Raw genomic sequence first — 57,671 nt, 5'->3', positions numbered from 1 at the left:
TCTTTTTCAGACAAAACGATAAGCTCAATGAATCCGCATTAAAACTGCAATTACAGCAAGCTGGTTATGACCCCGTTAGTGCGGTAATGCGACCTGGTGAGTACAGCATTCGTGGCGGCTTGATTGACTTATATCCCATGGGCTCAAGCCTTCCCTATCGACTAGATTTGTTTGGCGATGAAATCGAACAGATCAGAGCATTTGATCCAGATACACAACGTAGCCTTTACCCCGTTAAGGAAATCCGCATTCTTCCTGGACATGAGTTTCCTTTTGATGATGAAGCGCGCACGGCCTTTAGGGGTCGGTGGAGAGAAGTGTTTGAGGGAGACCCAACTCGTTGCTCAATTTATAAAGATGCAAACCTCGGCATTCCCAGCGCAGGCATTGAATCTTATTTACCCCTCTTCTTTGACGATCAATCGTCTTTGTTTGACTACTTCCCAAGATCCGGTGACCCCGTATGGCTGGTAAATGTTGGCGATGTAGAGCAATCAATACGAAACTTTTGGAGAGATACTCAGTCACGCTATGAGTTTCTGAAGCACGATCTTGATCGTCCAATTCTTCCACCTAATCAATTATTTTTAGATGTTGATGAATATTTTTCTAATGCAAAGCCCTATGCGCGCTTAGCGTTAGAAAATGAACCCGATAACAATCAAGATGCCAGCACTTTTAAGGCGGTACCCGATGTTGCGGTTCATCGACGTGATGCAGATCCGATATCGCGTTTGCGCAATATCGTCTCCCAAGAGAAATTACGCGTTCTAATTTGTAGTGATAGCGCGGGTCGAAAAGAATCCATTCGACAACTTTTAGATGAAAGCAATGGTGTCGCGGGACCAGACGGTAAAACGCTTTACCCTCTGCAGCCTGAGGGATTCGATAGCATTGCTGAATTTGTTAAGAGCGATTCGCTCTTTGGTCTAGTAACAGCCCCGCTTTTTAATGGCTTTCTCTGGACCTCAGAAAACTTACTTGTTTTAACTGAAGCTGAATTATTTACCTCTACAGCGAGACAGAGGCGCAAGGGTAAAGGCGGAGAAAACGCCGATCCCGACATGTTGTTTAAGGATTTATCTGAACTCAAAATTGGGGATCCCGTTGTTCATTCAGAGCATGGCATAGGCAGATACCAAGGATTAGTCTTACTAAACCTAGCGGCGCCAAAAGAGGCTCCAATCTTTGAGGAGTTCTTACATCTGCAATATGCGGGCGATGCCACACTATATGTACCGGTTCAACAACTGCAAATGGTCACTCGTTACGCTGGATCAGATCCAGACTCTGCGCCATTACATCAGTTGGGATCAGGGCAATGGGATAAGGCAAAACGCAAAGCTGCCCAACAAATTAGAGATACTGCCGCAGAGCTGCTCGGGCTTTATGCGGCACGTGCAATTCGTAAGGGCCATGCTTTTGAATTTTCAGCACATGACTATGCAGCTTTTGCGGAAAGCTTTGGCTTTGAAGAAACTCCTGATCAAGCCAATGCTATTGCCGCAGTTATAGGCGACATGACAAGTGGCACACCAATGGATCGCTTGGTATGTGGAGATGTAGGCTTTGGAAAAACAGAGGTTGCATTGCGCGCTAGCTTCGTAGCCGTCATGGGCGGTAAACAAGTAGCTATCCTTGCTCCAACCACCCTACTTGCTGAACAACACGTTGCCACATGGAAAGATCGTTTTGCTGACTGGCCCGTGAAAATCGTTGAGTTATCTCGCTTTAAAACCACCAAGGAGATCAATGCTGCGCTAGAGGCAATTGCCAAAGGTGAGGCAGACATCATTATCGGCACTCATAAATTACTTTCTAAAGAAACGCAATTTGCAAATTTAGGCCTTGTCATTGTTGATGAAGAGCATCGATTTGGTGTGCGACAAAAGGATGCATTAAAAGCTCTACGCGCAGAGGTGGACATTCTCACGCTTACCGCAACACCCATTCCTAGAACTTTGGGTATGGCTATGGAAGGCTTGCGTGAGTTCTCCATCATTGCAACAGCTCCACAGAAGCGACTAGCCATCAAAACTTTTGTTCGGCGTGAAGGTGATGGCGTTATCCGCGAGGCAGTGCTTCGTGAAATTAAGCGTGGTGGTCAAGTCTATTTCTTGCATAACGAAGTTGAGACGATTGAAAACCGAAAACATGCTTTGCAAGAGCTCATTCCAGAAGCCCGAATCAGTGTGGCGCATGGGCAGATGCATGAACGAGAGCTAGAGACTGTCATGCGGGAGTTTGTTACGCAGCGCACAAACATATTGCTGTGTACCACCATCATTGAAACCGGTATTGATGTTCCAACAGCTAACACGATCATCATGCACCGTGCTGACAAGTTTGGTCTAGCGCAGCTACATCAATTACGTGGTCGCGTTGGTCGATCCCACCACCAAGCTTATGCGTATTTACTCGTTCCAGATCCTGAAGCACTAAGCAAACAGGCTCAGTTACGCTTAAATGCCATTCAAGCAATGGAGGAGCTTGGTTCTGGCTTTTATCTAGCGATGCATGACCTTGAGATTCGAGGTGCAGGTGAAGTATTAGGCGATAAACAATCTGGGGATATCCATGAAATTGGATTTCAGCTCTATACCGAAATGCTTAATCGTGCTGTGAAATCCTTGCGTAGCGGGAAAGAACCCGATCTACTCTCACCTCTGCAGGCTATAACTGATGTGAACTTAGGTGTACCAGCCCTGCTGCCTGATGATTATTGTCCTGATGTGCACGAGCGACTTTCTTTATACAAGCGTTTTGCCAATTGCAATGATTTCTCTGAGTTAATGGGTTTACGTGAAGAACTCGTTGACCGCTTTGGAGATCTCCCCGACCAAGCAAAGTCGTTTTACGAGACTCATCGTTTACGTTTAGAGATGCAAGGTTTTGGCATCAAGAAAATTGATGCGAGCCCGCTCTCAATTCAGATTCAATTTATCCCCAATCCGCCAATTGACTCCTTGAAAATCATTCAGCTCATTCAGTCATCAAAGCATATTCAGCTGAATGGCCAAGATAAGCTCAAAATTAACCCTCAGAAAGACCGCGACTTTGAGAAATTAGAGCAACGTCTTGAAGCCATCCGGCAGGTTCTTCGCCGTCTGAATGATTCAGCAGTCTTAAGTGCTGCAAAAGTAAGCTAAAGGCACCCTACTCATCTATTATTTACCTATGGCAGAACATCAAACCCTTGTAGCACTCTCCAGAGAGCCCATCTCAGAGAAGCTTGTTTTTGAATTAAAGGATCACGCCAGTCAATTTAGCGCTACCTTACATACTCTTGGTGGACAAATTGCCAATAGCGCCTACCACTCTGAACGTTGGGCATGTAGCCAACATCTCGATGTAATACAGCGAGAGAAGCTGCGCGCACTCTGCTCTCAATACAAGGCCGATCTTTGCTTTTTGAATGCAGATTTAGTCCCCAAGGATATTCAAATCCTAGCTATGGATATGGATTCCACATTAATCAATATTGAGTGCATTGATGAGATTGCGGATTTCACAGGAAAAAAATCAGCAGTTGCGCAAATTACCGAAGCTACGATGCGTGGTGAGATCAAAGACTTTAAGGAGAGTCTTAGAAGGCGTGTCGCTCTGCTTGAGGGCATCCATGCAGATGCTCTTGAAGCCGTGTATCGAGAGCGCTTACAACCCAACCCAGGAGCAGTTGAGTTACTGGCGGGCGCCCAACAACGCGGTTTATATACACTCCTGGTATCAGGAGGCTTTACCTTTTTCACAGAGAAGCTACGTGAGAGGCTTGGCTTTAAGCAAACTCAGGCCAACACCCTCGAAATTATTGACGGAAAACTTACCGGCAGAGTACTGGGCGATATTGTTGATGGTCTAGCTAAGTCAGCTCACCTCGATGATGTCTGCCAACGATTGGGTTGCACCAGAGCCAACGCCATCACAATGGGCGATGGAGCAAATGACCTGATCATGATGAATGGCTCGGGTATTAGCGTGGCCTATCAAGCAAAGCCCGTAGTTAAAGAAAAAGCCGACGCGGCTTTTGATCACGTCGGCTTAGATGCTGCTTTGCTATTAATTAGCTAACTGGCTAATTAATAGCTATTGGATTACATGCGTTCAAAAATGGTTGCAATACCTTGACCGCCACCAATACACATTGTTACCAAAGCATATTTACCTTGAACACGTTGTAGCTCATGGATTGCTTTTGTCGCAATTGCCGCACCCGAACAACCAATAGGGTGACCTAAAGCAATTGCACCACCATTGACGTTGGTCTTAGCAGGATCCAATCCCAGTCCTTTAGTAACCGCAAGTGCTTGCGCCGCAAACGCTTCGTTAGATTCAATTACGTCCATTTGATCAAGCTTCAAACCAGCGCGCTCAAGAGCAAGCTTGGTGGCAGGGATCGGACCTTCACCCATAATGTGGTTTGGCACACCAGCAACCGCATAAGAAACTAAGCGAGCGATTGGCTTATGTCCAGCCTTCTTTGCGGTCTCAGCATCAGCCAATACAAAGAACGCAGCACCATCATTAATGCCAGATGCATTACCAGCAGTAACTGAGCCGCCTTCTTTTTTGAACACGGCTTTCATTTTGCCCAATGTTTCCATTGTGGTGTCAGGCTTGCAATGCTCGTCAGTATCAAATACAACGTCACCCTTACGAGTCTTGATAGTGATTGGCACGATTTGGGACTTAAAGCGACCTTCTTTAATAGCATTTGCTGCGCGACGATGGGATTCAACAGCGAGAGCATCTTGCTCTTCGCGAGTTAATTTCCATTTCTCAACGAGATTTTCTGCAGTAACACCCATATGGCCAACGCCAAATGGATCGGTTAATACTGCAACCATTAAATCCAGCATCTTGGTATCGCCCATACGCGCACCACTGCGCATTGCTGGTGAACCGTACATACCGCGAGACATGACTTCTACGCCACCGCCAACACCATAATCACAATCACCGAGCATAATTTGCTGAGCTGTTGTCACGATCGCTTGCAAACCAGAGCTACACAAACGATTCAAGGCCATTGCAACGGATTCCATTGGCAAACCTGCCTGAATCGCAGCAACACGAGCTACATAGGCATAACGACTGTCTGTTGGAATGGTGTTGCCAACAGTCACGTAATTAATTTTTGCGGGATCTACTCCAGAGCGGGCAACCGCCTCTTTCATGACGATTCCGCCAAGCTCAGAAGGTTCAAAGCTACTCAGTGAACCGTTAAAGCTACCAATTGCGGAGCGAACTGCACTTAAGACAACGACATCACGACTCATAACAATCCCCTTACGGTGAATAAGCCCATCCATTGGGCCAAATTTGTACTAAAACAGCCAAAACAACAGTTTTATTGCATTCGTCAAGTTTCGGCTATTAGGTCATGCCCTTGGGAGCTAATCACCGTAGCACGGATGATTTCACCGGCCCTATAGCGTTTTGAGGGCTTACTAGGTGGTAAAACCCTCACTAAACCATCTATTTCGGGGGCATCACCGATGGTTCGGCCAATACCACCAGATTCATCAACCCGATCAATTAATACCTGGATACGCTTGCCTACTTTTTTGGCAAGTCTCTGGATGGAAATCTCCTCGGCCTTGGCCATAAATCGAGCCCTACGCTCCTCCCGAATGGCATCAGGCACAGGATTATCCAATTGGTTGGCTAAAGCACCATCGACGGGCGAATAAGCAAAACATCCAGCTCGATCAATTTGCGCCTCATCCAAGAAATCAAGTAAATACTGAAATTCTTCTTCTGTCTCGCCAGGAAAGCCTGCAATAAAAGTGCTGCGAATAACTAAGTCAGGGCAAGCCTTGCGCCACGCCAAGATGCGCTCTAGATTTTTCTCGCCGCTTGCTGGTCGTTTCATACGTTTGAGCACATCTGGATGTGCGTGCTGCAATGGAATATCCAAATAAGGCAATAAGCCATATCCATGTTCAGAGAATTCAGCCATTAGGGGCAATACATCATCAACATGAGGATACGGATAAACGTAATGCAATCTTACCCATGCTTGATGTTCGCGCGCAATTTGATTTAAAGCATTCACCAAATCAAACATTTTGGTTTTAACGGGTTTGCCATCCCAAAATCCAGTGCGATATTGAATATCCACGCCATAGGCGCTTGTATCTTGAGATACAACGAGTAGCTCTTTTACACCGGATTCGAATAAACGTTTTGCTTCTAGCAATACCTCACCAATCGGGCGAGATACCAAATCTCCCCGCAAGTTCGGAATAATGCAAAAGGTACAACGATGATTGCAACCCTCTGAAATTTTGAGATAAGCGTAATGTTTGGGGGTAAGCTTAACGCCTGCTGGCGGAACAAGATCCGTAAAAGGATCATGTGGCTTAGGCAAATGCAAGTGAATAGCCTGCATAACTTCATCAGTAGCATGTGGGCCAGTAACCGCTAGAACCTTAGGATGAATACTCTGAATCAGGTCGCTTCCATCCGCGTTCTTTCTGGCACCAAGACAGCCGGTGACGATCACCTTGCCGTTTTCGGCTAAAGCCTCGCCGATCGTCGAGAGGCTCTCCTCAACGGCTGAATCAATGAAGCCACAGGTATTAACAACTACAAGGTCCGCGCCGGAATAGTCTTTCGCGGTTTCATAACCTTCTGCACTTAATTGCGTCAGAATAAGTTCGGAATCAACTAATGCCTTGGGGCAACCCAAGGATACAAAACCAATTTTTCCAGCCACAACTATTCTTTTTCAGTTTTATTAGGCTGTTGTGCAAATGGGAAGCTGCCAAACATGTTCTGCGAGCCCTGCATTTGCTCCTGCATCTTGACAAACAAGTCCTTGCTTTGCTCCATGTAATTACCCATGAGATTTTGCATTAGAGGATTTTGCAAATTGAGCATTTGCGCCCAAGCTTCTGGAGTACTGCCCGCACCAAGGCCCTTTGTCTGATCGCCTAATTTGTTATGGATGTCAACAAAGGACTGCATGGTCTTCTCTAAATAATTCCCCATCAGACCCTGCATGGAATTTCCATAAAAACGGATGATTTGAGAAAGCATTTGGGTAGAAAATACTGGTGCGCCACCAGCCTCTTCTTCCAAAATAATTTGCAACAGAATGTTGCGCGTAAGATCTTCATCAGTTTTGGCATCAACAACCTTAAAACTTTCATTGGTCATTACCAAACCCTTGATGTCAGCTAAGGTGACATAAGTACTTGTTTGGGTGTCATAGAGACGACGGTTGGGGTACTTCTTAATCAACCGATCTTCACCGGCTTTTTTGGAACGGGTAGCCATTATTTTCCTTACTGATTACTGCAACGCAACATCGACATAGTTTAGCCTTACTTTTAACAAAAGGTAAACAAGCCGAGTTGCGCTCCTCCAACATCACTTTATTGGCTCGATTAGCCCGTATGGATACCGCCGTTCAGAGAGAAGTCAGCACCAGTCGCATAGCCACCATCGTCCGAGGCGATCCAGCAGCAAATGGAGGCAATCTCCTCTGGAGTACCCAAACGCTTCACCGGAATGCCAGAAACGATCTTTTCCAAAACATCCTCACGAATGGCTTTAACCATATCAGTGCCAATGTAGCCAGGAGATACTGTATTAACCGTAACCCCTTTAGTTGCCACCTCCTGAGCCAAGGCCATGGTAAATCCATGTAAACCTGCTTTTGCAGTGGAATAGTTACATTGACCAAATTGGCCTTTTTGACCATTCACAGATGAAATATTGATGATACGGCCCCAGTTGTTATCAACCATGCCATCGATCACTTGCTTAGTAACGTTAAACAAGGAATTAAGGTTGGTATCAATCACAGCCTTCCATGCATCTGGGGTCATCTTGCGAAATACGCTGTCACGAGTAATACCAGCGTTATTAACCAATACGTCTACGCGACCCACTTCAGCTTTTACCTTATCGAAAGCAGCTACCGTGCTATCCCAGTCAGACACGTTACCCTCAGAGGCGATGAAGTCAAACCCAAGTGCCTTTTGCTCACCAAGCCAGCGATCTTTACGTGGTGAATTAGGTCCGCAACCTGCGATTACCTTGAAACCATCTTTAGCCAAACGTTGGCAGATAGCGGTACCGATACCACCCATACCTCCAGTTACATATGCGACTTTTTGAGACATCACTTTCCCCTTTAAAAAACCTTCGTTAAATGTGTTTGTTGAATTCTCTATTTAGAAATTTTTTCTTTGACGTAAACGCCTGGTGCAGCTTCCTTCTTTTTGTGCTTTTCATTGCCATAGGTATTGCTAGCAGGCTTACGCTCACCAGCATGCTTTTCAAGCCATTCCGTGTAATCGGGCCACCAACTACCAGGAATTTGTTTTGCCCCTTCTAACCATTCATGCGCTGTTGGAGCAATTGATTTGTTTTCAAACCAATAGCGCTTATTTTTCGCTGGAGGATTAATTACCCCTGCAATATGTCCTGAAGCCCCTAAAACAAAGCGATTCTTACCTTTAAGGATATGAGTGGACTCATAGGCAGACTGCCAAGGCACGATGTGGTCTTCCTGTGATGCATATAAATATGCTGGGCATTTGATCTTGCCTAAGTCAATTTTTTCACCGCAAATAGTGACTTTGCCTGGCTTGATCAAATCATTTTGTAGATAGGTATGGCGCAAATACCAGCAATACATATTGCCCGGTAGGTTTGTTGAGTCGCCATTCCAATAGAGCAAATCAAATGGAGGCGGAGAATTTCCCTTCAAATAATTCTCAACAACATAGTTCCAAACCAAATCATTAGGACGCAGGAAGGAAAATGTGTTGCCTAAATCCAGGCCTGACATCATGCCATAATTGCCTGTTTTGCCACCGATGGTGTTTTCACGTAACTCAACCATGGCCTCATCTATGAATACGTCCAAGATGCCGGTATTGGTGAAGTCTAACAATGTAGTAAACAAAGTTAAGCTTGCTGCGGGATGCTGATCTTTAGCCGCCAAAACAGCCAGAGCGGAAGTTGTTAAGGTGCCACCAACGCAAAAGCCCAAGATATTAATTTGCTTTGATTCGCTGATGTCCTGAACAACATCGATTGCTTTGATCACGCCCTTGCCTACGTAATCATCCCAACTCACCTCTGCCATCGAAGCATCTGGGTTCTTCCAGGATACCAAGAAAACCGTGTGGCCCTGAGCAACCATATGACGAACTACTGAGTTATCAGGCTGAAGGTCGAGAATGTAGTACTTATTGATACAAGGCGGCACCATTAAATAGGGACGCTCAAATACCGCCTCAGTTAGTGGGCTGTATTGAATCAACTCAAATAATTCATTTCGAAAGACAACATAACCCTCAGTGGTGGCGATATTCTTGCCAACCTCAAAAGCACTTTCATCCGTAATAGAGACCTTGCCCTTTTTCATATCACCAAGCAAATTAACGATACCCTTTTGAATGGATTGTCCTTGAGTGCTAATGATGTTTTCGAGCACCTCTGGATTAGTGGCAATGAAATTAGATGGTGATAGTGCATCAATCATTTGCTCTGTAGTGAACAAAATCTTTTGGCGTGTTTTCTCATCAGTCTCGACTGCTTTAGCCAAAGACATTAAATGTTTTGAATTCAGAAGATAAGTAGCAGCAATCACTTTGCTCCAAGAGGAATGCCAAGCTTTGCCAGCAAAGCGGCGATCCTTTACTTCAATCGCCTCAGGATTGGTGGCAATGTGCGCTAATTCAGCAAAATATTCTTTTTGAATTTCTGCTAAACGATCTTGGGGGATTAATGCCATATGGTGCGGTGCCAAAGATGGCGTCGCACCTGTATTCATACCTGCAAACATAGTCTTCTCTTCTGATAGTTAAGAGCATTCTCCACCCGTAACTGCAATAGAGTTATACGCAATAACCCTAAAAATAGGCTTAAGCTAGTAATAACCCTCAGTACAAGATTGAATGGTTGTAGAACAAATTAACTGCTCAGTAGACTACTTAGATTGCGAAATCCAAATAAGACTTGCAAATCTTCCAGTTACCCCATCGCGACGATAAGAAAAAAATTGCTCTTCTTGATTTACGGTGCAATAGTCGCCCCCATAAATTTGATTAAGGCCAACTGACTCGAGGCGACTGCGAGCTAATAAATATAAGTTAGCAAAGTATTTGCCAGGTTTGCTCGGTATAGCTACAAACGATTGATCAGGAAACGGAATTTTGGCATCTTGATATGCCTCAAGCACATCAGTGCCAACTTCAAAAGCCGTGGGGCCTATGGCAGGCCCTAGCCAGGCTAGTATCTTCCTTGCAGAGCTAGCTCCTGATAACACTTGCATCTCTTTCACGGTGTTTTCTAATACGCCATTGCACAAGCCACGCCACCCTGCATGCGCAGCCCCAATAACATCACCGGATTCACTGGTAAATAAAACCGGTAAGCAGTCTGCAGTCATGATTGCTATAACTTCATTAGGCTTATTGGTCACAATCGCATCTGCTTCATCAAGTCGAGCATTAGGAGTGCTTACTTTCAGGCCATGAACTTGCTTCAACCAAATGGGTTCATTTGGCAAGAACTTACCTAACAAGGCTCTATTTGCAAGAACACACTTTGGATCATCGCCTACATGATCGCCTAAATTAAAAGATTGATATGGCCCCAGACTAATGCCGCCCTCTCGAGTGGTAACCGCTGACTTTACCTGTGGCGGTGCTGGCCATTCGGGAATTACGAGCTTGAGTGCAGTTGCCGAGTTATTCATTTGGCACTTGCGGCAGATCTTCATTGGACATACCAAGTTTCGGCAATAAATCCAATAAATCAGCTGGGGGCGCTTTAAACCAACTCACAAGCTCATGAGTCTGGGGGTGTTGCAAACTAAGTGCAAAAGCATGCAGCGCTTGACGGGCAATTGGCAAAGACTGGGCTACCCCAGGTGTTTTCTTACGATAAACAGGATCTCCCAATAAAGGAAATCCCAATGACTCTAAGTGCACACGAATTTGATGTGTGCGCCCAGTTTCAAGACGACACTCCACCAAGGAAACTGAATGGTCCTTAAACTTTCCCTTCACAAGCCTACGATATGCGGTTGCTGCAGGCTTGCCTTGCGGGCTACCCGCAGACATCTTGAGGCGATCACGCTGATCACGCCCAACCGATGCGAGCACCTTACCTTGAGCTGGGGCGTCACCCCAAACCCACGCTAAATATCGACGCCCCACTGTTCGATCTTGTAATTGACGAACTAGAGCGGTCTGAGCCTGAGATGTGCGAGCTACCACCATCAATCCAGAAGTATCTTTATCAAGGCGATGGACAATCCCTGCGCGCGGCAAAGACTTTAATTCTGGGTATTTAAAAAGTAGACCATTTAACAATGTCCCCGACCAATTACCAGCTGCAGGGTGCACCACCAAACCAGGCGGCTTATTAATCACAATGATAGAGTCGTCCTCATAAACCACATCAAGAGGAATGTCTTGCGGGCTAAAGGCATGTTGCTCTGGCATCTCCTGCGGAAATACCTTAATACTTTCTCCGCCCCGCAATAAATAGCGAGCCTTAGTTACCTTTCCGTCTACCATAACGGCGCCCGCCTCAACCCATGTTTTTAGGCGATTACGGGAATAATCTGGCAAAGATACCGCCAACGCCTTATCTAGACGCTCACCAGCCATCTCCATAGGCATTTCCAGGGAGATGAAATCCTCATCATCGATATAATCAACAGGATTCGAATCAGGAGTTTGCGGCAATGCCACGCTTAAAGAGCCTTTCAGTTATGTCCGGAGCAATATCAGACGCCAGTTTAAGGCTTGCTGGATCTTTTGCCCTACTAATAACCTTTATTTGTGCTCTTTTCCTTCTTGGAGGCTGCGCTGGTAGTGACGGCCAAAAGGACGATACAGATATTTGGTCCGAGTCCAAGCTGTACTCGGAGGCAACTGATAAGCTTAATGATGGCGATTTTGCTAAGTGCGGTAAATACTTTGACAAGCTTGAAGCTCGCTTCCCATTTGGCCCATATTCTCAGCAAGCGCAAATTAATGCAGCTTACTGCTATTGGAAGGCTCAAGAACAAACACAAGCTCTGGTTGCAATTGATCGCTTTATTAAATTACATCAAGGCAGTCCAACCTTAGATTACGCCTATTACCTCAAAGGCTTAATTACCTTTAATGATGACTTAGGTTGGCTTGGAAAGTTTACTGGTCAAGATTTAAGCGAACGCGATCCCAAAGCAGCCAAAGAAGCGTTTGAATCATTCAAAACCGTAGTTGAGCGCTTCCCTAACAGTAAATACGCCCCCGACTCCTTAGATCGCATGCGTTATATCGTGAACTCGCTGGCTGAAGCAGATGTCATCGTGGCTCGCTTCTACTACCAGCGCGGTGCTTATCTAGCAGCAGCCAATAGAGCTCAGCTAGTGATTAAAGATTATGACCGAGCCCCCGCGGTCGAAGAGGCTCTTTACATCCTGACGAAGTCTTATGAAAAGCTAGGCCTAACCCAGCTAAGTAATGACACATTGCGGGTCTTTAAACTGAACTTCCCAGATAGTCAGATGATGGAAACTGGTCAACGAGTTCAGAAAGAACGTCGTTGGTGGCAGATCTGGAATAAATAAATCCAAGCAATTCATCTTTGCTGAGTCAATAAAAAATCCTCTTTTAAAGAGGATTTTTTATTGCTGCATGCCAATCAGCAAATTGGATGCTTTCATTTATTTAATTAGCTATTTAATTGAGACCGGAACTCTAGGCGCCACAGCGCAAAGTAATTCGTAGCCGATAGTGTCACTCATCCGTGCAACTTCGTCTACCGGAACCTTGCTTCCCCATAACTCAATTACGCTGCCAATTTTGGCGTGAGGCGCATTTCGCAAATCAATAGTTAACATATCCATGGAAACACGCCCAACGAGTGGGCAAATCACACCGTCGCTAGACTCAGCCGAATTTCCTACCCATACAGGTGTGCCGTCTTTTGCATGTCGTGGATAACCGTCGGCATAGCCGCAGGCAATAATCCCGATACGCATATCTTTGGGAGCACAGAAACGTCCGCCATAACCAATGCGATCTCCCTTGCGCAGATCTTGAATATCAATAATTTCACTGCGCAGCTGCATTACTGGCTTCAGATGAGCATGCTCAATATCCGCGTACAAACCCGTTGGGGAGGCGCCATAAAGCATAATCCCTGGGCGAACCCAGTCACCTAATGCATTGCGGTGCCACAAGATCGCAGCGGAATTTGCCAAAGAAGTTGAACCCTCAAGGCCTTGTGTAGTTTGATTAAATAATTCGAGTTGACTGCCAACTGTTGGCTCTTGATTGACCTGATCGGCGTTAGCAAAATGGGTCATGTGATGCATACGGTAGCCCAGGGCATGCAGTCGGTGAAATACTGTTCTGTACTCATTGGGTTTAAATCCCAATCGATTCATACCCGTATTCATTTTCAAAAAAACATTGATGGGCTTGTGGACTTTATCGGCGTATCGCTCTAACCAGGCTACTTGCGCATCGCAATGAACCACAAGATCACAATGCAACTCTTGCGCAAGATCTAGTTCGTTCTCATGGAAAAGTCCTTCCAGAAGCAAAATACGTCCCTGCCATTCGTGATCTCTGAGCCAAACGGCATCCTGAATATCCAAAAGCGCAAAACCATCAGTGGAACCGAGACCCCTTAGGGCGGCCTCAAAAGAGTGACCATAAGAACGCGCCTTAATAACAGCCCAAATCTTGGACTCTGGAGCAAGTTCACGAACTCGGTTTAAATTATGTGCAAAGGCCTGGGTATCAATAGATGCCAAAATTGGTCTATTAATCAAGCCATTAGCTGAAGCACCCAATCTACCCCTCCTTTCATGTTTTAATTGTATTAATGACTAGATTGTACGAATGAACCGTAGTTTTTACATCATTATGGCGGCGCAATTTTTTTCGTCGCTTGCTGATAACGCCCTGCTCATCGCAGCAATTGCCCTTCTGGCCCAGCTTAGCGCTCCGGCCTGGATGACTCCTTTACTCAAATTATTCTTCGTCTTGTCGTATGTCCTACTTGCCGCATTTGTAGGAGCCTTTGCCGATTCCCGTCCAAAAGGTAATGTCATGTTCATTACCAATACCATTAAATTTCTTGGTTGCGTCACCATGCTTTTTGGCGGGCACCCATTATTGTCATATGCAGTTGTTGGTTTGGGAGCTGCCGCCTACTCCCCAGCAAAGTACGGAATTCTGACTGAACTCCTACCGCCCGAAAAACTCGTAGCAGCAAATGGCTGGATTGAAGGGCTCACTGTTGGGTCAATCATTTTGGGAACGGTATTGGGCGGCGTTTTGATTAGCAGCACAGTCTCACAAAGCTTACTTGCGCTCGATATGCCTAGCTTTGATACAGGCATCGATACTCCCGCAGAATCGGCCATTCTCATCATCATGATGATTTATGTGGTTGCGGCACTCATTAATCTCAAAATTCCGGATACTGGCGCGCGCTATGTATCTCAAAAGACAAACCCCATTGCGCTCATCAAAGATTTTTCAATCTGCTTCAAAACACTTTGGGATGATCGCTTGGGACAAATCTCCCTGGCTGTGACGACCCTATTTTGGGGTGCTGGTGCAACACTGCAATTTATTGTTATTAAGTGGGCTCAAGTTGCTCTTCACATGAATCTATCGCAAGGTGCCATTTTGCAAGCCATCTCAGCCGTAGGTGTGGCCGGCGGCGCAGTATGGGCTGCATGGCGTGTTCCGTTGCGCAATTCTCTCAATGTTTTGCCCTATGGCATTGCCATGGGTTTAGTAGTCTGCGTAATGGCGATTTATAACTCTGATCTATTGCCTAACACCACACTTATGACGATTGGCAAATTACAGGTCACGCTGAATTTATTACCTGCGTATGCATTGTTGATCTTAGTTGGCTGGCTTGCGGGTTACTTCGTAGTACCAATGAACGCCTTACTGCAACATCGCGGCCACGTTCTCATGTCTGCAGGTCATTCAATCGCAGTACAAAATTTCAATGAAAATATTTCTGTTCTAGCCATGCTTGCCATGTACTCTTTGCTGATCTGGTTAGATGTGCCTGTTCAGGCTGTCATTATTGGCTTCGGACTTGCGGTCAGCGGAATCATGTGGCTCGTAATTAAACGCCATGCTCGCAACCAGGCTGAATACGACTCAATGCATTTGATTGGTGAACATAAGCACTAAGAATTAGTTCTTTGTATAGCTGACGAGGCGCTAAGTATTTTGCAGAACTGATTTAGCCAATAACAAATCTTGCCATAGCAAAGCCTTCTCCTTTGGATTTCCAACCACTTGCGCAAGGTCTTGGGAGGCTAGCACTGGAATCTCATCATCATTTCCAGTATTTAAGGCTAATATAGTTTCACGCAACTGGGGTAAGGGGTCGCGTTCACCTGTTGCTTTCTGTACCGCTGGGCTACCGAATGCAAGCGCAACCACTGGCGCCCCATCCTCTGGCATTGTGAACTTGGATAAGTCGTCACTAAGGAGTTTCCAAGACCACTCTTGAGAAGATAGCCCCAAAACTCGAATGATATTCTGAAAGAGGAATTGTGCTTCACCCTGAGGCTTAGCACCAAAGAACCACCAATGTGCGCGAACTGATGATTCGGCAGTCTGTGAGATCACATTATCTTCTGTAGGCTTTATCGCAGGACTTGGAGATACAGAAGGTCCTGGCTCTCTCGTGACCCATTCGGTAATACCCATTTCTTTCAAATAGCTTGCGTGCAAATTGCTCATAGCTGTAGCTTAATGGATTTGGCCATGACAATTGCATCCTCCCGAATGCCCGTCTCAGGGTTGGCTGGATAGTAGCCTTTGCGTATGCCTATCTGCTCGTATCCTAATTTTTTATAAAGGGCAAAAGCAGGCTCATTTGTGGGGCGAACTTCTAAGATGATTCGGGGCATTTTTTGTTGAGCAGCAACCCCCTCGATTGCCTCCATCATGCGTGCACCTAATCCTAGTTTTCTTAATTTTGGTGAGACTGTGATGTTTAATAGATGGAGCTCATCCACCGCAGGGTACAGAATGCAATATGCCCATAAGGCCTGAGAATCTAAAAATGTTCCTGGAGTTGCATCTCCGTCTGAAAGATTTGGTCTGATGCAATATGCCCAATGTGCTGCCGCTAGAGAGTCAGAAAAGTTTCCTCGGGTCCATGGATGAATATGAGAAACAGACTCTATTGCTAATACAGCATCAAGATCTGCCTGTTGCATGGGCATAAATGAAAGTTCGGCAACTTCCTTTGGGCTTGTCATTGCTAGGCGTTCTTTTTAAAGGCCTGTTCGCGCTCTTCGGTAGTTAAAGCCACCTTATTGCGCACATAAAGCGGCTGTAGCTCCTGAACAGATATTTGCCTGCCGTTTAGTAATGCGGGTATTGCACAGCTCAAAATACCAAGTGCAGAAACACCAATATTTGCTTCTACATGATCGACAGGCAGTTGATGGTGGCTATACAGGCGATTGCCGTAAGCATGAATAGCATTTCCAGCCAAATACTGCGTACCATCCAAGTCTATTTCATCAGGGCCGCTCAAATGGATATCGCCAAGCCTCTGGGGCATGTTATCCGTTGACGCGTATTGATACCTAGCCCAATAAATTTCGTCCATGCGTGCATCAACTGCCACCACAAATTGACTTGGCCGTACTTTTTGGAAGTCTGCACTAGATAGCAGCTGCATAGCAATTGCATCCAAGCTAGCAACGGGAATCACTGGTAAATTTGCAGCAAGCGCTAATCCTTGTGCTGCAGCAACCCCTAATCGAACGCCTGTAAATGCTCCTGGACCAATTCCAATGGCTATGGCGTCCAAATCCGTCATAACAAGCTTTGAATCTCGTAGCAATTCATCAATCCATGGCAAAAGCAGCTGGCTAGCACCAGCAGCAACCGACTGGTGTCTAAATGCAGGCTCTACCTCACCTAAAGATAAAGCCACCGAACACCAAGCTGATGAGGTGTCGATGGCCAATATGCGTTTCAAGTTGAACTCTTATTGCGTTGGCTAAAAAACCAAATTATGAACTTAATTCAGCAATCACTTCAGGAGGAGCTTGAACCAGCTCGATTAAGACCCCTTCACCGCCAATCGGGAACTCGTCATTACCTTTGGGATGAACGAAGGTGATGTCATGACCTCCGGCACCCTTGCGAATGCCGCCAGGCGCAAAACGCAAACCATTTGCCGATAACCACTCAACCGCCTTTGGTAAATCATCAACCCACAAACCAATGTGATTTAGCGGTGTTTGATGGACCGCAGGCTTTTTATTGATATCAAGGGGCTGCATCAGATCAACTTCGATCTCATATGCTCCAGAGCCAATTGCACAAATATCTTCATCTACGTTTTCACGCTCAGATACAAAAGTGCTCTTATATTCAAAGCCGAATAAATCAACCCATAGCTTCTTGAGGCGATCTTTATCCTCGCCACCAATTGCGATCTGCTGAATTCCGAGAATCTTAAAGGGCTTAAGTGTCATTTAAACGGAGCTCCTCTTATCCAAAGCGAATAATTAATTGATCAACTGCCAAGCTTTCACCCTCTTTGGCGCAGATCTCCGCAACAACGCCATCTTGCATAGCTGAAATCGTGTTTTCCATCTTCATTGCTTCAATGGATGCTAGCTTCTGGCCCGCCGTTACCGCTTCACCAACCTTAACTGCAACTTTGGTTAGCAAACCGGGCATCGGCGACATAACAAGCTTAGACGTATCAGGTGGAAGCTTCACTGGCATACGGCGTTGTAGTTCAGCACCCAATGGACTGAGAACCATACACTCATAGTGCGCACCGTCTAGGATGAGATAGAACTTAACGCCCTTACGCTCAACTTGAGCAGTGATTTTTTGCGTGCCATTAATAGTTGCATTGAGGCAAATTTGTCCTGGGCGCCAATCGCTGACGATGTCATACCGGCTAACACCATCATTTTCTTCAATGTAGACCGAATAAACGCCATCTTTAAGCTCAACCCGAATTGGAACCTCGTACGGATCATTCATAGAGCCAGTTTTTTTGCCAGTCACCACAACAAATTTCTTAGCAATAACCATTTCATGTCCAGCTAACTGACCATCAATCATCTTGATATGCTCAAGATAGCGATAGCGCATAAAGGCTGCCAAAGCGGCTAAACGTTTAGGGTCAGCAGGTTGTACTGAATCCTTCTTAAAGCCTTCTGGGTATTCCTCGGCAATAAAGCCCGTTGTGAAATCACCATTCACAAATCGTGGGTGCTGCAACAACGCTGCTTGGAATGGAATATTCGAATGAATGCCGCGAATCACAAAGTCATTCAAAGCGGAACGCATCTTCTCAATGGCCTCTGTACGATCCTTGCCATGCACAATCAATTTAGCGATCATGGAGTCGTAATACATCGGAATCTCACCACCCTCGTAGACGCCGGTATCCACACGAACACCATTTACCGACTCCGGTGGGCGATACTTCACAAGACGACCTGTAGAAGGCAAGAAGTTACGGAATGGATCATCCGCATTAATACGGCACTCTATTGACCAGCCATCCAGCTTTACATCCTCTTGTTTGAATGACAACTTTTCACCAGCCGCAACCCGAATCATCTGCTCCACAAGGTCAAGGCCAGTGATGCTTTCGGTAACAGGATGCTCTACCTGTAAGCGAGTATTCATTTCCAGGAAGTAGAAAGATTTATCTTTGCCGACCACAAACTCCACCGTTCCAGCTGACTGGTAGTTAACCGCTTTAGCTAGAGCAACTGCTTGCTCGCCCATAGCTTTACGGGTGGCTGGATCAATAAATGGAGATGGAGCCTCTTCGATTACCTTTTGGTGACGACGCTGAATAGAGCAATCACGCTCATTGAGGTAGACCACATTACCATGGGAATCACCCAAGATCTGAATCTCAATATGTCTTGGGCCTTCAACAAATTTCTCAATAAAGATGCGATCATCTCCGAAGCTATTCATTGCTTCGGTTTTACATGCTGCAAATCCTTCGGCAGCCTCTTTGTCATTAAACGCTACACGCAAGCCTTTACCGCCGCCACCTGCTGAAGCTTTAATCATGACTGGATAGCCAATTCCTTGGGCAATCTTGACAGCCTCTTCGTTGGTATCAATTGCATCGTTATAACCGGGAATCGTATTGACCTTAGCTTCTTGAGCTAGTTTCTTAGAAGCGATCTTGTCGCCCATAGCTGCAATAGACTGGTGTTTAGGGCCGATGAAGACAATACCTTCCTCTTCACAGCGCTTAGCGAACTGCTCATTCTCGGAAAGGAATCCATAGCCTGGGTGAACTGCTTCTGCGCCAGTATCTTTGCAGGCCTGAATGATCCGATCCATTACAAGATAAGATTCTCTCGATGGAGCTGGTCCGATGCAAACGGCCTCATCAGCCAACTGTACATGTCGAGCCTCTTTATCCGCCTCTGAATATACGGCGACGGTTTTAATGCCCATCTTCTTGGCAGTTTTCATCACACGGCAAGCGATCTCGCCGCGGTTAGCAATCAAAATTTTCTTAAACATTTTCGTAGTCATTTTTATCAGCGCCTTTACAGAGGAATGTTGCCGTGTTTACGCGCAGGATTCTTCAAATCTTTGTCTTTAAGCATTGCTAAAGAGCGAGCGATACGTTTGCGGGTTTCATGTGGAAGGATGACATCATCAATATATCCACGACGGCCTGCCACAAAGGGGTTTGCAAACTTAGACTTGTATTCCGCTTCACGAGCAGCAATCTTTTCTGGATCAGATTTTTCTTCGCGGAAAATGATTTCTACTGCGCCCTTAGGGCCCATCACTGCAATCTCAGCAGAAGGCCATGCAAAGTTCACGTCACCACGTAAATGCTTAGAGGCCATCACGTCATATGCGCCACCATAGGCTTTGCGGGTAATGAGCGTGACTTTTGGCACTGTGCAATCTGCATATGCATAGAGCAATTTCGCACCATGCTTAATAATGCCGCCATATTCTTGAGCTGTTCCGGGCATAAATCCAGGAACGTCTACCAATGTCACCACGGGGATATTGAAGGCATCACAGAAGCGCACAAAACGCGCTGCTTTAATAGAGGCTTTAATATCCAAACAACCTGCCAATACCAGCGGTTGATTTGCCACGATACCAATTGAGCGACCTTCCATACGTGCAAAACCAATGACAATATTCTTTGCGTAATCTGGTTGCAACTCAAAGAATTCACCGTCGTCAACAATCTTCTCAATCAACTCTTTCATATCATAGGGTTGATTTGGATTAGATGGCACCAAAGTATCCAAGGAAAAATCGGGCTCTTCTGTACGGTTCGCACCCTTAATGAGTGGTGGCTTTTCGCGATTTGATAAAGGTAGATAGTTGAAGAAACGACGCAACATCATGATGGCATCAACATCGTTATCAAACGCCAAATCACAAACGCCAGATACCGTTGAATGCGTTACAGCGCCACCCAACTCTTCAGCAGTAACATCTTCGTGCGTAACTGTTTTGACCACTTCTGGGCCAGTTACGAACATATATGAACTATCTTTCACCATGAAGATGAAGTCAGTAAGCGCCGGTGAATATACAGCTCCACCAGCAGAAGGCCCCATGATCAAGGAAATTTGAGGAATCACGCCAGAGGCTGTAACGTTACGCTGGAAAATTTCAGCATAGCCACCCAAAGAAGCAACACCCTCCTGGATTCTGGCCCCGCCAGAGTCATTCAGACCAATCACTGGTGCGCCTACTTTCATCGCCTGATCCATGATCTTGCAAATCTTCTCAGCATGCGCTTCCGATAGGGAGCCTCCTAGCACAGTGAAATCCTGCGAGAACACAAATACAAGACGGCCGTTAATCATTCCGTAACCAGTGACTACACCATCTCCTGGAACAGTTTGATCACCCATTCCAAAATCGTGACAACGGTGCTCAACAAACATGTCCCATTCTTCGAATGTGCCTGCATCAAGCAATAGCTCAATACGCTCACGGGCTGTTAATTTCCCCTTTGAGTGCTGAGCCTGAATACGCTTTTGCCCACCGCCTAAGCGTGCTAGCTCGCGCTTCGCCTCTAGTTGTTGAATGATTTCCTTCATTGCCTACTCCTTAGAAAAATTCATGACCCATTGACTCCAATAAGCGTCTTGCTGCAACTGAAGGCGCCATGGTTCCTTGATTAACTTCTGTAACCAAATTTGGTAGAAGCGCTTGCACCGCCTCATTACTACGAAATGCATTCTTTAAACCAGCATCAATACGATCCCACATCCATGCCCCAGCTTGTTGCTTACGACGTGAGTCAAACTTACCGTTTGCCTTCTGCAGCTTCTCAAAATGAGAAATCTTTTCCCATAACTCTGGGACGCCTCGACCTTCAAGAGCACTCAAAGTCATTACCGTGGGATGCCAATAATTGACATCATGTGAGGCGTGATCTGGATTGCCTTGAAAGCCCAACAATCTCAATGAACTAGTAATAAAGAGTTGCGCACGCATTGCCGCATCAGGATCGATATCTACCTTATTAATGACAATCAAGTCAGCTATTTCCATCACGCCCTTCTTGATAGCCTGCAAATCATCGCCCGCATTCGGCAACTGAAGCAGCAAGAACATGTCAGTCATGCCTGCAACTGCAATTTCGCTTTGACCAACGCCAACAGTTTCAACGATGACAACATCAAATCCAGCCGCCTCAGCAACCAACATTGCTTCGCGGGTCTTTTCGGCCACACCACCCAAGGTAAGAGATGATGGACTTGGGCGAATAAACGCATTTTCTAAAATAGAAAGTCGCTCCATTCGGGTTTTGTCACCCAAAATAGACCCGCCAGATAGGCTTGATGAAGGATCAATTGCGAGAACCGCAACCCGATGACCTTTCTCAATCAAATACAAGCCAAGGGATTCAATTAGGGTGGATTTGCCAACACCTGGAACGCCAGAGATACCTAAACGAAATGATTTCCCTGTTTTTGGCAGCAGGGCATTCAGAACTTCATCGGCGCGCTTGCGATGATCAAGGCGAGTCGACTCAAGTAATGTAATGACTTTCGCCAACGCCCTGCGCTGCTTTAGCGACGGAGCACTGGTGAGGTCATTCACCAAAGCCTGATCAACTACCTCGAGCATCTTATCTATCTTGTCTTGATCGTATTAAGCAGGTTTTACAGATTTACGAATTTGCTCAAGCACATCTTTTGCTGAGGCTGGAATTGGTGTGCCTGGGCCATAAATGCCCTTAACGCCCGCCTCATACAAGAACTCATAATCCTGCCTCGGAATAACGCCACCAACGAAGACGATGATGTCATCAGCGCCTTGTTTCTTCAGTTCAGCAATGATTGCTGGTACGAGAGTCTTATGGCCAGCTGCCAAGGTTGAAACACCTAATGCGTGAACGTCATTCTCAATTGCCTGACGTGCGCACTCTTCAGGGGTCTGGAACAAAGGTCCGATATCCACATCAAAACCAAGATCAGCATAAGCAGTTGCAACCACTTTTGCACCGCGATCATGGCCATCTTGGCCAAGCTTAGCAATCATGACACGTGGACGACGTCCAAACTCTTTCGCAAAATCAGCGATTTCTGTTTGTAATTTTGCCCAGCCCTCGGCTGAGTCATAGGCAGCTGCATACACTCCGGTCACCTTTTGAGTATCGGCGCGATGGCGCCCGTAAACTTTCTCCAATGCATCAGATACTTCACCAACTGTTGCACGCAAACGTATTGCATTGACAGATAACTCAAGTAAATTACCTGAGCCCTCTTCAGCAGCCTTAGTTAAAGCCTCTAATGCAGCCTCTACTTTTTTGCTATCACGCTTCGCCTTAATATCTTTGAGACGAGCAACCTGTCCATCGCGAACCTTATCGTTGTCAATCATCAATACATCAACAAGATCTTCTTTAGCCAGCTTGTATTTATTTACGCCCACAATTACATCTGAGCCTGAATCAATCTTCGCTTGTTTTTCAGCGGCAGCGGCTTCAATCTTGAGCTTAGCCCAACCGCTTTCAACCGCTTTGGTCATGCCACCCATGGCATCTACTTCCTGAATGATCTCCCAGGCTTTGTCAGCCATCTCTTGAGTCAAGTTCTCCATCATGTAAGAACCTGCCCATGGGTCAATCACACTAGTAATATGCGTTTCTTCTTGCAATATTAGCTGGGTGTTTCGAGCAATACGACTTGAGAATTCGGAAGGTAAGGCTATTGCTTCATCCAGAGAATTGGTGTGCAAAGACTGTGTACCACCAAATACCGCAGCCATTGCCTCAACAGTCGTTCTTACAACGTTGTTATAGGGATCCTGCTCAGTTAAAGACCAGCCAGATGTCTGACAGTGCGTACGCAGCATCAATGACTTTGGATTCTTTGGCTCAAAAGACTTCATGATGCGCCACCACAATAGGCGTGCCGCCCGCAACTTAGCAACTTCAAGATAGAAGTTCATGCCAATCGCAAAGAAGAATGAAAGGCGGCCTGCAAATCCGTCTACATCTAAACCTTTGGCTAAAGCAGTTTTGACATACTCTTTACCATCAGCCAATGTAAAGGCCAATTCCAATACTTGATTTGCGCCCGCCTCTTGCATGTGATAACCCGAAATAGAAATCGAGTTGAACTTAGGCATATTTTTTGCGGTGTACTCAATGATGTCACCGATGATGCGCATTGAAGGCTCTGGCGGGTAAATATAGGTATTACGTACCATGAACTCCTTCAGAATATCGTTCTGAATTGTTCCGGATAACTGCTCTTGTTTTACCCCTTGCTCTTCACCGGCAACAATGTATCCAGCCAATACCGGCAAGACCGCGCCGTTCATGGTCATAGACACAGAAACCTTATCTAACGGGATACCGTCAAACAAAATTTTCATATCCTCAACAGAGTCAATAGCAACACCAGCCTTACCAACGTCACCGGTTACACGAGGGTGATCTGAATCGTAACCTCGGTGTGTTGCCAAATCGAATGCAACTGAAACACCTTGACCGCCAGCTTCTAATGCCTTGCGATAAAAAGCATTAGATTCTTCAGCAGTTGAGAAACCAGCGTATTGACGAATGGTCCAAGGACGCACTGAATACATCGTTGCTTGCGGTCCACGAATAAATGGCTCAAATCCTGGCAATGTATCTGTGTAATGAAGATTTTTAGCATCTGCAGATGTATAAAGCGCTTTTAGATGAATTCCATCGGGAGTTTTCCAGCCAAGCTGATTAACGTCACCATTAGGAGCAGACTTTTGCGCTGCTTTATTCCAAGAATCTAAATTGACATCCGGAAATGATGGCCATTCGTTGCTTGATGGATTTTTCTTTTCTGAACTCACAAAACACTCCCTAGTTTTTGTTGCATTGCATATAAGATTTTGTAATTCTGCTTGACTATTTAACATTTGTCTAGATATCATGTATTCATAATTATGAATACAAAACTGAATAATAGACCCCTATACGAAGACGTCGCTGATCGCCTTCGGGAACAGATTTTTGCCAAACAGTTGGCCCCAGGTAGCTGGTTAGACGAACAAAGCCTAGCGGATCAATTTGGGATTAGCCGAACCCCTATGCGGGAAGCTATTAAGGTTCTCGCCTCCGAAGGTCTGGTAACGATAAAAATGCGTCGTGGTGCCTATGTGACGGAAATCGCCAGAAATGACCTTGAGCAGATCTTTACCATCCTCACCCTGCTTGAAGGCGAAGCAGCCAAACAAACAGCTATAAAGGCCACAGAAGAAGAACTAAATCAACTCGACTACTGGCATCACCGCCTAGAAAAAGCAGCGGCAGACCGAGATATAGAGCAATTTTTTGAAATCAATGGCAAGTTTCATGAGCTCATCCAAGAAATCGCAGGCAATCGTTGGATGAATGGCGTTATCGCAGATTTAAGAAAAGTTCTCAAACTCCATCGTCGCGATTCACTCACCAGCACTGGAAGGTTACAAAATTCCCTACTTGAGCATCGAGAGATACTCAAAGCTTTACTTAAACGGGATCAGGCAGGCGCTGAAGTGGCAATGCGAAAACACATGGAGCGCGGATTAGAGGCGCTCAGATAACAACTGGGAAGCCAATAAAAAAGGCTTAGAAAATGATCTAAGCCTTTTTTAAAACAGTTATCAGAAAACTACTTCTTGATAACAAAGTTCCCCGGCAATGATGCTACGTAAGCAGCAATGTCATGCAGATCTGCGTCTGAGAAAGACTGAACCTGGGAGCCCATCACCGCGTTGTTACGACCATATTGCGCATTGCCATTGCCTACTTTATACGCCTTCAATGCGTAATAGATGTAGTCAGGATATTGACCAGCCAATTTAGGGTATGCAGGCAAGATAGGGGCATTCAAGCCGGCACCGTGGCAAGAAGCACAATTTGCTTTCTCTACCAAAGCTTGGCCTTTTTCAACGCTTGCAGCATTTGCCACATTTACCAAACCAATACCAGATAGCAATGCTGCTGTAATTAGTGCAAATTTCATAAACGCGCCTCTATTACTTCAATGGGTTATTCGGTGAGCTGGCAGTTTGCGCAGCATAGTATTCGCCAATATCAGCCATGTCCTGATCAGACAGGCTGGCTGCAATGGAACGCATTGTTGGATGCTTTCTCTCGCCCTTCTTGTATTCAGACAAAGCGGTAGCAATATAGGCAGCATTTTGACCGCCTAACATTGGAACTCTATATACCAATGGGTAGTCAGCACGATAGTCAGGAATTGAGTGGCAACCCACACAAAGCCATACCTTGGCATTACCCGCACTAGCGTTGCCTTTAATTTCATCAGCCTGAGCAACAAATCCAGCAAACGCTAGACCAGCACAGACGAACAATTTAGAAAGAATTGAGAGTTTTTTCATAGAAATCAGTATTAATGAGTTTGATTTAAATCAACTGGGGAGAGTATAGCGGAGAGTAAGCTTTTTAACCCGCATTTGGGGCGTTCTTTTGCCCTTTCAGCATCAAAAATCAGTAGAAATACTGAAAATTGAACGCCATTTACCTATACTGGAACACCCCATAGAACAGATTTTGATTGGCCGAAATGACCTCAGCACACAAGAGTAGCAACCCTGAACCCTCAAAGCGCTTTGATGGCAGCCAGCAATACGTGGCAACCGCTGACCTTAAGTTGGCTGTAAATGCTGCAATAGCACTACAACGCCCCCTCCTCATTAAAGGAGAGCCTGGTACAGGCAAAACAATGTTGGCTGAAGAAGTAGCATCAGCTCTTAATATGCCTCTATTGCAATGGCATATTAAATCTACTACCAAGGCGCAACAAGGGCTCTACGAATACGATGCCGTTAGTCGTTTGCGTGACTCTCAGCTGGGTGATGAAAAAGTTAAAGACATTCGCAACTACATTGTGAAAGGCGTCTTATGGCAAGCCTTTGAAGCGGATCAACCTACCGTTTTACTAATCGATGAAATTGATAAAGCGGATATTGAATTTCCAAATGATCTCTTGCGGGAAATAGATCGCATGGAGTTCTATGTATATGAAACCCGCGAACTCATTAAAGCAAAGCACCGCCCTCTTGTCATCATTACGTCCAATAATGAAAAAGAATTGCCAGATGCATTCTTGCGTCGCTGCTTCTTTCATTACATCAGCTTTCCTGATGCCAATACGATGCAAAGCATCGTTGATGTACACCACCCCAACATCAAACAAGATCTCCTAGAGGCCGCCCTCAAAGCCTTCTATCAAATCCGCGCTTTACCAGGACTAAAGAAGAAACCGTCCACCTCCGAGTTGATTGACTGGTTAAAACTTTTGCTCGCGGAAGATATCCCTCCAGAGGCCCTCTACTCTCAAGATGAAAAAATTGTGGTGCCCCCTCTGCATGGCGCCTTACTGAAGAATGAACAAGACATTCATCTTTTTGAGCGCTTAGTGATGATGAATCGCAATCATCGTTAACAGGCTCATCAAAAAAAATAGAGCCAACTAATGCTGATTCCGTTCTTTCTCAATTTGAAGGAGGCTAAGGTGCCTGTTTCTGTGAGAGAGTTTTTAACTTTATTAGAAGCACTAAAGTCAGGCGTCATTGCCCCATCAATTGATGAGTTTTATCAACTCTCACGCATGACGCTAGTCAAAGATGAACAATACTTTGATCGTTTTGATCAAGTATTTGGCAATTACTTTAAAGGTGTTGAGCAGATCATCGCTCTATCACCAGATATTCCAGATGATTGGCTTGAAAAAAAATTGCAACGCGTTTTATCCGAAGAAGAAAAAGCAGCGTTACAGAAACTAGGCGGCCCTGAGGCACTCAAAAAACGACTTGAGGAACTACTCAAAGAACAAAAGGAATGGCACGGGGGTGGCAATAAATGGATTGGTGCTGGCGGCTCATCGCCTTTTGGGCATAGCGGTTACCACCCAGAAGGAATCCGTATTGGTGGCGAGAGCGCAGGCAACCGCACCGCTATTAAAGTTTGGGAAGCTCGTGAATTTAAAGATTACGACAGCAACCTAGCCCTTGGCACCAGAAATATCAAAGTAGCATTGAGGCGATTGCGTCGCTTTGCTCGTCAGGGTTCGGCGCTTGAGCTTGATCTAGATAAAACCATTCATTCGACTGCAGCCAATGCAGGCATGCTGGATATTCAGATGAGGCCAGAACGCCACAACCAGGTCAAAGTATTGCTACTCATGGATGTGGGCGGCTCCATGGATGATCATATTCAGCGTATTGGTGAATTATTTTCCGCAGCAAAGGCGGAGTTCAAACATCTGGAACATTATTACTTTCATAACTGCGTTTATGAAAATCTGTGGCAAAATAACCGACGTCGCAGAGACCAAGTGACAGCCACACAGGACATCATCAATAAATATGGGCCTGACTACAAACTGATTTTTGTGGGCGATGCTACTATGTCTCCTTATGAGATTTTAAGCCCCAATGGCTCAGTCGAGTACAACAATAAAGAAGCAGGCGCTGTTTGGATCAATCGGCTCTTAGAACATTTTCAACACTTTGTTTGGCTCAATCCCGAACCTGAATCCATCTGGGAATACCGTCAATCTATCGACATCATGAAAAATCTGATGAAAGATCGCATGTACCCAGTTACCTTAAATGGCCTAGAAGCAGCGATGCGTCAACTATCCAAATAAATTACCAGTAAGATTTCGTTTAATTCAATTAACACCAACTGAGAAAACCATGAGTGCTATCAACGATCGATTAAAAACCCTTGGAATTGATTTGCCGCCGCCTGGGCCGCCAGCAGCAGCCTATGTCATGGCCGCTACTTCGGGCAATACAGTATTTCTATCGGGGCATATCGCCAAACGTGATGGCAAACCTTGGATTGGAAAGCTCGGTAAAGATATGGATACAGAAACAGGTAAAGCTGCCGCGAGATCCATTGCCATAGACCTCATCTCCACTTTACATAATCATCTTGGTTCGCTCGATAAAGTTAAACGCATCGTAAAAGTAATGGGTTTAGTAAACTCCACCAGTGAATACACTGAGCAACACTTGGTGGTAAACGGGTGCTCTGAATTACTCTTTGAAGTTTTTGGTGAGGCTGGCAAACATGCTCGTAGTGCATTTGGAGTTGCCCAAATTCCTCTGGGAGCCTGCGTTGAGATTGAATTGATTGCCGAGATCTAAGTCCGCGTAACACCAAGCTTCTGGATGTCTGCGTCAGTGTCGACATCCAGAATATATGCGTCATTATCAGAATGAAATGTTTTGATGCGATTGGGATTCTTATCCATAAACAATCTACAAACCATTCCTGGAATTTCCAACATCTCCTCTATTGCCTTCTTAGAAAATAGCGTGGGATTGCCACGCTGAGCGCCCACCATCGGCATCACCACATCTTGATGCAGCTCACGATCAGCAAATTGATTTAGCAAGGTAATTAGCTGATCTTCGCCAATCTGGGGCTGATCACTTAAACACATTGCCACAACGTCAAATGAGTTACCCAACGACTCAAGAGCAAGTCTTACAGATGACGCTTGGCCAGAAGATGCATTTTGGTTATGAATGATGGTGATGGATAAATCCATCAACTTAGCCAATCTACTGAGCTCTTGCTCTATTGGCGCTGCATGAAATCCGGTAATGACAATGAACTCAACTGGATGAAGCGCTTTAACAGCAGTACAAAACCCCTCCAAAAGAGTTTTACCATTCTTTTGCAATAGCGCCTTCGGAACAGAGCCCATGCGACTACCTTCGCCGGCAGCCAACAAAACAATCGCCAGACGTAGATTGGGAGATTTACGCAAAGAAGTCATTAGGGTGATAATAAATAAGAATTCAAAAACAAAGATACCGCATGAATAGCACCGATCTGAGCGTTCTCAAATCCGCAGTCAACTGGCTTCAAGCAGGCCATTCTGTCGCAATAGCCACCGTTGTTCAAACCTGGGGGTCGGCACCCCGTCCAGTTGGATCTTGGCTCGCCATCCGCAATGACGGACAAGTCGCAGGCTCGGTATCCGGTGGTTGCGTTGAAGATGATCTGATTAGTCGCGTGCAAACCGAAATCTTGACTCGCAATACCCCTGAAATGGTGGTGTATGGAGTTAGCCAAGAAGAGGCGGCCCGCTTTGGTCTACCTTGTGGCGGCACGCTTCGTCTATTGGTGGAACCTAAACCTGAGCTTGCAATTTTGGAACAATTATTAGCAAGCATTAGCTCCCATCAAATCACCAAACGGTCTGTAAATATTGCCACTGGAAAATCCACTCTAGAGCCCGGTACACGTAATGATGAATTCGCCTGCAACGATAAAGAGATGTGTACTACTTACGGTCCACGCTGGCGCATGGTCATTATTGGCGCTGGTCAACTCTCTCAATACACGGCAGATTTTGCCATTGCCTCTGACTTTGAAGTCATTGTGATTGACCCTCGTGATGAATACGCCGAAGGATTAAATCGCTCTGATGTCACCTTTATTCAAGGTATGCCCGATGATGTCTTACTTGAGATTGGCGTGGATCCCCATACTGCAGTAGTAGCGCTGACCCATGACCCCAAACTGGATGACATGGCATTGATGGAGGCACTCAAGTCTTCCGCATTCTATGTGGGAGCCTTAGGTAGCAAAAAGAATACCCAGAAGCGCAAAGAGCGCTTACTAGAGTTTGATGTCAGCAAAGAAGAAGTTGAAAAGCTTTATGGGCCTGTAGGCCTTTCTATTGGAGCCCTCACCCCACCAGAGATTGCCATCTCCATCCTGGCGGAAGTGATTGCCGTCAAATATGGGGTGAGCCTACCTAAAAAAGGATAGTTTTCTAGGTTGGCCTTCTTAAGTAGCTCGCTTTAGCTTGCTTTTAGCTTGCCGTCTTTTAGGCGAGGCTCAACAAAATGTCCTTTACGAGCGCGATTACCAGCAAAAGACTTCAGTGTTTTCGCATCCAGACTTAACTCGGTAGGCTTTCCTGCGCGTCCCGCGCCAGAGTAAGTTGCTCCATTTGGACCCACTGCGATTGCGGAGGACATGAACTCTTTGTCATCGAGACCCATCAGAATTACGCCTTTACCACCAGTAGGCAAGCGCTTTAATTCATCTAATGGGAAGACCAGCAACTTTGAAGCAGCGGATAAGCAGGCAACCTGTTTCATACCCACCTCAACCTTGGCGGCACCTAGTGGTGCATCACCATCCACTTTTGTATCAATACTAATGAATGATTTACCAGCCTTATTTCGCGTACTCATGTCAGCAACATTAGCCAAGAATCCATAACCTGCTTTTGTGGATAACAAGACTAAGTCATCAGGCTGACCTGCGTAGTACGCAACCATTTGAGAACCAGCGGCGAGATTTACGAAGCTAGTCAATGGTGAGCCATCACCGCGAGCGCCAGGTAACTCACTAACTGGTACGGTATAAACACGGCCATCACTACCAAAGCCTTGGATCACATCAACAGTGCGCACTTCAAACGTAGCATACAAAGCATCGCCGGCTTTGAAGCTGAACTGTGTTGCATCATGGTCATGACCCTGACGGACACGTACCCAACCTTTTTGTGAAACGATGACCGTAACAGGCTCATCAATCACCTTAGTCTCGGCAACAGCTCGCTTATCCTCCTGAATCAACGTACGACGATCATCGCCGAAATCTTTGATATCTGCTTCGATTTCTTTGATGATGCGTTTACGTAAAACAGCATCACTTTGCAACAATCCTTCTAAGTCATCACGCTCTGATTTAAGCTCTTTGAGCTCTTGCTCAATCTTGATGCCCTCTAGACGAGCCAATTGACGTAGGCGGATATCCAAAATATCTTCCGCTTGACGATCGGTAAGCTTAAATTCTTTGATCAAATCGGCCTTAGGCTCATCGCTATTGCGAATGATCTTAATGACCTTATCAATATTTAGAAGAACGATTAGACGCCCTTCTAAGATGTGCATCCGGTCTTTTACCTTGTTGAGACGGAACTGGGTTCGACGAGTCACTGTAACGACTCTGAACTCAATCCATTCAGAAATAATCTCTTTTAAGCCCTTTTGACGGGGGCGCCCATCGTTGCCAATCATCACTAAATTCATTGGCGCATTAGACTCAAGCGAGGTATGTGCCAACAAAAGGTTGACGAACTCATTCACATCAATGTTTTTGCTCTTGGGCTCAAATACCAAGCGAACTGGAGCATCTTTGCTAGACTCATCGCGCACACCATCTAATACATTCAAGATGGTGGACTTCAGATTGTTCTGTTCAGGAGTTAAAGTTTTCTTACCAACCTTCACTTTTGGATTGGTAATCTCCTCAATCTCTTGTAATACACGTTGAGAAGATGTTGAGGGAGGCAATTCGTTGACCACGATTTGCCACTGGCCGCGAGCCAATTCTTCGATGGACCAACGAGCGCGCACTTTAAGGCTGCCACGGCCTGTTTCATAAATCTGCGCAATCTCCGCAGACGAGGAAATAATTTGACCGCCACCTGGGTAATCTGGACCAGGCATGATCTCCAATAAATCAGCAGTAGATAGCTTAGGCGACTTCATCAAGGCAATCGCAGCTGATGCTACTTCACGCAAATTGTGTGATGGAATCTCGGTTGCCATACCCACCGCAATACCGGATGCGCCGTTGAGCAATACGAATGGTAAACGGGCTGGCAATAATTTTGGCTCTTGGAATGAACCGTCATAGTTAGGCGCAAAATCAACGGTACCTTCGTCGATTTCACTTAATAGCAAGCCAGCAATCTTCGTTAAACGTGCTTCGGTATAACGCATCGCCGCAGCTCCATCACCATCACGTGAGCCGAAGTTGCCTTGACCATCAATTAATGGGTAGCGCAGAGAGAAGCTCTGCGCCAAGCGAACTAACGCGTCATAGGCAGACTGGTCACCGTGTGGGTGGAACTTACCCAATACGTCACCGACAACCCGCGCACTCTTTACAGGCTTTGCATCAGCACGAAGACCCATCTCGTTCATTGAGAATAGGATGCGTCGCTGCACTGGCTTTTGACCATCTGCAACTTCTGGTAATGCGCGCCCTTTTACAACGCTAATGGCGTAATCTAGATATGCACGCTCGGCATACACAGCTAGCGTCAAACTATCCTTGTTATCCTCATTTAAATCCATTGTCTTGGGATCATGTGGATCTTTAGGTCCGTTAGAGCCCCCTTTAGAGGATGCCGCTACTTTAGGCGCTTCATCTACCTCAACGATATCCATCTCTTCAATAGCGTTTGAAAATAAATCCGCCTGCTCAGCGGCTTTATTCTTTCCTGGTGTTTTCTTGGTAGCCATTAAATATCCGCCTCAACTTCATTACCGCGTTCTTCCAGCCAATCGCGACGCGCACCAGATTCTGATTTACCCATCAACATATCCATGGTTTTAAATGTTTCGTCTTCAGTCCAGGAACCTAGAGTTACTGGCAGCAAGCGACGGGTATCAGGATTCAAAGTGGTATCCCATAGTTGTTCTGCACTCATCTCGCCCAAACCTTTAAAGCGAGAGATTTGCCATGCAGTTTCCTTGACGCCTTCTTTGCGCAATTTATCTTCAATCGCTTGAAGTTCGCTGGCATCTAAGGCATAAATTTTTTGCGCTGGCTTCTTACCTCTGGCAGGTGCGTCAACCCTAAACAATGGCGGTCTAGAAATGTGTACATGACCCAAATCGATCAACTTGGGGAAATGCTTATAGAACAATGTCAGTAGCAACACCTGAATATGCGCACCATCTACGTCCGCATCAGACAAGATGCAAATCTTGCCATAACGTAAATTGGATAAATCGGGATCATCATTCGGGCCATGCGGATCGACGCCAATAGCCACAGCGATATCGTGTACTTCATTATTGGCAAATAAACGATCGCGCTCCGCCTCCCACGTATTTAACACCTTGCCGCGCAAAGGCAAAATCGCTTGATATTCCTTATTGCGGCCCATCTTGGCAGAACCGCCCGCGGAATCACCTTCAACCAGAAAGATTTCATTTTGAGCAATATCTTCGCTCTCGCAATCCGTTAACTTGCCTGGTAAAACTGCCACACCAGAAGACTTTTTCTTCTCTACCTTTTGGCCTGCACGAGTACGAGCTTGAGCTTGTTTGATAACCAGGTCAGCTAATTTGCGGCCATAGTCAACATGCTGGTTAAGCCATAGCTCTAGAGCAGATTTAGCATAGCCTGAAACTAAACGTACTGCATCACGAGAATTTAGACGCTCTTTAATTTGCCCTTGAAATTGTGGATCCAATACTTTGGCAGACAAAATAAACGAAGCTCGTGCAAAAACATCCTCAGGCATCAGTTTCACACCCTTTGGTTGCAATGCATGCATTTCAATGAAGCCTTTTACCGCATTGAATAATCCTTCACGTAGACCACTCTCATGAGTACCGCCAGCAGGCGTAGGAATTAAGTTCACATAACTCTCGCGTACTGGTGCGCCATCTTCTGTCCAGCAAACTACCCAAGCAGCGCCCTCGCCTTCGGCGAAAGAATCATCGTCGCCAGTGCCCGTTGCATATTGCTCACCTTCAAATGGTGGAATAACTTCAGCACCATGCCCTGCTTGAGCCATCGCTTCATTTAGGTAGCCACGCAAGCCTTGTGCGTATTGCCATGATTGAGTCTCACCAGACTTTTCTTGTATAAGCGTGACCTTAACACCAGGCAACAACACCGCCTTGGATCTGAGCAGGCGCACCAGCTCAGCCATCGGTATCGCAGCGCTATCAAAGTACTTGCTATCAGGCCATGCACGCACGCGCGTACCATGCGATTTATCGTCTTTTGAAGCAGGCTTGGATTTGAGTTTCTCAATCACTTTGCCATCAGCGAATATGAGTGTAGAAACTTGGCCCTCACGCCATACCGTTACTTCAAGGCGTTTGGATAGCGCATTCGTTACAGAAACACCTACGCCATGCAAACCACCTGAGAATGCATAGGCACCGCCAGTACCTTTTTCAAACTTGCCACCAGCATGCAACTGCGTAAATACGATTTCTACTACGGGTAACTTTTCGGTGGGATGCATCCCAACTGGAATTCCACGACCATCATCCTCGACGCTCACACTGCCATCTGTGTGCATTGTCACGATAATTTGTTTGCCATACCCACCCAAGGCTTCATCAGAAGCGTTATCCAAAACCTCTTGAATAATGTGTAGGGGGTTATCGGTTCGGGTGTACATTCCAGGCCGCTGACGGACTGGCTCCAGTCCTTTTAGGACCTGAATCGACGATTCGCTGTATTCGGAAATTTTACGGGTAGCCATGCGCCAAAATTGTAGCTATGTCTGGGAAGGGGTCGGACTTTTCTGATATTCCCCTGCTATCCATGCCAAAATTAGGCATGGGAGCCTTAAGTCATATTCGCGTTTTAGACCTCAGCCGCGTGCTTGCAGGTCCATGGTGCGCTCAGAATCTTGCTGATCTGGGCGCAGATGTCATCAAAGTGGAGCGTCCTGGGGTAGGTGATGACACTCGGCACTGGGGCCCGCCCTTTGCCAAAGACCCAAAAGGTCAGGATACAGAAGAATCTGCCTATTTTATTTGCATCAATCGCAACAAGCGCTCGATTACCGTTGATATAAGCAAGCCAGAAGGCCAAGACATCATTCGTCAATTAGCCGCCGAATCAGATGTCGTGATTGAAAACTACAAAGTTGGTGATCTTGCTAAATACGGCTTAGATTATGAAAGTCTTGTCAAGATCAAGCCCGATTTGATCTATTGCTCTATTACTGGATTTGGGCAAACAGGTCCTTATGCTCATCGCCCCGGATATGACTTCATTATTCAAGGCATGGGTGGCTTTATGAGCGTAACCGGTGAAGCCGAAGATGTTGAAGGCGCTAGCCCACAAAAATCTGGCGTAGCTATTGCTGATATTTTTACTGGCATGTACGCCACTACTGCAATATTGGCCGCTGTAGTTCACCGTGATCAGACAGGTGAAGGCCAATACATTGACATGTCCTTACTGGATACGCAAGTTGCCGTAATGGCGAATGTCTCTAGCGCCTACCTTACCTCTGGTGAGATCCCACGTCGCTGGGGCAATGCCTCCCCAATCATTGTTCCTTATCAAACCTTTCCAACCTCAGATGGCTGGATGATAGTTGGCGCAGGCAATGATGGACAGTTTCGTCACTTTGTGACTGCTGGTGGCGAAGCCCATCTAGCAGATAACCCCTTATACCTTACAAATCCTGACCGAGTATTGCATCGCAAACAGCTTGTTCCTTTGTTGGAAGCAATGACTCGCAAGAAAACCAAGGGGGAATGGATTGCGCTTTTAGAGGCGGCGAATGTTCCCTGCGGCCCTATCAATAATTTCAAAGAGGTATTTGAGAATGAGCAGGTCATTGCCAGAAAAGTACAGATTGATGTTCCACACCCAACTGTAGGAACCATGAAACTCGTAGCAAGTCCTATGAAGCTCTCTAAAACACCAGTAGAAGTTCGAATGGCACCACCCACATTGGGACAGCATACCAATAAAGTTTTGCAAGAACGCCTTCACCTTGATGATGCCTCTATTGCCCAATTGAAAGAAAAAGGAATTATTTAATGAGCGCAAGCCCCAAAACTTCCTTGACCATGACTCAAGTCCTCATCTTCGGGGGATTTATGGTGACGATGTCTATGGGTATACGTCATGGATTTGGCTTGTTTAACTTGCCTATCACCATGGCTAATGGCTGGGGACGCGAAACCTTTGCATTGACAATCGCCCTTCAAAATCTGATCTGGGGCGCAGTTCAACCGATTACCGGCGCACTAGCTGATCGATTTGGCGCATTCAAGATCATGGTTATCGGTGGAGCACTTTACGCCTTGGGCTTAGTTGGCATGGCAATTTCGACAGATGCGCTTAATTTCACTATTGCAGGCGGATTGTTAATTGGCCTTGCACAAACAGCTACCACCTATAGCGTTATCTATGGCATCTTAGGTCGCAATGTTCCAGCGGATAAACGCGTTTGGGCGATGGGCATTGCAGCAGCAGCCGGGTCGTTTGGGCAATTCTTAATGATTCCTGCTGAGCAAGGCTTATTAAGCGCATTTGGTGCGCAAGACGCCCTAGTGATACTGGCATTGATGGCTAGCTTAATGATTCCAACCGCTTTTTTATTGCGTGAGAAAAATTTTGCGCATCAACATAATCGTGATGACCAAACCATCAAAGAGGCACTTAAAGAGGCAATCGGTAATCCGAGCTTTCGTTTACTAACCCTAGGGTATTTTGTTTGCGGCTTTCAGGTGGTATTTATTGCTGTTCACCTTGCCCCCTACCTTAAAGATCTCTCATCCATTTATCCAGCAGTTGGCGCCCCTGCGGTAGCAACTACTGCCCTCGCCCTGATTGGTCTATTTAATATCTTTGGCACCTACAGTGCTGGCATCTTAGGCCAACGGCTCCCTAAGCGTTATTTACTATCAGGCATTTATTTGGGTCGCTCGATTGCTATTGCAGGTTTCTTGCTACTACCGCTGAGCCCTGCCACCACATATGTTTTTGCCGCCATCATGGGATTTTTGTGGCTATCTACTATCCCCCTAACCAATGGCATCGTGGCGCAAATCTTCGGGGTGAAGTACCTCACCATGCTTTCTGGTTTGGTATTTTTCTCGCATCAACTTGGCAGCTTCTGCGGAGCATTTTTAGGCGGTTATTTATTTGATCACACCGGCTCTTATGTCATCGTTTGGCAACTCGCCATTGGATTGGGAGTGTTTGCATTCTTGGTCAACCTTCCCGTTAAAGAACGCGCTATTCATCGAGTTGCAAATGCATAAGGTGCGAAATCGTAACGCCTCTTCCTGGAAAATCATTGTTTATGGTTTTGCAATATTTATATTGCTGATGATATTTTCTGCATACTATGCTCCCGAAATGATGATGTCGATTACCAATCAAGTTTGGGCACTTTGTGGCTGGTAATGGCCAATAAAGATCGCTTTTATCGGTTAGCATTTCAACTTCATTCCCTAGCATACTTTCTCAAATATATGCGCCTCGCCGTAGCACAATGGATAGTGCACATGCCTCCTAAGCGTGGGATACAGGTTCGATTCCTGTCGGCGGGACCACAAAATTGTCAGAACTTATCCACAGGCTATGTGGATAAATCCATAAAAGTTTTCGTAAGTCGAGGATTTGTATAGAGTGACCTGACTTGCTTAATTTGTGTGCAGAAGATTCTGTTCAAAATTTAATATCCTTATAAAAGATACTAGAAAGGATATTGATAACTTTTAATATTATTTGTGGTAAGAAGGCCTTAAAAACGACTTTATTTTGTGAAGTTCCCTTACACTAAGCCGCATGTCAGCTCTGTCCACCAGCACCATCGCAGCTCTTGAAGAGATGCTTCAAAATACCGCAAGACCTGCTCCTGCGGATTTCTTGCCCATTTATTTTTCCCGAGGAAATCACGAAGACCTGGTGATTGGACATCTCAACCCTGATTTCATTCCGCACCTGCAGCAATTATTCAAAAAGGAATCCATACCTTTAGCCAGAATGTCACATGATCGCTTATCCATTCAATTGGGGCGACCAAAAGAATTATCAGCAACGCTAAGCCTCTTAGCGAACCACATGCGCCAAGGTGGTTTTATTCCCGGGTGGCGTAATGAAGAATTTGCATGGGTTGATCAGAATGGTCATAAATACTTTCGCTTAGAACGATCAGCCTTCAGGACGTTTGGTTTTCGTAGCATGGCGACGCACATCAACGGCCATACAAAAGCTGACACCATTTGGTTGGGGCGCAGAAGTGAAAATAAGCCAACAGATCCGGGTAAATTAGATAACCTTGCTGCTGGCGGAATTAGCGCCGATGAAACTCCATGGGTCGGTGCACGTCGCGAATTATGGGAAGAAGCTGGTGTCCCCGAGCAAATTTCCGATGAAATAGAGCCCATTGGCCGAATTCATATGCGTCGCATAGCAAATGATCGAGGTTTTCATGATGAGCAACTGTTTATTTACGATTTAGAGCTTCCCAAGCAATTCATTCCAACCAACCACGATGGTGAAGTTAGTGGTTTTATTGAGGTTTCTTACGCTGAGGCTGCTGCCCGCATCTTGGCCGATGAATTCACCAGCGACGCCGCCTTTGTCACAGCAGACTTCATTTTGCGACGCAATAAGTAAGCCTAGCGGCTGCCGGATAGGCAATTGACCCGCGTCATGAGTCCAACCTCTATTTTCGTGGTTAAATCTAGTTAAGGATGAAACAGGGGTGCCCTTATATGCAGATTTTGCTCTGAGGCGCTGAGAAAGACCCTAGAACCCGATCCAGATAATGCTGGCGTGGGGAGTTACATCAGACCGACACACCCGGTTTCGTCCATCTAAAACAGCAAGGAGATGGACATGAGCTCAGGCAATCAAAAATCAAACAAACATGAAATTCCAAGTCTCAAAAGCTTGGAACGCGACTTCGGTCAAAAGTTTGCGTATCCCGCATCTACTAAAACCTACTTGCAGGGATCACGTCCAGATATCAAAGCACCAATAAGGATGATTGAGCAATTGCCAACCCGCGCTGGTGAGCAACTCATCCCAAATCCCCCTGTCCCCGTTTACGACACTTCAGGCCCTTACAGCGATCCAGACATTGTGATCAATCTGGAAAAAGGTTTACCAAGATTGCGTGATGCTTGGATTGCTGAGCGTAACGATACTGAGCAGTTATCTGGGCCAAGCTCGGAGTATGGCGTGGCTCGTGCGAACGATGCTGCAACTCAAAGCTTGCGATTTGCGCACATCAGCGCCCCACGGGTTGCAAAGTCTGGTCATAACGTTAGTCAGATGTATTACGCTCGCAAGGGAATCGTCACCCCTGAAATGGAATACGTCGCGCTGCGTGAATCCATGGGCCTAGAGCAATTACGTAAAGACCCGGCCTACAAGCAATTACTCAAACAACATCCTGGAAAATCGTATGGCGCCAATCTTCCAGAGATTGTTACTGGTGAATTTGTGCGCTCGGAAATTGCTGCAGGTCGTGCCATTATTCCAGCAAACATTAATCATCCAGAATTAGAGCCCATGATTATTGGTAGAAACTTCCGCGTGAAGATCAACGGTAACCTCGGTAACTCAGCAGTCACCTCTTCTATTAATGAAGAAGTCGAGAAAATGGTTTGGTCTATTCGTTGGGGTGCAGACACCATCATGGACCTTTCTACTGGAAAACACATCCATGAAACGCGCGAATGGATTATCCGCAACTCACCAGTTCCTATCGGTACTGTTCCAATCTATCAAGCGCTGGATAAAACTGGTGGGATCGCTGAAGATCTCACCTGGGAAATGTTCCGCGATACTTTGATTGAACAAGCTGAGCAAGGCGTGGACTATTTCACGATCCACGCTGGCGTATTACTTCGCTATGTGCCTTTAACAGCAGATCGTATTACTGGCATCGTGTCACGCGGAGGCTCCATCATGGCTAAATGGTGCTTAGCTCATCACAAAGAGAACTTCCTCTATACCAAGTTCGATGAAATTTGTGAAATCATGAAGGCTTACGATGTCTCTTTCAGCCTGGGTGATGGTTTACGTCCTGGCTGTATTGCCGACTCAAATGATGCCGCCCAGTTTGGAGAACTCCATACCCTCGGTGAATTAACCGCTAAAGCTTGGAAGCATGATGTCCAAGTCATGATCGAAGGCCCTGGACACGTTCCAATGCAGCGCATTGAAGAGAATATGACCGAGGAACTCAAGCATTGCTTAGAAGCGCCTTTCTATACGCTTGGGCCATTGATCACCGATATTGCCCCAGGCTATGACCACATCACCAGCGGCATTGGTGCTGCGCAAATTGGTTGGTATGGCACAGCGATGCTTTGCTATGTCACACCTAAAGAGCATTTGGGTCTGCCAGACAAAGAAGATGTGCGTGAAGGCATTATCACTTACAAGATTGCAGCGCATGGTGCAGACCTTGCAAAAGGCCTACCTGGCGCTCAAGTTCGCGATAACGCCCTTTCTAAAGCTCGCTTTGAGTTCCGCTGGGAAGATCAATTTAACTTGGGCTTAGACCCAGAGCGTGCACGTGAATACCATGATGCAACCTTGCCTGCTGAAGGAGCGAAAATTGCACACTTCTGCTCTATGTGCGGACCAAAGTTCTGCTCAATGAAGATCACACAAGAAGTTCGCGACTACGCAGCAACACTCAACGCAGATGCCAAAGTCATTCCGATTGCGCAAGCAAATGATCCTGATAAAGGCATGGAAGAAATGTCTGCGGAGTTCCGTAAGCGCGGTAGTGAAATTTATCAGTAAGCATCTGCAAATGAGCGGCACCTCCTTCGCACACAAACGCTTTGCTATTGTTGGCGCTGGCCTAATAGGCCGGCTGCTAGCGCTTACATTGGCAAAACGTGGCGCAAAGGTTGACCTTTATGATCGCGGCGATGCAAGTGCGAGTGAATCTGCGGCGAGAGTTGCAGCAGCGATGCTAGCTCCACTTGCAGAATCAGCGATTACAGAAGATTCTGTGGTGCGGATGGGACTATATAGCCTACCCCGTTGGAAGACATTCATCGAAGAACTCTCTTCGCCTGTATTTTTCCAACAAGATGGCACATTGATCCTATGGCATCGGCAAGATGCCGCTGAAGCAGAACGCTTTACCAATCATCTGGATAGAAATTGTCTACACAACAGTCATCTCAATCCGCCTAAGAGACTTAATGAACTGCAATTACGCGACCTTGAACCTAGTGTTACCGATCGATTTACTCAAGGCCTATACCTTCCCAATGAAGGTCAATTGGATAATCGCCAGCTTCTAGATGCCTTACTGGTTGAACTAAATACATTTGGCGTGCAATGCCATTGGAACACCGAAGTCAACCCAGATCCCTTGAGAAATGACGCTACATATCAATGTGTGATTGATTGTCGCGGTAACGGAGCAAAAGATACCTGGCCTTCTAATGTAAATACTTTGCGCGGAGTGCGTGGCGAGGTTATCCGCTTGCATGCCCCAGAGGTGAAGTTACGCAGACCTACTCGTTTAATACATCCTCGCTACCCCATCTACATTGCTCCGAAAGAGAATGATGTTTATGTAGTTGGCGCTACCGAAATTGAATCCGAAGATTTAACGCCGATGAGCGTTCGTTCCGCAATGGAATTACTTAGCGCGGTGTATACAGTACACAGTGGATTTGCTGAAGCCCGCATCCTAGAGATGGCAACGCAATGTCGCCCAACCTTAAAGAACAATCTACCTGAAATAATGGTCAATAAAGAAATGGGTTTATCTGATTTGATTATGGTCAATGGACTCTATCGTCACGGCTTCATGATTTCTCCTGCGGTGCTAGATGCGACGATGGAATTACTGGAGCGCGGTCAAAGTAATACCGCACTGGAACTAGGTTTAAACATCAGCAACATCAGTTATGAGGCAAGCATATGCGCATAACCGTCAATCAAGTGGAATACGATCTTCCTTCACAGAGCATGATTGCGGATGCTCTTAAGATTATTAATGCAAAGCCTCCTTTTGCAGTCGCAGTGAACTTGAACTTTGTTCCTAAATCACAATATTCAGTGCATGCATTGAATGAAAACGATCAAATTGAAGTGATCGCCCCAGTTACTGGAGGCTAAATATCTATGACAGCACCATTGCCTAATCAACTTAATAATGCAGATGCACTAGTCTTATACGGCGAGAGCTTTGCTAGTCGCTTGCTATTGGGCACTTCACGCTATCCATCGCCTCTTGTATTGGAAAATGCAGTACATGCTGCTAATCCCGCAATGATTACAGTTAGCCTACGCCGCCAAGGCACTAGTACTACAGAAGCGCATTGTGGGTTTTGGGAATTGCTTAAGAAGATGGCGGTTCCAGTATTGCCAAATACTGCTGGTTGCCATAGCCCTCAAGAAGTCATCACAACTGCCCAGATGGCACGAGAAGTCTTTGAGACTAATTGGATTAAGTTGGAGCTCATTGGTGATGACTACACTTTGCAACCTGATACTTTGCGTTTAGTACAAACTGCGGAAACTCTAATCAAGGATGGCTTCAAGGTTTTGCCTTACTGCACTGAAGATTTAATTCTGTGCCAACGTCTAGTAGATGCTGGTTGCCAAGCAATCATGCCTTGGGCTGCTCCAATCGGTACTGGTCAGGGACCTCTAAATCCCTATGCAATGAAGTTATTGCGCGATCGAATCAAAGTTCCCCTCATTGTTGATGCAGGTCTTGGTTTGCCATCGCACGCATGCACAGTGATGGAGTGGGGATTTGATGCTGTTTTACTGAATACTGCAGTAGCACTTTCTGAAGAACCGGTAGTGATGGCAAAAGCCTTTGCTATGGCCACGGATGCTGGACGCAGTGCCTACCTATCTGGCGCCATGAAACCACAGACATCTGCACAAGCCAGCACCCCTTTGGTTGGCACACCCTTTTGGCATCAAGCCTAAGAGATTAAGGGGGATTGATATGAGCTTAGTAAGAGATCTCGCCGATCAAATCATTTCAGCCCATCGCAACGATGATTTATGTCTGCCGATTCCACAATATTCGATCAGCTCACCACCCCCTAGGATTGATAACGAGCTTGCTACTGACCATTACGAGCTAGCTGGAGCGCTTGCAGCGATTGAGATGGGTTTTATTGAATCCGATGCAAGAACCCTAGGCAAAGCTTGGTCACGTATGACGATTCAAGATGGAGGATTTAACCCATTTAAATGGCCTAGTAGGCCAGAACACTTTGACCTACTGCCATGGACACGTAACATGAATCCCAAGGCATTTAAAGAATGCCCTAAACGTTTGGGTCTCTATGGCGTAATGCCTGATGCTGATTGGGTAAAGCGCATGGTGGAAGCAGAAATACCTACCGTTCAATTGCGCTTTAAATCCGAAGACCGGTTCAAAATCAGAAAACAAATTAAGGAAGCGGTTAAAGCTACCGAGGGTAGCAAAACCTTGCTATTTATCAATGACTATTGGGAAGAAGCCATTGATGCAGAAGCTTATGGCGTACATCTCGGGCAAGAAGATCTAGAAGATGCTGATCTTGAGCAAATCAGAGCTGCCGGACTGAGATTGGGCCTAAGTACTCACGGCTATGCTGAAATGGTACATGCGGATCGCTTTTGTCCAAGCTATATTGCGATGGGTGCAGTCTTTCCAACGAATCTCAAGAAAATGCCTACTGCACCCCAAGGTTTAGGCAGACTATATCAATACGCAAAACTGATGAGCCATTACCCTTTAGTAGCGATTGGCGGTATCGATCAAGATAGCATTCATGCAGTTGCTAAGAGTGGCGTGGGATCTATTGCAGTGGTGCGCGCTATTACACAAGCAAAAGATCCCAAGGCAGCAGTAAAGCATTTGCAGGATTTGATGCGCGCTTAATCTGCTGCACTATAAGCAATAACATCTCTTATAGATTATCTTTTTTCTTTCTCATCCACCAAGGCAGTTGGGTAGAAGTCGTGCATATGCCACAAGGGTCCCGGCCCCTCTCCAATACTGAGAAAGCGCCCTGCCTCTAAACCAGCCTCAACATAGGCAATCGCTTTAGCCACGGCATGCGACAAATCATGTCCTGCTGCAAGATAAGTGGCAACCGCTGATGCAAGTGAGCAACCTGTTCCATGAGTGTTGGCAGTTTTTACTCGATAGTGCTTAAATTCTTTAGACAGAACAACCTCAAGGTTATCTTCGATGGTGCGCCACATTAAGTAATCAGTAATTTGCGTATGAGTACTATCAAGATGCCCGCCTTTAATGAGCACAGCTTGTGGTCCCATTTCTGATAACTCTTGTGCAGCTAATTTGAATTCATCCGGGCCAGCGATATCCCTACCCAACAATAAAGATACCTCATCCATATTTGGTGTGACCAATAAAGCCAATGGAAATAATTCTTTAATGATGGCTTGCGCAGTGTCATCACCGCCCAAACTAGCCCCAGAGGTAGCTCGCAAAACAGGATCTAAAACTACTTTCTTAATTCCGTATTTACGCAAAGTTTTAGCCACTATTTGAACGATTTCTGGACTAGCCAACATTCCAATCTTGACGATATCTACGCCAATATCCGAGAAAACAGCATCCATCTGGGCTTCCACGACATCCAAGTCAACATCCTGAATACGTGTAACACCAAGCGTATTTTGTGCTGTTATAGCGGTTATCACAGACATCCCATAGCCGCCCAAGGCAGTAATTACCTTGAGGTCCGCCTGTAGACCAGCACCTCCGCCACTGTCAGAGCCAGCAATGGTCAGTACTTTAGGGATCTGCACAGAAGTGGGAAGAAGTGTTTCCATCTTGCTATAATATCGGCTTATTCCTCGATAGCTCAGTCGGTAGAGCGCCGGACTGTTAATCCGTAGGTCCCTGGTTCGAGCCCAGGTCGAGGAGCCAAATATGTGAAGGGTCTAGAGAAATCTAGGCCCTTTTTCATTTTGAGCCCTAAATTTGCTCTGTTATGCTTAAGTTCAAGCTAGAAGTCATCATCAGAATGATTCGAATTAACAGGAGGCATCAATGATTCAAATTGGTTCAATTAAGACCCCTATCCGCGCAATGCATTTTTTAGCAATCCTTGCGGCATTATTTGGCGGCATGCAAGTCGCTAATGCGCAATCCGATTACCCAAATAAACCTATTCGTTATGTAGTGCCATTTCCTGCTGGTGGCGCGACTGACAATATCGCAAGACCATTACAAAATGAACTACTAAATACCTTCAAATGGAATGTTGTGATTGATAACAAGCCAGGTGCTGGCGGTAATATCGGCGCAGAAATTGTTGCTAAATCTGCACCCGATGGTTACACATGGCTTATGGCTTCAGTTGGAACACATGGAATCAATTTGCCGCTCTACACACAAGGCGGTGGCAAGATGCCTTTTGATCCCATTAAGGATTTCACACCTATTTCTTTGGTGGCTGAATTACCCAACGTTCTGGTTTTAAATCCTGAATTTGCAGCCAAAAACAATATCAACTCTGTGAATGACTTAATTGCCTACGCAAAAGCCAATCCCGGAAAAGTCAATATGGCCTCCAGCGGTAATGGCACTTCCATCCATATGGCGGGAGAGCTATTCAAGACAATGACCAAAACCTATATGGTGCACTTGCCTTATAAAGGTAGCCCGCCAGCGCTAACAGATTTGTTAGCGGGTAATGTGGACATCATGTTCGATAATCTCCCTTCATGCATTAATTACATTCGCGCAGGTCGTTTGAAGGCTTTGGCAGTCACTAGTGCAAAACGCTCACCCGCATTCCCAGATTTACCAACGATCGCTGAGGCGGCAAATCTGCCTGGTTATGAGGCCACGTCTTGGTTTGGGGTAGTTGGACCAGCCAATATGCCATCGGATATTCTGAATAAAGACAGCACTACTTTAATGGCAGCAATTAATAGCCCATCCGTGAGAGAGAAGTATCTTGCTATGGGTGCACAACCGGTTGGTAATACACCGGCCCAGTTTTCAGCCTTTATCAAAAATGAAATCGCCAAATGGACCAAGGTTGTTAAAGACTCAGGCGCAAAGGTTGACTAATAGTCTTTCTATGTAATAAAGGAGTGTTTGGTAAAGATGGACACGTAAAAAGAGGGCTTATCGCCCTCTTTTTATTTGCCCAACTGGGATAGCAATTTGCTAGGTGATATCACCTCTTGATCCAAGATCAATTCGATGAGAGCGCCCTTTTTGCTCTCAAGAGCTTTGGCGAAAGCAGGTGCAAATTCTTCTGTTTTACTAACCCTGAATCCAGGAATGCCAAAGCTATCCGCAAACTTCACAAAATCTGGATTTGTTAATCCAGTGGCGATTACTCGAGACTTAAATTCGCGCTCTTGATGCATGCGAATAGTTCCCAACATACTATTATTGACTACGAAAACAATTGGAAATGCATCATATCTAGCCGCTGTCGCAAGTTCCTGGCAGTTCATCATGAAATCCCCATCACCACAGACTGCAATTGCCACCCTCTCAGGATGAATAATCTTTGCCGCAATTGCCGCTGGTAATCCATAGCCCATAGAGCCATTTGCTGGCGCCAATTGAGTCTTGAATGGGCCGTATGGATAAAAACGATGCACCCATGTTGCAAAATTTCCTGCACCATTGGTCACGATGGAATCCCGCGGAATAGATTTTGGCAAGGAACTCATAATCTGCGCTAATTGCAGATCGCCTGGTACGGTTACCGGACTTGAGAACGCTAAATACTCAGAATGCGCTGACTTTGTATCATTTGAATCATGATTGCCACCCATCTTTACACCACCTAGGGCTGTGCAAAAATTTTCTGGACTGCAATTGAGTGCAAAGTCAGGCCGATAAACACGACCCAGCTCTTCTGGGCCAGAATGAACGTGAATCAAAGTATGTTTTGTTTTGGGGACACTTAATACGCTATAGCCCGCGGTCGTCATCTCACCAAGACGCTCGCCAATAACTAGTAAAACATCAGCATTCTGAACTCGCTTCACCAAAGATGGATTGGCGCCAATTCCTAGATCTCCAGCAAAAATGGGATCAAGGTTATCGAGAAGATCTTGAGAGCGAAAACTAGTGGCGACAGGAATACCTTCACGATTTGCCCAAGCACTCAGGCTATCGCATGCAGTGCGATTCCAATTTCCACCACCTGCAATGATCATAGGGCTTTTAGCGCCAGTGAATACTTTCATTGCCTCATTAAATGCTTTTATATCTAGTCCAGGTTGCACAACATGGGCCGGTGCAACTGGATGTTCGTCTCCGCTCATGTAGAGAACATCTTCTGGCAATGCCAATACCACTGGACCCTTGCGACCTGCTTGCGCCACATGAAATGCATGAGATACAAACTCATCGATGCGATCAACGCGGTCGATGCTTCCAACCCATTTTGCACATTCGGAATACATACGGCGATAGTCAACCTCTTGGAATGCCTCACGTTCGACCATGTCCGTTCCCACTTGGCCGATCAATAAAACCATTGGGGTGGAATCCTGATAAGCGGTATGCACCCCAACCATCGCATTTGATGCACCTGGCCCACGCGTGACCATTAAGACTCCAGGTTTACCTGTCAATTTGCCATAGGCCTCTGCCATATAGGCTGCGCCGCCCTCTTGGCGACAGGTAATAAATTGAAATTCGGGGTGGTCTACCAAACCATTCAATAAAGGCAGAAAGCTTTCACCAGGAACTCCAAACGCTAGGTCTACGCCCTGCCTCACCAAGGCGTTAGCCAGAATTTGGCCGCCATTTAGCGACTTACCAGATGTCTCCATGCCTTTATGCTTTCTTCTTTATGACTTCCTACCGAAGCCTATGGTGTGTTTATGGAAAGTTATCACACTTTATCGACCCTAGCGTGAATTCAGGGCATTGCCTGACATATACTTTGGAAAACAACAATAAAACAAACCAATTTAGCTGGAGACAATGACATGAGGCTGTTCGCTTATCGGGCATCAGATGGCAATGAAGGTGTAGGTGCACTAACTAAAGGTGGCGCAGATGAATTTGTAGATCTATGCGCTACTGATACCCAGATACCAACAAGTTTGCAATTGATCATTCAAGATGAAAACTTAATGCATCGAGCCAATGCCGCCTTGAAACATCCAAATGCAGTTCGCGGTCAGACTAGCTCTATCTCTTTTAAGCCTCCCATTGAGAGGCCTGGGAAAATTGTCTGTATGGGCCTGAACTACGCGGATCACGCTAAAGAAGGGGGTAATGCTAGACCGGAATACCCCAGCTTTTTTATGCGTGGCCCTAGCTCACTCACTTCACACCTTGACCCCATCATCAAACCACGTGTCTCTGACAAACTAGACTATGAGGCAGAGCTCGCTTTTGTAGTTGGTAAAAAGGCGCGTCACCTTACTTTAGATAATGCATTGGATTGCGTGGCTGGGTATAGCATTTTTAATGATGGGAGCATTCGAGATTACCAACGCAAGACAACACAATGGACTATCGGAAAAAACTTTGATCGAACTGGTGCATTTGGTCCTTGGTTGGTTACTCCAGATGAGCTACCCATTGGATGTCATGGCCTCAATATTCAATCGCGACTTAATGGTCAGGTGATGCAGAATGCAAACACCAAAGATTTTCTATGGGGCATTGCGGAAACGATTGTGCTGATCTCTGAATGCATGACCTTAGAACCAGGTGATGTTGTTATCACTGGAACACCTGCGGGCGTAGGCTATGCTAGAAATCCCCCTGTCTTTATGAAGGCTGGTGATATTTGCGAAATTGAGATTGAGTCTATTGGCGTCTTGCGCAACACCATTGTTGACGAATAGCCAAAACAAACCGATCGTAGGACACATATGCTCTATTCGTTGGCCTCTAGAGGGTATTTAGGGCAGTTTTAGCCAGGCAAACACCCGAATCACGCATTAAAATGGCGTTATGACAAAAACGCCTGAACTACTTGCCCCAGCGGGCAGCCTACAGATGCTCCAAACCGCCTTTGAATTTGGAGCTGATGCAATTTACGCTGGTCAGCCACGCTATTCATTGCGCGTGCGAAATAATGACTTTGGAAAAATTGAGGTCTTAAAACAAGGTATCGATACCGCACATGATTTAGGTAAAAAGTTTTACCTAGTTTCTAATCTATTGCCGCATGGCGCAAAAACACGCACTTATATTCGTGACATGTCTCCTGTGGTGGCATTAAAACCAGATGCACTGATAATGTCTGACCCTGGCCTCATCATGATTGCTAGAGAAGCATGGCCAGATATGCCGATTCATTTATCAGTACAAGCAAATACCGTTAATGGCGCATCCGCTAAATTTTGGCGCTCTGTTGGTATTAGTCGCGTCATTTTGTCTCGTGAACTATCGTTTGATGAGATTGAAGAGGTTCGCCAAGATTGCCCCGAAATGGAATTAGAGGTTTTTGTTCATGGCGCCTTATGCATTGCCTACTCTGGACGTTGCCTCCTTTCAGGTTATATGTCTCACCGCGACTCCAATCAAGGAGCATGTACTAACGCCTGTCGCTGGGACTACAAGGTAAAACCCGGTCAGCAAAACCAAAGTGGCGATGTCGTCTTACTGCAGGAAGCCAGGAGACCTGATGATTTAATGCCCATGGAGGAAGATGAGCATGGCACATACATCATGAACTCCAAAGACCTGAGGGCGATTGAGCATATTGAGCGACTCACCAAAATGGGCGTAGACTCATTCAAGATTGAAGGTCGTACAAAATCGCCATACTATGTAGCCCGCACTTGCCAGGCCTATCGCTCCGCAATTAATGATGCTGTAGCCGGAAAACCATTTGACACAAGTTTGCTTGGTAATTTAGAAGGTCTTGCTAATCGTGGCTATACCGATGGTTTTTACGAACGTCATCACGATAAGGAATATCAGCTCTACATGCGTGGCCACTCTCTGTCAGGAAGAAGTCTATATGTTGGCGAGACATTAGATGTTGACCATGAGAATGGACGTGTAAAAATTGACGTTAAAAATCGTTTCTCTGTTGGTGACAAACTTGAAATTATTGAGCCCAACGGAAATCAAGATATTGTCCTAGATCAGATGTGGAATATGAGCGGTGAACCCATATCTGTTGCGCCAGGGTCCGGCCACTTTGTATGGATCAAGCTAGGCCTTAAGGGTAGTAAAGCGTATATAGCACGATACACTAACGAGCCCGCACCAATTGAGACTTCCTCCTCTTGCTCAAATAGCGAATCTTGCTGTAACGCTTAACCCTTAATAGATTAGATTTCGTTCATGAATACAGTCTCAAATACCAACTTACCCAAACTTAGCCTCAAAGAAAAAGTGATTGATGAGGCGAAGAAAGCTTTTGTCTTAACTCTTTATCTTGGAACATGGTTCTGCGCTCTTTCTTTTTTGGCGGCTACTTTACTTGAAGAGCGCCCTATCCCACTTAGCATCTTCGGATTTGCTTTAATCAAGGCCGGCATTACTGCGAAGTTTTTATTGATTGGGCAAGCCATTTACCCCATTACGGTGAATAAAACTCATGGCATTGTGAGATCGCTTTTGGTTGAATCGCTCATTTACATCACAATTGTTTTGGGTCTGAACTATTTAGAAGCCGGTATTGACGGAGTCATTCATGGGAAAAACTTTTTAATCTCCATGACTGCTTTCGGTCAAGCAAATCCTTTAAAAATTGTCGCCTTCTCTTTTGTGTATTGGCTCATTATTTGGCCGTATTTAATGCTTGCGGGTATGCAATTACTATTGGGCAAAGAGCATATTTGGACCCTATTCTTTGGCTCCAAAAATTCAAGCGGCAACTAACTTAATGAAGTTGAAATTGCTGACCAGATATTGGTCATCATTTCATTTATTGTTTTTCCAGGCTGGGGTTTTATTTGTAGGGCTATTGGTTTCATTGGCTACGAGTGCGCAAGAAATTGAAGCGCGAGCCTATTCCAATGCCCCCATTGGCATGAACTTTATTACTGGCGGTCTAGCTCAAGCAAAAAGCGGTTCTTACATCCTCAACACTCAAGCCTTAAGCCTTACTCATGTTATTGATGTAGCAGGTCAATCTGGTAGGTTGACTATGGTGCTGCCCTATTCCGAACTTTCAGGTACGGGGCAAATTGGCGCACAAAGCATTAATGCCTCTGCTGAAGGCTTATCAGATCCGCTTATTAAAGCTTCAGTCAACCTTTATGGAGCGCCTGCGCTAACCAACAGCGAGTTCGCAAACTACCGACAAGATTTAATTATTGGCGCCAGTATCGCCGCATCTATCCCCTGGGGGCAATACAACAGCAATCAGATGATTAATGTAGGAGCTAATCGGTCTCTCATTCAACCCGCAATGGGTGTCTCTCAAGCAGTAGGCCCTTGGCGATTAGAGCTTGCGGGCATGGCAACTATCTACACAAGCAATAATAATTTCATGGGCAACAATACTCTCTCGCAAAATCCAATCTATTCAGGCGAGACCCATGTGATTTACTATTTTCCCAATACAGCCTGGATCTCTGCTGATGCAACATATTTCACGGGTGGCCAAACCTATGTCAATGGTTTGCCTGCAAGCGGCACCCAAGAGAATTGGCGTTTTGGCAGCACCCTGTCTTATCCAATCGATAAAAACAACTCCATTCGCCTAAGTGGTAGCAAGGGGGTCTACTCGCGGACTGACACTAGCTACAACGCGGTAGGCATATCCTGGCAATACCGCTGGGGTGGCACACCTTAGATATAGCAATCACGGTATCGCTACAATTGAACAAAACATAATTACTAGATTTACACCGAGACAAATATGACCTCCAAACTAACAGATCCTAAATCCGTACCAGAAAGTGGACTACGTAAAGGCTTAACCAGCTATGGGGATAAAGGCTTCTCCTTATTTCTGCGCAAGGCATTTATTAAAGGTGCCGGCTATACCAATACCGCATTAGATCGTCCGGTCATTGGCATTATTAATACCGGTAGCTCTTACAACCCTTGTCACGGCAATATGCCGCAACTGATTGAAGCGGTGAAACGCGGCGTAATGCTTGCCGGTGGATTGCCAATGGACTTTCCAACAATCTCTATTCATGAAAGCTTTTCATCACCCACGTCAATGTACCTACGTAACTTGATGTCGATGGATACGGAAGAGATGTTGCGCGCACAACCAATGGATGCAGTCGTCATGATTGGTGGTTGCGATAAAACTGTGCCAGCACAAATGATGGGTGCAGCATCTGCAGGGTTGCCTGCAATTCAACTTATTACTGGCTCTATGTTGACCGGATCACACCGTAGTGAACGTGTTGGGGCTTGTACAGACTGTCGTCGCTATTGGGGCAAGTTCAGAGCTGGCGAGATTGATGAAGTTGAGAAGGATGAAGTCAATGATCAACTTGTAGCCAGCGTTGGCACTTGTTCTGTCATGGGTACGGCAAGCACGATGGCTTGTATTTCAGAAGCACTAGGCATGACTGTACCGGGTGGCGCATCACCTCCAGCAGTGACAGCAGATCGTATTCGCATTGCAGAAGAGACAGGGGCTAGAGCCGTACAAATGGCCAAAGATGGTTTAACCATCGATAAGATTCTGACGGCAGATGCTTTTGAGAATGCTATGCGTGTTCTATTGGCAATTGGAGGATCAACTAACGGCATTGTTCATTTGGCAGCGATTGCTGGACGCATGGGCCTGGAAATTGATCTTGATGCTCTTGATAAGATGGGAGATGAAACCCCAGTATTACTAGATCTCAAGCCATCAGGCGACCATTACATGGAGAACTTCCATGACGCTGGCGGTATGATCACTTTGCTGCGTGAGTTAAAACCACTTCTCAAGCTCAATGCAATGACTGTTACAGGCAGAACCTTGGGCGAAGAAATCGATGCAGGCCCACCCAGCTTTAAACAAGATGTCGTACGCAAATTCAATGACCCCATTTACCCAAGAGGCAGTATTGCTGTCCTGCATGGCAATCTAGCTCCTGGTGGCGCGATCATTAAACAGTCTGCCGCTAATGAGAAACTGATGGAGCATGAGGGCCGAGCGGTAGTGTTTGAGAACGCAGAAGATCTAGCAAATCGTATTGATAGACCGGATTTAGACGTCACAGCAGAAGATATATTAGTGCTTAAGAATATTGGGCCTAAAGGCGCTCCTGGCATGCCTGAGGCGGGATACATCCCTATTCCTTTAAAACTAGCTCGCGCTGGTGTTAAAGATATCGTGCGTATTTCTGACGGGCGTATGAGCGGCACAGCTTTTGGAACCATTGTTTTGCACGTTACTCCTGAGTCGGCGATTGGCGGCCCTCTTGCCTATGTACGCAATGGTGATCGCATTCGTCTCTCTGTTAAAAACCGTGAGATTAGCTTGCTGATCAGCAATGAAGAATTAGCGAAGCGTGCCAAGGAAAATCCAGTAGTTGAGCCAACGGCTGAACGCGGCTACAAGAAATTATTTCTTGATACCGTTACTCAAGCTGATAAAGGCGTTGATTTTGACTTCCTGCGGGCACCAAAAATTATTGGTAAGACACCCAAGAGTTAATAAAGTAGATTAGAGATTTCGGAGCTCGCGCCGCAATATCTTACCTACATTGGATTTGGGAAGCTCGTGTGCAAACACGACCTTCCTGGGTCTCTTGTAACTTGTAAGCGTATCCTTGCAATATTGCAAGACGTCCGCCTCCGTAAGATGATGATCAGACTTGACGACATATGCTTTAACAATTTCACCTAGCTTGCGATGCGGCACACCAATGACCGCGCACTCCCGCACTCCAGGCATTTGCGCTAGTACATCCTCAACATCATTAGGAAACACCTTAAATCCAGCGACAACAATCATGTCCTTTTTACGATCTACGATCTGGATATGTCCACTTTCGGTGATAAGACCAATATCACCAGATTTAAAGTAGCCATCAGCCGTCATGCAGTGCGCTGTCTCCTCAGGTCTATTCCAATAACCGGCCATTACCTGAGGGCCTTTAATGCAGATCTCTCCTGGGGTGCCATCAGGTAGCTGAACTTCATCATCATCCAAGATAACTACATCTGTACTTGGCATCGGCGGGCCAATGTGTCCCGTGAAATGGGTTTCTAAAGGACTATTTACACAAACAACCGGTGAGGTTTCCGATAAACCATATCCTTGAGCGATTGGACAACCTGTTATAGCCTGCCAATGGTCTGCTGTCTTGCGGTGAACAGCCATACCACCACCGATTGTTACCAGTAAATTAGTAAATTTCACCTTTTTGAACTCCGGTCGGTGAATCAGCGCATGAAATAAAGTATTCACACCGGGAAAGATGTTGATTTTAGGGTGCTTGATAAGCAACTTTATGAACCCATCTATATCTCGAGGGTTAGCAACCAAAATGAGCATGGCACCTTTTGCTATCCCAAGAAATGCGCAAGCAGTTAATGCAAAGATGTGCGTCATCGGCAGCACACACAAAAATTGCAATTGCTCATCCGCCTTCCTCAGGCCTGGATTCAACCACATCTCAATTTGAGCTACATTCGACAAGATATTTCTATGAAGCAACACTGCGCCCTTAGAAATACCTGTAGTTCCACCGGTATATTGCAAAAAAGCAATGTCATTCAATTCAATAGCAGGCTTATGAAATGATCTTTTTTGCCCAATTGCGAGCGCCTGTTTGAAGCTAATATGATTGATATTCCATTTTGGGACAAGCCTTTTGACTTTACGCGCGACCCAATTAACGATGTAGCCTTTAAAACCCAATAGTTCACCTGGACTACTCACGATAACCTTGCTTACAGGGGCTGTAACGGCAATTTGCTCATAGGTGTGAGCAAAGTTTTCCATCATGACCAATACAGTTGCTCCACTATCCAGTAACTGAGCTTCCAGTTCGCGTGCTGTGTATAGCGGATTAATATTTACAACCACGTATCCCGCTCGCAACACTCCAATCATTGCAACTAAATATTCAATAACATTGGGATACATTAGAGCAATGCGCGCACCCTTTTCCAAGCTCAAGCTCTGTAAGTAAGATGCAAAGTCCTTTGATAAACGATCTATCTGTCGATAAGTAAAAGATTTACCCATTGACTCAGCGACTTTGCGATTATCAAACCGGTCAAATGCTGCTTCAAAGAATCCTGCTAAAGACGAATATGCAAGTGGAGCAATTTCTGGGTCGACCCCATAAGGATAATTTTTAATCCAAGGTTTTGAATTTCTCATGCTATTTTCAAATACCTCTAATAGATGCAATAAGGGTGTGCAAGCCAGTTCGGTAAAAACCTAAACCAACTTTTTGACACCCTTCAAGACCTTGAGGGCACCCCAACCAAGAGCCAATAGCTTGCTTGCGAATTTTGGCTTGTAATGCGCCAAAGCTGCAAAAGCGCTAGTCCACAACAGAGGATTGTCTTTAACAAAATGAAATGCATCAATGCCCCTATCAGCCCATGACAAAGGCTTCTCCCAAGGCTCAAAATGCTTTGAAAACTCAAGACGCTCTCTCTGAGACTGCATTTGCAGCTCAGAACGTCTTAGTAATAAGGCTTTTAGCTTTTGGCTCATGGATTAGCGATTCAATTCTTCGGCATCCTTTGCTAACTCAGCAATAGATGCCTCAAACAATTTTGGCATAGTGCGCAAAGACTGAATTACCAAGCCCGCCAAAATAACGCCAATAGAGATAAAGGCGCTTGTCAATAAACTGAGCGCCCAGATTCGGTCAGACTCCCAGCTGTAGATCACGATCAATAGCGCAAGCATCACTAAACCAAAAAACAAAAAGAATAGTGCCGACACGATCATGACAAGAGACTGCAGAAATTTACTTCTAGCAATTTGCACATCTACCGAAAGTAGCTCTAAGCGTGTTTGAGCAATCGACGCACCAGTCACCGCAAGATTTTTTATTGAGGACAGCAAGTTTTCTTGGGACATAAATACCTAGCGTCGACGGATAAACAAACCAATTAAAAGACCCAATCCAGCAGCGACTCCTATTGCCTCCCAAGGATTGCGATGCACGAAATCATCCGCCCCAGCAGCCACAACTTTTGCCCTGTCAGCTAGATCTCCTTCTAAACTGGAAATCTTTTCTTTTGCGCCTGAAATAGTTTCCAGCGCCTTATTACGTAGGTTGCCGATGGTCTCGTTTGGATGATCTTGGGTTGCCTTTATTAAAACCTCTGCATCCGCAACCAGGGATTTGAATTCATCGATCAGTTGATCTGCTTGCTCTAATTTTTTTGCTGTCATGATAATTTCCTGTAGTCGTATCTATTCTAAGCACTTCTGTAGCCAGACCCCAATAGCAGCACAGTCATTCCAGCATTGGATGCCTTGAAATGCCTCAAATACCGCTTGAGACTGGGTCGCTTCTTCATTAACTCATGATAGGCAGGGCTTCCATACGGCACATTTTCCCCGTAAAAATACTCGTCTACTCGGTCTGCGTAACGATTTAACTCGAGCGCCTCATGAATGGCTCGCTTAATATGCCCGCCCTCTCCTGATGAGCCGTACCCATGAATCAATATGATTGCTTTTATCTTCAACTCATGTGCTGCCCTGAGATGCTCAGTCAATGTATCCAGTGCTGCCTCTACCGTAGGCATTCCTCGCTTTATATTGAGCTCAATCGCTTCGACCAATACGCTTGGGGGTGATGCGCTTGCGCAATACTGACAAGAACCCATCATATTCCTAGGATTGCCACATTCAGAGCACTCAAAAGCATGACCCATATGATTCCTGCTATAAATACATAAACAATAAAAAGGAGACAACCATGTATAGAGCCATTATCAAGGGTCTTGCGCTAGCCTGCATCCTGACACCTCTAATATCTGCAGCCCATAAACCGACAGATCCACCCCACCAGCTTTATTCCGAAGGAAATTTTCAACTAGAAAATGGCTCCGTCATTGAGGACTTCAATCTTTCCTATACAACGCAAGGCACATTAAACGCCGATAAGACTAATGCGATCCTCATGGTAACTGCGATAGGCGGAAACCATCACAGGATCGACTATCTCATTGGGCCTGGCAAGGCTTTGGATACCAATAAGTACTTTGTAATTTGCACTGATGCGATTGGCAATGGACTTACAACATCACCATCAAATAGCAAGTCTCAACCAAATGTGAGCTTTCCTGAATTTAATATACGAGACATGGTGAATAGCCAGCATGAGTTAATCATGAATCATTTTGGGATTACCAAACTTGTAGCAGTAGTTGGGGCATCAATGGGCGGTATGCAAGCGTTGCAATGGGCCGTTTCTTATCCAAATACAATGCAGGCTGTTATACCTATAATCCCCTTAGCAAAAACCCCGGCCTGGACCACTGGCGTACTTGAAATGCTACGTCAAAGCATCATGACTGATCCAACATATCAAGGCGGCAAATACGAAAAACCAGTTGAACAAGGCATGAAACTATGGGCTGGTTGGCTTAGCGGTGTCATTGTTAGAACACCCGCATATCAGGATCAACTTAATCCAACGCCAATTGCAGAAATTGAATACCTAAAAAAGGTACAGGATGCTGGATGGAAAAGGATGGATGCGAATGACTGGATATGGCAATCACGCGCTTACGATAGACATGATGTCGGCCTAACCAAGGG

Annotated in this window: 52 protein-coding genes, 2 tRNA genes and 1 riboswitch (2 of these 55 only partly in view); of the genes, 26 read left to right on the top strand and 28 right to left on the bottom strand. The window is 45.7% G+C overall.

What is annotated here, in order from left to right; genetic code table 11:
- Window positions 1–3,149: the 3' portion of a transcription-repair coupling factor gene (gene mfd, locus ICV39_RS07780; protein WP_215389540.1), read on the top strand. It extends 403 nt beyond the left edge of the window; 3,149 of the gene's 3,552 nt are visible here — the last part of the coding sequence; its start codon lies beyond the left edge, outside the window; its stop codon occupies window positions 3,147–3,149.
- 28 nt (window positions 3,150–3,177) lie between these two features.
- Window positions 3,178–4,068, top strand: a complete 891-nt coding sequence (serB, locus tag ICV39_RS07775) for a phosphoserine phosphatase SerB (RefSeq protein WP_215389539.1) — start codon at window positions 3,178–3,180, stop codon at window positions 4,066–4,068.
- A 23-nt stretch (window positions 4,069–4,091) separates the two neighbouring features.
- Here serB and ICV39_RS07770 read toward each other — a convergent pair whose 3' ends face one another.
- The 7 genes from ICV39_RS07770 to ICV39_RS07740 form a co-directional block, all read right to left on the bottom strand.
- The gene (locus ICV39_RS07770; RefSeq protein ID WP_215389538.1) at window positions 4,092–5,276 is read right to left on the bottom strand and encodes an acetyl-CoA C-acyltransferase family protein; all 1,185 of its coding nucleotides are present in this window, start codon (window positions 5,274–5,276) and stop codon (window positions 4,092–4,094) included.
- Window positions 5,277–5,359: 83 nt separating this feature from the next.
- Window positions 5,360–6,718 carry a 30S ribosomal protein S12 methylthiotransferase RimO gene (rimO, locus tag ICV39_RS07765; RefSeq protein WP_215389537.1) on the bottom strand — a complete coding sequence of 453 codons (1,359 nt, stop codon included), beginning with the start codon at window positions 6,716–6,718 and terminating at the stop codon, window positions 5,360–5,362.
- Window positions 6,719–6,720: 2 nt separating this feature from the next.
- A complete protein-coding gene (gene phaR, locus ICV39_RS07760; protein ID WP_215389536.1) occupies window positions 6,721–7,281 on the bottom strand; it encodes a polyhydroxyalkanoate synthesis repressor PhaR in 561 nt (186 codons plus the stop codon).
- A 110-nt stretch (window positions 7,282–7,391) separates the two neighbouring features.
- On the bottom strand, window positions 7,392–8,132 hold the full coding sequence (locus ICV39_RS07755) for a 3-ketoacyl-ACP reductase (RefSeq protein WP_215389535.1): 741 nt from the start codon (window positions 8,130–8,132) through the stop codon (window positions 7,392–7,394).
- 47 nt (window positions 8,133–8,179) lie between these two features.
- Window positions 8,180–9,805, bottom strand: a complete 1,626-nt coding sequence (gene phaC, locus ICV39_RS07750) for a class I poly(R)-hydroxyalkanoic acid synthase (protein ID WP_215389534.1) — start codon at window positions 9,803–9,805, stop codon at window positions 8,180–8,182.
- A gap of 144 nt (window positions 9,806–9,949) precedes the next feature.
- The gene (pgeF, locus tag ICV39_RS07745; protein WP_215389533.1) at window positions 9,950–10,720 is read right to left on the bottom strand and encodes a peptidoglycan editing factor PgeF; all 771 of its coding nucleotides are present in this window, start codon (window positions 10,718–10,720) and stop codon (window positions 9,950–9,952) included.
- The gene (locus ICV39_RS07740; protein WP_215389532.1) at window positions 10,713–11,723 is read right to left on the bottom strand and encodes an RluA family pseudouridine synthase; all 1,011 of its coding nucleotides are present in this window, start codon (window positions 11,721–11,723) and stop codon (window positions 10,713–10,715) included. Before ICV39_RS07740 ends, pgeF begins: the two co-directional genes overlap by 8 nt.
- Window positions 11,724–11,743: 20 nt before the next feature.
- On the opposite strand from ICV39_RS07740, the gene ICV39_RS07735 reads away from it, so the two are divergent.
- On the top strand, window positions 11,744–12,589 hold the full coding sequence (locus ICV39_RS07735; protein WP_215390956.1) for an outer membrane protein assembly factor BamD: 846 nt from the start codon (window positions 11,744–11,746) through the stop codon (window positions 12,587–12,589).
- 108 nt (window positions 12,590–12,697) lie between these two features.
- On the opposite strand, the gene alr is transcribed toward ICV39_RS07735, so the two are convergent.
- On the bottom strand, window positions 12,698–13,798 hold the full coding sequence (gene alr, locus ICV39_RS07730; RefSeq protein ID WP_215390955.1) for an alanine racemase: 1,101 nt from the start codon (window positions 13,796–13,798) through the stop codon (window positions 12,698–12,700).
- 73 nt (window positions 13,799–13,871) lie between these two features.
- Between alr and lplT the strand changes: the two genes are divergently transcribed.
- Window positions 13,872–15,191 carry a lysophospholipid transporter LplT gene (gene lplT / locus ICV39_RS07725; protein ID WP_215389531.1) on the top strand — a complete coding sequence of 440 codons (1,320 nt, stop codon included), beginning with the start codon at window positions 13,872–13,874 and terminating at the stop codon, window positions 15,189–15,191.
- Window positions 15,192–15,221: 30 nt separating this feature from the next.
- On the opposite strand, the gene ICV39_RS07720 is transcribed toward lplT, so the two are convergent.
- From ICV39_RS07720 to scpA, 8 genes are read right to left on the bottom strand one after another with little or no spacing between them, the layout of a single operon-like run.
- Window positions 15,222–15,749, bottom strand: coding sequence for a DNA polymerase III subunit psi (locus ICV39_RS07720; RefSeq protein WP_215389530.1), 528 nt, complete (start codon window positions 15,747–15,749; stop codon window positions 15,222–15,224).
- Window positions 15,746–16,273 (bottom strand): ribosomal protein S18-alanine N-acetyltransferase, encoded by a 528-nt coding sequence (gene rimI / locus ICV39_RS07715; protein WP_215389529.1) that lies wholly within the window; start codon window positions 16,271–16,273, stop codon window positions 15,746–15,748. The genes ICV39_RS07720 and rimI overlap by 4 nt, the downstream gene beginning before the upstream one ends.
- Window positions 16,274–16,275: 2 nt before the next feature.
- Window positions 16,276–17,004 carry a tRNA (adenosine(37)-N6)-threonylcarbamoyltransferase complex dimerization subunit type 1 TsaB gene (gene tsaB, locus ICV39_RS07710; protein WP_251372659.1) on the bottom strand — a complete coding sequence of 243 codons (729 nt, stop codon included), beginning with the start codon at window positions 17,002–17,004 and terminating at the stop codon, window positions 16,276–16,278.
- A gap of 34 nt (window positions 17,005–17,038) precedes the next feature.
- Complete coding sequence (locus tag ICV39_RS07705; RefSeq protein WP_215389528.1) at window positions 17,039–17,506, bottom strand: VOC family protein; 468 nt, start codon at window positions 17,504–17,506, stop codon at window positions 17,039–17,041.
- 16 nt (window positions 17,507–17,522) lie between these two features.
- Complete coding sequence (accC, locus tag ICV39_RS07700; RefSeq protein ID WP_215390952.1) at window positions 17,523–19,547, bottom strand: acetyl-CoA carboxylase biotin carboxylase subunit; 2,025 nt, start codon at window positions 19,545–19,547, stop codon at window positions 17,523–17,525.
- Between the two features lie 26 nt (window positions 19,548–19,573).
- Entirely contained in the window at window positions 19,574–21,106 is a 1,533-nt protein-coding gene (locus ICV39_RS07695; RefSeq protein ID WP_215315318.1) for an acyl-CoA carboxylase subunit beta, read from the bottom strand.
- 10 nt (window positions 21,107–21,116) lie between these two features.
- The gene (gene meaB, locus ICV39_RS07690; protein WP_215389527.1) at window positions 21,117–22,142 is read right to left on the bottom strand and encodes a methylmalonyl Co-A mutase-associated GTPase MeaB; all 1,026 of its coding nucleotides are present in this window, start codon (window positions 22,140–22,142) and stop codon (window positions 21,117–21,119) included.
- A gap of 24 nt (window positions 22,143–22,166) precedes the next feature.
- Window positions 22,167–24,353: a methylmalonyl-CoA mutase gene (gene scpA / locus ICV39_RS07685; RefSeq protein WP_215389526.1), complete on the bottom strand. Its 2,187-nt coding sequence runs from the start codon at window positions 24,351–24,353 to the stop codon at window positions 22,167–22,169.
- A gap of 93 nt (window positions 24,354–24,446) precedes the next feature.
- Between scpA and ICV39_RS07680 the strand changes: the two genes are divergently transcribed.
- The gene (locus tag ICV39_RS07680; RefSeq protein WP_215389525.1) at window positions 24,447–25,085 is read left to right on the top strand and encodes a GntR family transcriptional regulator; all 639 of its coding nucleotides are present in this window, start codon (window positions 24,447–24,449) and stop codon (window positions 25,083–25,085) included.
- Between the two features lie 68 nt (window positions 25,086–25,153).
- On the opposite strand, the gene ICV39_RS07675 is transcribed toward ICV39_RS07680, so the two are convergent.
- Together ICV39_RS07675 and ICV39_RS07670 are read right to left on the bottom strand one after the other, a co-directional pair.
- Window positions 25,154–25,507, bottom strand: a complete 354-nt coding sequence (locus ICV39_RS07675; protein WP_215389524.1) for a cytochrome c — start codon at window positions 25,505–25,507, stop codon at window positions 25,154–25,156.
- A gap of 13 nt (window positions 25,508–25,520) precedes the next feature.
- Complete coding sequence (locus ICV39_RS07670) at window positions 25,521–25,886, bottom strand: cytochrome c (protein WP_251372656.1); 366 nt, start codon at window positions 25,884–25,886, stop codon at window positions 25,521–25,523.
- 185 nt (window positions 25,887–26,071) lie between these two features.
- Here ICV39_RS07670 and ICV39_RS07665 point away from each other — a divergent pair, with 185 nt between their 5' ends.
- From ICV39_RS07665 to ICV39_RS07655, 3 genes are read left to right on the top strand one after another with little or no spacing between them, the layout of a single operon-like run.
- On the top strand, window positions 26,072–26,953 hold the full coding sequence (locus tag ICV39_RS07665) for a MoxR family ATPase (RefSeq protein ID WP_215389523.1): 882 nt from the start codon (window positions 26,072–26,074) through the stop codon (window positions 26,951–26,953).
- Window positions 26,954–26,983: 30 nt separating this feature from the next.
- Window positions 26,984–28,159: a VWA domain-containing protein gene (locus ICV39_RS07660; RefSeq protein WP_215389522.1), complete on the top strand. Its 1,176-nt coding sequence runs from the start codon at window positions 26,984–26,986 to the stop codon at window positions 28,157–28,159.
- Window positions 28,160–28,208: 49 nt separating this feature from the next.
- On the top strand, window positions 28,209–28,664 hold the full coding sequence (locus ICV39_RS07655) for a RidA family protein (protein ID WP_215389521.1): 456 nt from the start codon (window positions 28,209–28,211) through the stop codon (window positions 28,662–28,664).
- Here ICV39_RS07655 and ICV39_RS07650 read toward each other — a convergent pair.
- Entirely contained in the window at window positions 28,661–29,302 is a 642-nt protein-coding gene (locus tag ICV39_RS07650) for an NTP transferase domain-containing protein (protein ID WP_215389520.1), read from the bottom strand. The genes ICV39_RS07655 and ICV39_RS07650 overlap by 4 nt on opposite strands.
- A gap of 41 nt (window positions 29,303–29,343) precedes the next feature.
- On the opposite strand from ICV39_RS07650, the gene ICV39_RS07645 reads away from it, so the two are divergent.
- Window positions 29,344–30,303 carry an XdhC family protein gene (locus tag ICV39_RS07645; protein ID WP_215389519.1) on the top strand — a complete coding sequence of 320 codons (960 nt, stop codon included), beginning with the start codon at window positions 29,344–29,346 and terminating at the stop codon, window positions 30,301–30,303.
- A 32-nt stretch (window positions 30,304–30,335) separates the two neighbouring features.
- On the opposite strand, the gene parC is transcribed toward ICV39_RS07645, so the two are convergent.
- On the bottom strand, window positions 30,336–32,630 hold the full coding sequence (parC, locus tag ICV39_RS07640; protein ID WP_215390949.1) for a DNA topoisomerase IV subunit A: 2,295 nt from the start codon (window positions 32,628–32,630) through the stop codon (window positions 30,336–30,338).
- A 167-nt stretch (window positions 32,631–32,797) separates the two neighbouring features.
- A complete protein-coding gene (locus ICV39_RS07635; RefSeq protein ID WP_215389518.1) occupies window positions 32,798–34,786 on the bottom strand; it encodes a DNA topoisomerase IV subunit B in 1,989 nt (662 codons plus the stop codon).
- Between the two features lie 77 nt (window positions 34,787–34,863).
- On the opposite strand from ICV39_RS07635, the gene ICV39_RS07630 reads away from it, so the two are divergent.
- The 9 genes from ICV39_RS07630 to thiE all read left to right on the top strand — a co-directional run bounded on the left by ICV39_RS07630 (window position 34,864) and on the right by thiE (window position 43,930).
- The gene (locus tag ICV39_RS07630; RefSeq protein ID WP_215390948.1) at window positions 34,864–36,084 is read left to right on the top strand and encodes a CaiB/BaiF CoA-transferase family protein; all 1,221 of its coding nucleotides are present in this window, start codon (window positions 34,864–34,866) and stop codon (window positions 36,082–36,084) included.
- Window positions 36,084–37,313, top strand: coding sequence for an MFS transporter (locus tag ICV39_RS07625; RefSeq protein ID WP_215389517.1), 1,230 nt, complete (start codon window positions 36,084–36,086; stop codon window positions 37,311–37,313). The genes ICV39_RS07630 and ICV39_RS07625 overlap by 1 nt, the downstream gene beginning before the upstream one ends.
- Before the next feature lie 219 nt (window positions 37,314–37,532).
- Window positions 37,533–37,607 (top strand) — tRNA-Arg (locus tag ICV39_RS07620).
- 235 nt (window positions 37,608–37,842) lie between these two features.
- Window positions 37,843–38,676, top strand: coding sequence for an NUDIX hydrolase family protein (locus ICV39_RS07615; RefSeq protein ID WP_215389516.1), 834 nt, complete (start codon window positions 37,843–37,845; stop codon window positions 38,674–38,676).
- Window positions 38,677–38,750: 74 nt separating this feature from the next.
- Window positions 38,751–38,859: riboswitch (TPP riboswitch) on the top strand.
- Between the two features lie 39 nt (window positions 38,860–38,898).
- The gene (gene thiC / locus ICV39_RS07610; protein WP_251372655.1) at window positions 38,899–40,821 is read left to right on the top strand and encodes a phosphomethylpyrimidine synthase ThiC; all 1,923 of its coding nucleotides are present in this window, start codon (window positions 38,899–38,901) and stop codon (window positions 40,819–40,821) included.
- Window positions 40,822–40,831: 10 nt separating this feature from the next.
- Window positions 40,832–41,971, top strand: coding sequence for a glycine oxidase ThiO (gene thiO, locus ICV39_RS07605; protein ID WP_215389515.1), 1,140 nt, complete (start codon window positions 40,832–40,834; stop codon window positions 41,969–41,971).
- The gene (thiS, locus tag ICV39_RS07600) at window positions 41,962–42,159 is read left to right on the top strand and encodes a sulfur carrier protein ThiS (protein WP_215389514.1); all 198 of its coding nucleotides are present in this window, start codon (window positions 41,962–41,964) and stop codon (window positions 42,157–42,159) included. Before thiO ends, thiS begins: the two co-directional genes overlap by 10 nt.
- A gap of 6 nt (window positions 42,160–42,165) precedes the next feature.
- A complete protein-coding gene (locus tag ICV39_RS07595; RefSeq protein WP_215389513.1) occupies window positions 42,166–42,984 on the top strand; it encodes a thiazole synthase in 819 nt (272 codons plus the stop codon).
- Between the two features lie 19 nt (window positions 42,985–43,003).
- The gene (gene thiE / locus ICV39_RS07590; RefSeq protein WP_215389512.1) at window positions 43,004–43,930 is read left to right on the top strand and encodes a thiamine phosphate synthase; all 927 of its coding nucleotides are present in this window, start codon (window positions 43,004–43,006) and stop codon (window positions 43,928–43,930) included.
- A gap of 35 nt (window positions 43,931–43,965) precedes the next feature.
- Here thiE and thiD read toward each other — a convergent pair whose 3' ends face one another.
- Entirely contained in the window at window positions 43,966–44,850 is an 885-nt protein-coding gene (gene thiD, locus ICV39_RS07585; protein ID WP_215389511.1) for a bifunctional hydroxymethylpyrimidine kinase/phosphomethylpyrimidine kinase, read from the bottom strand.
- 21 nt (window positions 44,851–44,871) lie between these two features.
- On the opposite strand from thiD, the gene ICV39_RS07580 reads away from it, so the two are divergent.
- Together ICV39_RS07580 and ICV39_RS07575 are read left to right on the top strand one after the other, a co-directional pair.
- Window positions 44,872–44,947, top strand: a tRNA-Asn gene (locus tag ICV39_RS07580).
- Between the two features lie 123 nt (window positions 44,948–45,070).
- The gene (locus ICV39_RS07575) at window positions 45,071–46,099 is read left to right on the top strand and encodes a Bug family tripartite tricarboxylate transporter substrate binding protein (protein WP_371816530.1); all 1,029 of its coding nucleotides are present in this window, start codon (window positions 45,071–45,073) and stop codon (window positions 46,097–46,099) included.
- 71 nt (window positions 46,100–46,170) lie between these two features.
- Here the strand turns inward: ICV39_RS07575 and ICV39_RS07570 are convergent, their stop codons facing one another.
- Window positions 46,171–47,829: a thiamine pyrophosphate-binding protein gene (locus ICV39_RS07570; RefSeq protein ID WP_215389510.1), complete on the bottom strand. Its 1,659-nt coding sequence runs from the start codon at window positions 47,827–47,829 to the stop codon at window positions 46,171–46,173.
- Window positions 47,830–47,988: 159 nt separating this feature from the next.
- Here ICV39_RS07570 and ICV39_RS07565 point away from each other — a divergent pair, with 159 nt between their 5' ends.
- The 5 genes from ICV39_RS07565 to ICV39_RS07545 all read left to right on the top strand — a co-directional run bounded on the left by ICV39_RS07565 (window position 47,989) and on the right by ICV39_RS07545 (window position 53,585).
- Window positions 47,989–48,858, top strand: coding sequence for a fumarylacetoacetate hydrolase family protein (locus ICV39_RS07565; RefSeq protein ID WP_215389509.1), 870 nt, complete (start codon window positions 47,989–47,991; stop codon window positions 48,856–48,858).
- Between the two features lie 109 nt (window positions 48,859–48,967).
- Window positions 48,968–50,287, top strand: coding sequence for a U32 family peptidase (locus ICV39_RS07560; RefSeq protein ID WP_215389508.1), 1,320 nt, complete (start codon window positions 48,968–48,970; stop codon window positions 50,285–50,287).
- A 24-nt stretch (window positions 50,288–50,311) separates the two neighbouring features.
- Window positions 50,312–50,851 carry a hypothetical protein gene (locus ICV39_RS07555; protein ID WP_215389507.1) on the top strand — a complete coding sequence of 180 codons (540 nt, stop codon included), beginning with the start codon at window positions 50,312–50,314 and terminating at the stop codon, window positions 50,849–50,851.
- Window positions 50,852–50,855: 4 nt separating this feature from the next.
- Window positions 50,856–51,770 carry a transporter gene (locus ICV39_RS07550; protein ID WP_215389506.1) on the top strand — a complete coding sequence of 305 codons (915 nt, stop codon included), beginning with the start codon at window positions 50,856–50,858 and terminating at the stop codon, window positions 51,768–51,770.
- A gap of 66 nt (window positions 51,771–51,836) precedes the next feature.
- A complete protein-coding gene (locus ICV39_RS07545) occupies window positions 51,837–53,585 on the top strand; it encodes an IlvD/Edd family dehydratase (RefSeq protein ID WP_215389505.1) in 1,749 nt (582 codons plus the stop codon).
- Window positions 53,586–53,594: 9 nt separating this feature from the next.
- Here ICV39_RS07545 and ICV39_RS07540 read toward each other — a convergent pair whose 3' ends face one another.
- The 5 genes from ICV39_RS07540 to ICV39_RS07520 are packed head-to-tail and all read right to left on the bottom strand — an operon-like array spanning window position 53,595 to window position 56,782.
- Complete coding sequence (locus tag ICV39_RS07540; protein ID WP_215389504.1) at window positions 53,595–55,262, bottom strand: AMP-binding protein; 1,668 nt, start codon at window positions 55,260–55,262, stop codon at window positions 53,595–53,597.
- Window positions 55,263–55,322: 60 nt separating this feature from the next.
- Window positions 55,323–55,604: a YqjK-like family protein gene (locus tag ICV39_RS07535; protein WP_215389503.1), complete on the bottom strand. Its 282-nt coding sequence runs from the start codon at window positions 55,602–55,604 to the stop codon at window positions 55,323–55,325.
- A gap of 3 nt (window positions 55,605–55,607) precedes the next feature.
- Window positions 55,608–55,961 carry a phage holin family protein gene (locus ICV39_RS07530; protein WP_251372654.1) on the bottom strand — a complete coding sequence of 118 codons (354 nt, stop codon included), beginning with the start codon at window positions 55,959–55,961 and terminating at the stop codon, window positions 55,608–55,610.
- A 21-nt stretch (window positions 55,962–55,982) separates the two neighbouring features.
- A complete protein-coding gene (locus tag ICV39_RS07525; protein WP_215389501.1) occupies window positions 55,983–56,294 on the bottom strand; it encodes a YqjD family protein in 312 nt (103 codons plus the stop codon).
- Window positions 56,295–56,320: 26 nt separating this feature from the next.
- Window positions 56,321–56,782, bottom strand: a complete 462-nt coding sequence (locus ICV39_RS07520) for a Smr/MutS family protein (protein ID WP_215389500.1) — start codon at window positions 56,780–56,782, stop codon at window positions 56,321–56,323.
- Window positions 56,783–56,826: 44 nt separating this feature from the next.
- Here ICV39_RS07520 and ICV39_RS07515 point away from each other — a divergent pair, with 44 nt between their 5' ends.
- Window positions 56,827–57,671, top strand: partial view of an alpha/beta fold hydrolase gene (locus ICV39_RS07515; RefSeq protein ID WP_215389499.1) — the 5' portion only. Its footprint extends 250 nt past the window's final position; the window shows 845 of its 1,095 coding nt (coding positions 1–845); it begins with the start codon at window positions 56,827–56,829; its stop codon lies beyond the right edge, outside the window.

Source organism: Polynucleobacter sp. MWH-UH25E (genome assembly GCF_018687095.1).
GTDB lineage: Bacteria > Pseudomonadota > Gammaproteobacteria > Burkholderiales > Burkholderiaceae > Polynucleobacter.
The sequence above is the reverse complement of the archived record's forward strand: the minus strand, read 5'-3'. Positions and strand labels throughout refer to the sequence as shown.

Coding starts and splice junctions, on each gene's coding strand:
- serB (WP_215389539.1), top strand. CDS start 3,178: ATGGCAGAACATCAAACCCTTGTAGCACTCTCCAGAGAGCCCATCTCA.
- ICV39_RS07770 (WP_215389538.1), bottom strand. CDS start 5,276: ATGAGTCGTGATGTCGTTGTCTTAAGTGCAGTTCGCTCCGCAATTGGT.
- phaR (WP_215389536.1), bottom strand. CDS start 7,281: ATGGCTACCCGTTCCAAAAAAGCCGGTGAAGATCGGTTGATTAAGAAG.
- ICV39_RS07755 (WP_215389535.1), bottom strand. CDS start 8,132: ATGTCTCAAAAAGTCGCATATGTAACTGGAGGTATGGGTGGTATCGGT.
- phaC (WP_215389534.1), bottom strand. CDS start 9,805: ATGTTTGCAGGTATGAATACAGGTGCGACGCCATCTTTGGCACCGCAC.
- pgeF (WP_215389533.1), bottom strand. CDS start 10,720: ATGAATAACTCGGCAACTGCACTCAAGCTCGTAATTCCCGAATGGCCA.
- ICV39_RS07735 (WP_215390956.1), top strand. CDS start 11,744: ATGTCCGGAGCAATATCAGACGCCAGTTTAAGGCTTGCTGGATCTTTT.
- lplT (WP_215389531.1), top strand. CDS start 13,872: ATGAACCGTAGTTTTTACATCATTATGGCGGCGCAATTTTTTTCGTCG.
- ICV39_RS07720 (WP_215389530.1), bottom strand. CDS start 15,749: ATGAGCAATTTGCACGCAAGCTATTTGAAAGAAATGGGTATTACCGAA.
- rimI (WP_215389529.1), bottom strand. CDS start 16,273: ATGACAAGCCCAAAGGAAGTTGCCGAACTTTCATTTATGCCCATGCAA.
- ICV39_RS07705 (WP_215389528.1), bottom strand. CDS start 17,506: ATGACACTTAAGCCCTTTAAGATTCTCGGAATTCAGCAGATCGCAATT.
- accC (WP_215390952.1), bottom strand. CDS start 19,547: ATGTTTAAGAAAATTTTGATTGCTAACCGCGGCGAGATCGCTTGCCGT.
- ICV39_RS07695 (WP_215315318.1), bottom strand. CDS start 21,106: ATGAAGGAAATCATTCAACAACTAGAGGCGAAGCGCGAGCTAGCACGC.
- meaB (WP_215389527.1), bottom strand. CDS start 22,142: ATGCTCGAGGTAGTTGATCAGGCTTTGGTGAATGACCTCACCAGTGCT.
- ICV39_RS07680 (WP_215389525.1), top strand. CDS start 24,447: ATGAATACAAAACTGAATAATAGACCCCTATACGAAGACGTCGCTGAT.
- ICV39_RS07675 (WP_215389524.1), bottom strand. CDS start 25,507: ATGAAATTTGCACTAATTACAGCAGCATTGCTATCTGGTATTGGTTTG.
- ICV39_RS07670 (WP_251372656.1), bottom strand. CDS start 25,886: ATGAAAAAACTCTCAATTCTTTCTAAATTGTTCGTCTGTGCTGGTCTA.
- ICV39_RS07665 (WP_215389523.1), top strand. CDS start 26,072: ATGACCTCAGCACACAAGAGTAGCAACCCTGAACCCTCAAAGCGCTTT.
- ICV39_RS07660 (WP_215389522.1), top strand. CDS start 26,984: ATGCTGATTCCGTTCTTTCTCAATTTGAAGGAGGCTAAGGTGCCTGTT.
- ICV39_RS07655 (WP_215389521.1), top strand. CDS start 28,209: ATGAGTGCTATCAACGATCGATTAAAAACCCTTGGAATTGATTTGCCG.
- ICV39_RS07650 (WP_215389520.1), bottom strand. CDS start 29,302: ATGACTTCTTTGCGTAAATCTCCCAATCTACGTCTGGCGATTGTTTTG.
- ICV39_RS07645 (WP_215389519.1), top strand. CDS start 29,344: ATGAATAGCACCGATCTGAGCGTTCTCAAATCCGCAGTCAACTGGCTT.
- parC (WP_215390949.1), bottom strand. CDS start 32,630: ATGGATTTAAATGAGGATAACAAGGATAGTTTGACGCTAGCTGTGTAT.
- ICV39_RS07635 (WP_215389518.1), bottom strand. CDS start 34,786: ATGGCTACCCGTAAAATTTCCGAATACAGCGAATCGTCGATTCAGGTC.
- ICV39_RS07630 (WP_215390948.1), top strand. CDS start 34,864: ATGGGAGCCTTAAGTCATATTCGCGTTTTAGACCTCAGCCGCGTGCTT.
- ICV39_RS07625 (WP_215389517.1), top strand. CDS start 36,084: ATGAGCGCAAGCCCCAAAACTTCCTTGACCATGACTCAAGTCCTCATC.
- ICV39_RS07615 (WP_215389516.1), top strand. CDS start 37,843: ATGTCAGCTCTGTCCACCAGCACCATCGCAGCTCTTGAAGAGATGCTT.
- thiC (WP_251372655.1), top strand. CDS start 38,899: ATGAGCTCAGGCAATCAAAAATCAAACAAACATGAAATTCCAAGTCTC.
- thiO (WP_215389515.1), top strand. CDS start 40,832: ATGAGCGGCACCTCCTTCGCACACAAACGCTTTGCTATTGTTGGCGCT.
- thiS (WP_215389514.1), top strand. CDS start 41,962: ATGCGCATAACCGTCAATCAAGTGGAATACGATCTTCCTTCACAGAGC.
- ICV39_RS07595 (WP_215389513.1), top strand. CDS start 42,166: ATGACAGCACCATTGCCTAATCAACTTAATAATGCAGATGCACTAGTC.
- thiE (WP_215389512.1), top strand. CDS start 43,004: ATGAGCTTAGTAAGAGATCTCGCCGATCAAATCATTTCAGCCCATCGC.
- thiD (WP_215389511.1), bottom strand. CDS start 44,850: ATGGAAACACTTCTTCCCACTTCTGTGCAGATCCCTAAAGTACTGACC.
- ICV39_RS07575 (WP_371816530.1), top strand. CDS start 45,071: ATGATTCAAATTGGTTCAATTAAGACCCCTATCCGCGCAATGCATTTT.
- ICV39_RS07570 (WP_215389510.1), bottom strand. CDS start 47,829: ATGGAGACATCTGGTAAGTCGCTAAATGGCGGCCAAATTCTGGCTAAC.
- ICV39_RS07565 (WP_215389509.1), top strand. CDS start 47,989: ATGAGGCTGTTCGCTTATCGGGCATCAGATGGCAATGAAGGTGTAGGT.
- ICV39_RS07560 (WP_215389508.1), top strand. CDS start 48,968: ATGACAAAAACGCCTGAACTACTTGCCCCAGCGGGCAGCCTACAGATG.
- ICV39_RS07555 (WP_215389507.1), top strand. CDS start 50,312: ATGAATACAGTCTCAAATACCAACTTACCCAAACTTAGCCTCAAAGAA.
- ICV39_RS07550 (WP_215389506.1), top strand. CDS start 50,856: ATGAAGTTGAAATTGCTGACCAGATATTGGTCATCATTTCATTTATTG.
- ICV39_RS07545 (WP_215389505.1), top strand. CDS start 51,837: ATGACCTCCAAACTAACAGATCCTAAATCCGTACCAGAAAGTGGACTA.
- ICV39_RS07540 (WP_215389504.1), bottom strand. CDS start 55,262: ATGAGAAATTCAAAACCTTGGATTAAAAATTATCCTTATGGGGTCGAC.
- ICV39_RS07535 (WP_215389503.1), bottom strand. CDS start 55,604: ATGAGCCAAAAGCTAAAAGCCTTATTACTAAGACGTTCTGAGCTGCAA.
- ICV39_RS07525 (WP_215389501.1), bottom strand. CDS start 56,294: ATGACAGCAAAAAAATTAGAGCAAGCAGATCAACTGATCGATGAATTC.
- ICV39_RS07520 (WP_215389500.1), bottom strand. CDS start 56,782: ATGGGTCATGCTTTTGAGTGCTCTGAATGTGGCAATCCTAGGAATATG.